At 72.6% G+C, this 57671-nt stretch carries 42 protein-coding genes; 22 read left to right on the top strand and 20 right to left on the bottom strand.

The window, feature by feature from the left end; translation table 11 throughout:
* Positions 1-67: 67 nt before the first annotated feature.
* The 6 genes from ACESM1_RS02675 to ACESM1_RS02650 all read right to left on the bottom strand — a co-directional run bounded on the left by ACESM1_RS02675 (position 68) and on the right by ACESM1_RS02650 (position 6032).
* On the bottom strand, positions 68-1399 hold the full coding sequence (locus ACESM1_RS02675; RefSeq protein ID WP_372617481.1) for a TRAP transporter large permease: 1332 nt from the start codon (positions 1397-1399) through the stop codon (positions 68-70).
* A 3-nt stretch (positions 1400-1402) separates the two neighbouring features.
* Complete coding sequence (locus tag ACESM1_RS02670) at positions 1403-1942, bottom strand: TRAP transporter small permease (protein ID WP_372617480.1); 540 nt, start codon at positions 1940-1942, stop codon at positions 1403-1405.
* A gap of 256 nt (positions 1943-2198) precedes the next feature.
* A complete protein-coding gene (locus tag ACESM1_RS02665) occupies positions 2199-3188 on the bottom strand; it encodes a TRAP transporter substrate-binding protein (protein WP_372617478.1) in 990 nt (329 codons plus the stop codon).
* 93 nt (positions 3189-3281) lie between these two features.
* Positions 3282-3548, bottom strand: a complete 267-nt coding sequence (locus tag ACESM1_RS02660) for a hypothetical protein (protein ID WP_372617476.1) — start codon at positions 3546-3548, stop codon at positions 3282-3284.
* Between the two features lie 114 nt (positions 3549-3662).
* On the bottom strand, positions 3663-4100 hold the full coding sequence (locus tag ACESM1_RS02655; RefSeq protein WP_372617474.1) for a CBS domain-containing protein: 438 nt from the start codon (positions 4098-4100) through the stop codon (positions 3663-3665).
* Between the two features lie 165 nt (positions 4101-4265).
* Positions 4266-6032 (bottom strand): glucan ABC transporter ATP-binding protein/ permease, encoded by a 1767-nt coding sequence (locus ACESM1_RS02650; protein WP_372617473.1) that lies wholly within the window; start codon positions 6030-6032, stop codon positions 4266-4268.
* 198 nt (positions 6033-6230) lie between these two features.
* On the opposite strand from ACESM1_RS02650, the gene ACESM1_RS02645 reads away from it, so the two are divergent.
* Positions 6231-7229, top strand: coding sequence for a Bug family tripartite tricarboxylate transporter substrate binding protein (locus ACESM1_RS02645; protein ID WP_372617471.1), 999 nt, complete (start codon positions 6231-6233; stop codon positions 7227-7229).
* 69 nt (positions 7230-7298) lie between these two features.
* Entirely contained in the window at positions 7299-8273 is a 975-nt protein-coding gene (locus ACESM1_RS02640; protein WP_372617469.1) for a Bug family tripartite tricarboxylate transporter substrate binding protein, read from the top strand.
* A gap of 105 nt (positions 8274-8378) precedes the next feature.
* On the opposite strand, the gene ACESM1_RS02635 is transcribed toward ACESM1_RS02640, so the two are convergent.
* The 5 genes from ACESM1_RS02635 to speB all read right to left on the bottom strand — a co-directional run bounded on the left by ACESM1_RS02635 (position 8379) and on the right by speB (position 14053).
* Positions 8379-9410, bottom strand: coding sequence for an L-idonate 5-dehydrogenase (locus tag ACESM1_RS02635; protein WP_372617467.1), 1032 nt, complete (start codon positions 9408-9410; stop codon positions 8379-8381).
* Complete coding sequence (locus ACESM1_RS02630) at positions 9407-10348, bottom strand: 2-hydroxyacid dehydrogenase (protein WP_372617466.1); 942 nt, start codon at positions 10346-10348, stop codon at positions 9407-9409. Before ACESM1_RS02630 ends, ACESM1_RS02635 begins: the two co-directional genes overlap by 4 nt.
* Positions 10345-11325 carry a D-erythronate dehydrogenase gene (denD, locus tag ACESM1_RS02625; protein ID WP_372617465.1) on the bottom strand — a complete coding sequence of 327 codons (981 nt, stop codon included), beginning with the start codon at positions 11323-11325 and terminating at the stop codon, positions 10345-10347. The genes ACESM1_RS02630 and denD overlap by 4 nt, the downstream gene beginning before the upstream one ends.
* Positions 11326-11393: 68 nt before the next feature.
* Positions 11394-12605, bottom strand: a complete 1212-nt coding sequence (locus tag ACESM1_RS02620) for a type III PLP-dependent enzyme (RefSeq protein ID WP_372617463.1) — start codon at positions 12603-12605, stop codon at positions 11394-11396.
* 560 nt (positions 12606-13165) lie between these two features.
* Positions 13166-14053 (bottom strand): agmatinase, encoded by an 888-nt coding sequence (gene speB / locus ACESM1_RS02615; protein WP_372617461.1) that lies wholly within the window; start codon positions 14051-14053, stop codon positions 13166-13168.
* Between the two features lie 134 nt (positions 14054-14187).
* Here speB and ACESM1_RS02610 point away from each other — a divergent pair, with 134 nt between their 5' ends.
* Positions 14188-15858, top strand: a complete 1671-nt coding sequence (locus tag ACESM1_RS02610; RefSeq protein WP_372617459.1) for a methyl-accepting chemotaxis protein — start codon at positions 14188-14190, stop codon at positions 15856-15858.
* Between the two features lie 54 nt (positions 15859-15912).
* On the opposite strand, the gene ACESM1_RS02605 is transcribed toward ACESM1_RS02610, so the two are convergent.
* Entirely contained in the window at positions 15913-16347 is a 435-nt protein-coding gene (locus ACESM1_RS02605) for an OsmC family protein (RefSeq protein WP_372617458.1), read from the bottom strand.
* Positions 16348-16421: 74 nt separating this feature from the next.
* On the opposite strand from ACESM1_RS02605, the gene ACESM1_RS02600 reads away from it, so the two are divergent.
* The 3 genes from ACESM1_RS02600 (at position 16422) to ACESM1_RS02590 (ending at position 21895) form a co-directional block, all read left to right on the top strand.
* Positions 16422-17762, top strand: a complete 1341-nt coding sequence (locus ACESM1_RS02600; protein WP_372617456.1) for a Coenzyme F420 hydrogenase/dehydrogenase, beta subunit C-terminal domain — start codon at positions 16422-16424, stop codon at positions 17760-17762.
* A gap of 123 nt (positions 17763-17885) precedes the next feature.
* On the top strand, positions 17886-18956 hold the full coding sequence (locus tag ACESM1_RS02595; protein ID WP_372617454.1) for a TRAP transporter substrate-binding protein: 1071 nt from the start codon (positions 17886-17888) through the stop codon (positions 18954-18956).
* The gene (locus tag ACESM1_RS02590) at positions 18956-21895 is read left to right on the top strand and encodes a response regulator (protein ID WP_372617452.1); all 2940 of its coding nucleotides are present in this window, start codon (positions 18956-18958) and stop codon (positions 21893-21895) included. Before ACESM1_RS02595 ends, ACESM1_RS02590 begins: the two co-directional genes overlap by 1 nt.
* 15 nt (positions 21896-21910) lie before the next feature.
* Here ACESM1_RS02590 and ACESM1_RS02585 read toward each other — a convergent pair whose 3' ends face one another.
* Together ACESM1_RS02585 and ACESM1_RS02580 are read right to left on the bottom strand one after the other, a co-directional pair.
* Positions 21911-22840 carry a nucleoside hydrolase gene (locus ACESM1_RS02585; protein ID WP_372617450.1) on the bottom strand — a complete coding sequence of 310 codons (930 nt, stop codon included), beginning with the start codon at positions 22838-22840 and terminating at the stop codon, positions 21911-21913.
* Positions 22837-24012: a M20 aminoacylase family protein gene (locus ACESM1_RS02580; RefSeq protein ID WP_372617449.1), complete on the bottom strand. Its 1176-nt coding sequence runs from the start codon at positions 24010-24012 to the stop codon at positions 22837-22839. The genes ACESM1_RS02585 and ACESM1_RS02580 overlap by 4 nt, the downstream gene beginning before the upstream one ends.
* An 84-nt stretch (positions 24013-24096) precedes the next feature.
* On the opposite strand from ACESM1_RS02580, the gene ACESM1_RS02575 reads away from it, so the two are divergent.
* The 4 genes from ACESM1_RS02575 to ACESM1_RS02560 are packed head-to-tail and all read left to right on the top strand — an operon-like array spanning position 24097 to position 28878.
* Positions 24097-24789 carry a phosphoribosyltransferase gene (locus ACESM1_RS02575; protein WP_372617447.1) on the top strand — a complete coding sequence of 231 codons (693 nt, stop codon included), beginning with the start codon at positions 24097-24099 and terminating at the stop codon, positions 24787-24789.
* Entirely contained in the window at positions 24786-26378 is a 1593-nt protein-coding gene (locus tag ACESM1_RS02570; RefSeq protein ID WP_372617445.1) for an ABC transporter substrate-binding protein, read from the top strand. The genes ACESM1_RS02575 and ACESM1_RS02570 overlap by 4 nt, the downstream gene beginning before the upstream one ends.
* Before the next feature lie 12 nt (positions 26379-26390).
* On the top strand, positions 26391-28178 hold the full coding sequence (locus ACESM1_RS02565; RefSeq protein WP_372617443.1) for an adenine deaminase: 1788 nt from the start codon (positions 26391-26393) through the stop codon (positions 28176-28178).
* A 1-nt stretch (position 28179) separates the two neighbouring features.
* Entirely contained in the window at positions 28180-28878 is a 699-nt protein-coding gene (locus ACESM1_RS02560) for an EthD domain-containing protein (RefSeq protein ID WP_372617442.1), read from the top strand.
* Here ACESM1_RS02560 and ACESM1_RS02555 read toward each other — a convergent pair.
* The 3 genes from ACESM1_RS02555 to ACESM1_RS02545 are packed head-to-tail and all read right to left on the bottom strand — an operon-like array spanning position 28865 to position 32708.
* Positions 28865-30046 carry a mandelate racemase/muconate lactonizing enzyme family protein gene (locus ACESM1_RS02555; RefSeq protein WP_372617440.1) on the bottom strand — a complete coding sequence of 394 codons (1182 nt, stop codon included), beginning with the start codon at positions 30044-30046 and terminating at the stop codon, positions 28865-28867. The genes ACESM1_RS02560 and ACESM1_RS02555 overlap by 14 nt on opposite strands.
* Complete coding sequence (locus ACESM1_RS02550; RefSeq protein ID WP_372617439.1) at positions 30043-30972, bottom strand: dihydrodipicolinate synthase family protein; 930 nt, start codon at positions 30970-30972, stop codon at positions 30043-30045. Before ACESM1_RS02550 ends, ACESM1_RS02555 begins: the two co-directional genes overlap by 4 nt.
* A 14-nt stretch (positions 30973-30986) precedes the next feature.
* Positions 30987-32708 carry an SMP-30/gluconolactonase/LRE family protein gene (locus tag ACESM1_RS02545; RefSeq protein WP_372617437.1) on the bottom strand — a complete coding sequence of 574 codons (1722 nt, stop codon included), beginning with the start codon at positions 32706-32708 and terminating at the stop codon, positions 30987-30989.
* A gap of 115 nt (positions 32709-32823) precedes the next feature.
* On the opposite strand from ACESM1_RS02545, the gene ACESM1_RS02540 reads away from it, so the two are divergent.
* Both ACESM1_RS02540 and ACESM1_RS02535 read left to right on the top strand, forming a co-directional pair.
* Positions 32824-33810 carry a Bug family tripartite tricarboxylate transporter substrate binding protein gene (locus tag ACESM1_RS02540; protein ID WP_372617435.1) on the top strand — a complete coding sequence of 329 codons (987 nt, stop codon included), beginning with the start codon at positions 32824-32826 and terminating at the stop codon, positions 33808-33810.
* A 2-nt stretch (positions 33811-33812) separates the two neighbouring features.
* Positions 33813-34778, top strand: coding sequence for a Bug family tripartite tricarboxylate transporter substrate binding protein (locus tag ACESM1_RS02535; protein WP_372617433.1), 966 nt, complete (start codon positions 33813-33815; stop codon positions 34776-34778).
* 112 nt (positions 34779-34890) lie between these two features.
* Here ACESM1_RS02535 and ACESM1_RS02530 read toward each other — a convergent pair whose 3' ends face one another.
* From ACESM1_RS02530 to ACESM1_RS02520, 3 genes are all read right to left on the bottom strand, one after another.
* Positions 34891-35775: a transglutaminase N-terminal domain-containing protein gene (locus ACESM1_RS02530; protein WP_372617431.1), complete on the bottom strand. Its 885-nt coding sequence runs from the start codon at positions 35773-35775 to the stop codon at positions 34891-34893.
* Positions 35776-35938: 163 nt separating this feature from the next.
* A complete protein-coding gene (locus tag ACESM1_RS02525) occupies positions 35939-38386 on the bottom strand; it encodes a circularly permuted type 2 ATP-grasp protein (RefSeq protein WP_372617430.1) in 2448 nt (815 codons plus the stop codon).
* Positions 38387-38600: 214 nt separating this feature from the next.
* Positions 38601-41882 carry a DUF2126 domain-containing protein gene (locus ACESM1_RS02520; RefSeq protein ID WP_372617428.1) on the bottom strand — a complete coding sequence of 1094 codons (3282 nt, stop codon included), beginning with the start codon at positions 41880-41882 and terminating at the stop codon, positions 38601-38603.
* Positions 41883-42043: 161 nt separating this feature from the next.
* Here ACESM1_RS02520 and ACESM1_RS02515 point away from each other — a divergent pair, with 161 nt between their 5' ends.
* The 10 genes from ACESM1_RS02515 (at position 42044) to ACESM1_RS02470 (ending at position 57642) form a co-directional block, all read left to right on the top strand.
* On the top strand, positions 42044-42790 hold the full coding sequence (locus ACESM1_RS02515; protein WP_372617426.1) for an SDR family oxidoreductase: 747 nt from the start codon (positions 42044-42046) through the stop codon (positions 42788-42790).
* Positions 42790-43542, top strand: a complete 753-nt coding sequence (locus ACESM1_RS02510; protein ID WP_372617424.1) for an SDR family NAD(P)-dependent oxidoreductase — start codon at positions 42790-42792, stop codon at positions 43540-43542. The genes ACESM1_RS02515 and ACESM1_RS02510 overlap by 1 nt, the downstream gene beginning before the upstream one ends.
* Positions 43543-43555: 13 nt before the next feature.
* Complete coding sequence (locus ACESM1_RS02505; protein ID WP_372617423.1) at positions 43556-43867, top strand: c-type cytochrome; 312 nt, start codon at positions 43556-43558, stop codon at positions 43865-43867.
* A gap of 7 nt (positions 43868-43874) precedes the next feature.
* Positions 43875-44813: a glucokinase gene (locus tag ACESM1_RS02500; protein WP_372617421.1), complete on the top strand. Its 939-nt coding sequence runs from the start codon at positions 43875-43877 to the stop codon at positions 44811-44813.
* Positions 44814-44953: 140 nt separating this feature from the next.
* Complete coding sequence (locus tag ACESM1_RS02495; protein WP_372617419.1) at positions 44954-47425, top strand: glycogen/starch/alpha-glucan phosphorylase; 2472 nt, start codon at positions 44954-44956, stop codon at positions 47423-47425.
* Positions 47425-49656, top strand: coding sequence for a 1,4-alpha-glucan branching protein GlgB (glgB, locus tag ACESM1_RS02490; protein ID WP_372617417.1), 2232 nt, complete (start codon positions 47425-47427; stop codon positions 49654-49656). Before ACESM1_RS02495 ends, glgB begins: the two co-directional genes overlap by 1 nt.
* A 70-nt stretch (positions 49657-49726) precedes the next feature.
* Positions 49727-50956, top strand: coding sequence for a glucose-1-phosphate adenylyltransferase (gene glgC / locus ACESM1_RS02485; protein WP_372617898.1), 1230 nt, complete (start codon positions 49727-49729; stop codon positions 50954-50956).
* Entirely contained in the window at positions 50953-52404 is a 1452-nt protein-coding gene (gene glgA / locus ACESM1_RS02480; RefSeq protein WP_372617416.1) for a glycogen synthase GlgA, read from the top strand. The genes glgC and glgA overlap by 4 nt, the downstream gene beginning before the upstream one ends.
* On the top strand, positions 52394-56476 hold the full coding sequence (gene glgX, locus ACESM1_RS02475; protein ID WP_372617414.1) for a glycogen debranching protein GlgX: 4083 nt from the start codon (positions 52394-52396) through the stop codon (positions 56474-56476). The genes glgA and glgX overlap by 11 nt, the downstream gene beginning before the upstream one ends.
* A 53-nt stretch (positions 56477-56529) precedes the next feature.
* The gene (locus tag ACESM1_RS02470) at positions 56530-57642 is read left to right on the top strand and encodes an alpha-hydroxy acid oxidase (protein ID WP_372617412.1); all 1113 of its coding nucleotides are present in this window, start codon (positions 56530-56532) and stop codon (positions 57640-57642) included.
* Positions 57643-57671 lie beyond the last annotated feature (29 nt).

Genomic DNA, 57671 nt, shown 5'->3' with positions numbered 1-57671 from the left:
CGTCGAGCCTACGATCCACGCCCTCGGCGTGCCCATCTGCGGTGGGCACGCCGAGGGCGATCGCTGGCTAGGCGCCGAACATCGTGTTCGGCAGGAAAGTGACGATCCCCGGGAACAGCGTCACCAGCGTCACCGCGATCAGCATCAGCCCGAAGAAGGGCAGCGTGGCGCGGGTGACGGAGAGGATGTCCTTCCCCGTCAGCCCCTGCAGCACGAACAGGTTGAAGCCGACCGGCGGCGTGATCTGCGCCAGCTCCACCACCAGCACGATGAAGATCCCGAACCAGATCAGGTCGAAGCCGGTCGCCGCGATGATCGGCAGCACGACGGAGGCGGTCAGCACGATCATGCTGATGCCGTCGATGAAGCAGCCAAGCACGATGTAGATCAGCGTCAGCACCAGGATGATGGTGACCGGCGAGAATCCCTGCGCGCCCACCCAGGCGGCCATCGCCGCGGGAATCCCGGAATAGGCCATCGCCTTGGTCAGGAAGGCGGCACCGGCCAGGATCAGGTTGATCATGCAGGAGGTGCGCACCGCGCCCATCAGGCTGGCGGTGAAGCTCTGCCAGGTGAGCGTGCGGCCCCAGGCGGAGAGCGCCAGCGCGCCGAACACGCCGAACACCGCGGCCTCGGTCGCGGTCGCCCAGCCGAAATAGATGCTGCCCATCACGAAGCCGATCAGCCCGATCACCGGGATCAGCTGGCCGGAAGCGCGCAGCTTCTCGGCGAAGGGCATCGGCGGGTCGGCCGGCGGCGTCAGCTTCGGGTTCAGCAGCGACCAGACCGCGATGTAGCCGCTGAACAGCAGCATCAGCATCGCGCCAGGAATGATGCCGGCGATGAACAGCCGCACGATTGAGACCTCGGCCGCCACGCCATAGACGATCATCACGATCGAGGGCGGGATCAGCAGGCCGAGCGTGCCGGCCCCGGCCAGGCTGCCGATCGCCATGGGCTGGTGGTAGCCCCGCTGGATCAGCGCCGGCAGCGACATCTTGCCCACCGTCGCGGAGGTGGCGGCGCTGCTGCCGGAGACGGCGGCGAAGATGCCGCAGCCGATCACGTTCACATGCATCAGCCGCCCCGGCAGCCGCTGCACCCAGGGGGCGAGGCCCTTGAACATGTCCTCGCTCAGCCGGGTGCGGAACAGGATCTCGCCCATCCAGATGAAGAGCGGCAGCGCGGCGAGCGTCCAGGAGGCGAGGCCGGCCCAGACCGCGCTGCCGAGCACCTTCTCGGCCGGGAAGGTCGCCATCCCCGGCATCAGCATCGGCAGCACCACGATGCCGACCAGCCCGGTGGCGAGCAGCCCGAGCCCGATCCAGACGCCGAGCGCCAGGATGCCGAACAGCGCGCCGAGCAGGATGAGCCCGGCCTCGGTCTGTGCGAGGTCCATGGCCTACAACTCCTCCATCGCGCGCTGCACGGGCGAGACCTCCGCCGCCCGGCGGTAGGAGGGCGTGCCACCTGCCAGATGCACCACCAGGTCGTCCACGAGCGCGAGCGCGAACAGCGCGCAGCCCGCGGCGCAGGCCGATTGCGGATACCACAGCAGCCACGGCACGGTGCCCTGGGCGACATCCTCGAACTGCCAGGAATCGTAGGCGAGGTCGGCCATGGCATAGGCGAGGAAGCCGCAGAGGGCGGCGGTGGTGGCCAGTGCCAGGGCCTCCATCGCAAAGCGCGCGCGTCCCCTCACATGGCCGATGATCAGGTCCACGCGGATATGGGCGCCGTGGCGGAAGGTATAGGCCAGCGGCAGCAGCGCCGAGCCGGCGACGGCGAAGGCGGTCAGGTCGTCGGCGCCGACGAAGTTCAGCCCGAACTGCCGGCCGATCACCTGGGCCGCGATGATGGCGCCGATACCGGCAAGCGCCAGAGCGCCGGCGACGCCGCCGGCCAGGTAGAGGAGGTCGAGCCCCCGACGCAGTGCCGCCATGTCAGCCCTGCGACGACGGAAGGGCGACCTTGGCGGCCGCGTCTGGGTGGATCATCGGGCGGGGCCTCCGGGGGCGGGAACGGGGCGGTGCGAGCGCTGCGCGGAGCAAGGCGCGGGCCACGTGGCGCCGCGAGGCTGCGTCACGCCGCGCGCCTGCGCGTGCGGCGCCTCTGCCCGGCTTCCGGGCAGACGGCGCAGGATTCGCAGGCAGCGCATCCGGTGCCGCGGCTGCGGCACCGGACTTCCAGGCGCTGCCTCAGGCGCGGTAGGCCTCGATCAGCTTCTTGCCGTCCTCGCCGGCGCGGCCGACCCATTCCTCGGTCATCTGCGCGCTCACGCGGCGCAGCCCGGCGAGGAACTCCTCGGTCGGCGGGATCACCTGCATGCCGCGCTGGCCGAGCGTGGCTTCGGTGTTGCGCCAGGTCTCCGCGCTCATCTCGTAGCCGCGCTGCTCGGCCTTCGCCGCGAGGCTCCGGATCTCCTGCTGCAGGTTGCCCGGCAGCGCCTCCATGGCGCGGCGGGAGACCATCACGGCGTTCTTCGTCATGGAGAAGCCGAGCGGGGTGAAGACCCGCGCATAGTCCCAGGCGGCGGTGTCCACGCCGGTCGCGGCGGAGGTGATCTGCGCCTGCACAACGCCGGTGGCGAAGGCCTGGGCGAGCTCGGCCTGCTGCACCAGCGTGGGCTGCGCGCCGACGATGGCGGCGAAGCGGTTGGTCGCCGGGCTGAAGGTGCGGAAGCGCAGGCCGCGCAGGCCCTCGAGCGTGGTGATCGGCTGCTGCGCGTAGAGGCCGGCCGGCGGCCAGGGCACCATGTAGAGCAGGCTCATGCCCTGGCGGGCCAGGCGCTGCTCGACATAGGGGCGCTGCAGGTCCGCGAGCTTCTTCGCCTCGGCATAGTTGGTGACGAGCTGCGGGATGCTGTCGGCGTCGAAGAAGACGTCTTCGTTGGAATAGGCGGCCAGCAGGATCTCGCCCATCTGCACCTGGCCGGTCTGCACGCCGCGCTTGATCTGCGGCATCGGCAGCAGGCTGGCGCCGGTGTGCAGCTGCACGGTCAGCCGCCCGCCGGCAGCGGCCTGGATGTCGTCCACGAAGGCCTTGACGTTGCGGGTCTGGAAGTTCCCATCCGGATAGGGCGTGGCCATCTGCCAGCGGGTGGCCTGGGCGGCGGCGTCGCGGCTGACGAGCGGTGCGGCGAGGCCGCCCCCGGCGGCGGCAAGGATGTGGCGTCGGCTCAGCATCATGGTCACTCCCGTTCGAAGAAGACTCTCCCGGGAGCGAACATCGCCGCAGGCCGCCGCGGGGGCAAGGGGGGGCGGCCGGGGGCGCCAGCGCCGCTACAGCGGATAGTCGCGCGCGGGGTCCACGCCGGCCTGTTCGAGGAACTTCCGCATCGCCCCGACCTCGTCCTTCGAGAGGCTGTGGCGGGTGTCGTGGAAGCCATGGGTGTGGCCGTTGAGCGAGACCTTGATCTGGCCCTGCCCGCCATGGCTGACCTCCGCACCCAGCTCCTCGAACACCGAGACGACGTGCTTCGGGTCGATGTTGGCACTGAGCGGGTGCGCGAAGAGGGCGTGCAGTACCTTGCGGTGACGATGGTTCATGCCGACGGATCCCGTCCGAGTGTTGCCCGGCCACTCTCGGCCGGGCGCGCCGGACGGTCCTTGATGCGGATCAAGCCTGCTGCGCGTTCGGTGGGGGCGCGCGATCGCCGGTGGTCAGCCGGCGGTCTCCACATAGTGGCGCAACTCCTCGGCCTCGTGCACGGCCTCGTCGATGCGCGCCTTCACCAGGTCGCCGATCGAGACCATGCCGGCCAGGCCGCCATCCGGCGCGATCACCGGCAGGTGGCGCACGCGGCGGTCGGTCATCAGTTCCAGCGCCTCGGTCACATGGGTCGCCGGCGTGACGGTGTGCAAGACGCGCGTCATCAGCCGCGCCGCCGGCATCGCCACCGCCTCCACGCCATGCGCGGCGATGCAGCGGACGATGTCGCGCTCGCTGACGATGCCGAGCACATCGTCGCCGTCATCGCGCACCAGCACGGCGCCGATGCGGTGCTCCGAGAGGAGACGGGCGATGGTGCCGACATCGTCCTGCGCGCCGACGGAGACCACCTGGTCTCCCTTGCGCCGAAGGATCATGGCGATGATCATCCGCTCTCTCCTCCCGAAGGGGAGCACAGCCTGCCAGCCGGAGCGGCAACGTAGCAAGCAAAGCTTGTGCTGCACTGCGCCACGCCACCCCAGGTTGCGTGGGCGGGCGCAGCCTTCGTCCGGCAGCCTCCGGCGGGCGGAGCCCTGTCCTTCGTCGCGGGGGTGTCAGGCCGGCGCGGCCTCGGCGCCGGCCAGCTGGGTGCGGACCAGCTCGGCGAAGCGGCCCTGCTCGCGCAGCAATGCATCGAAGCTGCCGCGCTCCACCACGCGCCCGCCCTCGAAGACCATGATCTCGTCGGCGTCGCGCACGGTGGACAGGCGGTGGGCGATGATGAAGGTGGTGCGGCCGGCCATCAGCGCCTTCAGCGCCTTCTGCACCCGCGCCTCGGTCGCCGCGTCCAGCGCGCTGGTCGCCTCGTCGAGGATCAGCACCGGCGGGTCCTTCAGCAGCGCGCGCGCGATCGCCAGGCGCTGGCGCTGGCCGCCGGAAAGCTGCGTACCGCGCTCGCCCACCAGCGTGTCGTAGCCCTGCGGCTTGCGGATGATGAACTCGTGCGCCTCGGCCATGCGGCAGGCGCGCTCGATGTCCTCCTCCGTGGCATCGGGGCGGCCGACCAGCAGGTTGTCGCGGATCGAGCGGTTGAACAGCAGCGCCTCCTGGAAGACCACGCCGACGTTGCGGCGCAGGCTCTCGAGCGTCAGGTCGCGCAGGTCGTGGCCGTCGAGCGTGATGCGCCCGTCCACCGGATCCCAGAGCCGCTGCAGCAGCGCCATGGCGGTGGACTTGCCGGCGCCGGTCTGGCCGACCAGCGCGACGGTGCGGCCGGGGGGTGCGACCAGGTCGATGCCGTCCAGGATGCGCGGGCCGCCGGGATAGGCGAAGGCAACGTTCTCGAACCGCACCTCGCCCTCCGCACGGTCGAGCGTCGTGGCATCCGGCTTCTCCGGCACCGTGGAGCGGGCGTCGAGCACGGCGAAGAACTGCTCGAGCGAGGGGGTCTGCAGCACCATGCTCGAGACGAAGGCGACCGCGCCGTCCAGCCGCACGATCAGCAGCGTGGCGAAGCCCATGAAGGAGACGATCTCGCCCACCGACGCCTGGCCACGCAGGTGCAGGACGGTGCCGAGCACGAAGATCAGGATCACCGTCATCGTGGACGCCGAGCGGGTCAGCACGGAGACCACCGCCCACCAGTTCAGCACCGGGAACTGGCGATCCAGAACCTTGCCGACGATCTCGCGGAACAGCACCGTCTCCGACTGCAGGCGCGAGAAGGACTGCACGACGACGACGTTGGAGAGCGCATCCTGCGCGTTGCCGGCCAGCTGGGTGTGCAGCTGCTCGACCTGGACCTGGGCGACGTGGGTCTTGCCGATCACCCAGGTGGAGATAATGGCGAACAGCACGACCAGGCCCATCAGCAGCAACCCCAGCCGCCAGTTGAGGAACATGGTCAGCGGCAGCAGCACCAGCGCGGAGATGAAGGTGACCAGATGCTCGCGGAAGAAGGAGAGCCAGAAGCTGAACAGGTGGTCCGAGCCGAGCAGCATCACCTTCATCAACCGCCCGGACTGGGTGTCGCCGTGGTAGGCGAGCGGGAGGGAGAGCACGTGCTCGAAGTAGCGACCCATCACCACCAGCCGGTTACGGTGCGCCATGCGGTCGGAGAGCAATGCGACGGCGACATTGGCACCGATGGCGGAGAGGCCGACAGCGCCCCACAGCATCAGCAGCGCAGCGGCCTCCTGCCAGAGCTGGGACTCGGTGATCCGTTCGGAACGGGCCAGCAGATCCACCACGCGTCCGAACAGGACCGGCTCCAGGAAGGAGAGGCCGGCGAGGGCGAAGGCGGCGAAGGCGAGGCCGATGGCCACCCAGCGATCCGGCCCGAGAAGGGCGAGCACCCGTCCGTAGAGCCGCAAGAAGTGCATGCGTGGGGCCCCTCCCGAGTGCCGCGTCCCCATAACGGGACCCCGGCTGGCCGGGGCTCCGGCACGGGCCTTGGAGTCCAGGCCCAAGGACTCGCCAAATTCCTCCCGGCTTGCAAGCGGTGGCAGGTTTGCGGCAGGAACGGCAGGCAAGCGCAGCAACCGGACGACGGTTCCCGCGCGCATGGAGGAGAACGAGCCTTGACGACAACCCGCCGTACGATTCTCGGCGCCACTCTCGCCACCCCCCTGGTCCTGCCGGGCGCCGCCCGGGCGCAGGCCTGGGCGCCGTCCCGCACGGTGCGCATCGTGGTCGGCTTCACGCCCGCCGGCACCACCGACATCGCCGCCCGCCTGCTGGCGGAGCCGCTCGGCCGGCGCCTCGGCCAGCAGGTGGTGGTGGAGAACCGGCCGGGCGCCGGCGGCAACATCGGCAGCCAGGTGGTCGCCACGGCCGATCCGGATGGCCACACGCTGCTGATGCAGACGATCAGCGGCGGCGCCATCAACTACGGCCTCTACGGCGCGCGCATGCCGATCAAGCCGGAGGACCTGGCCGCGGTCGGGCTGATGATCCGCGTTCCGAACGCCATCTTCGTCACCCCCAACCTGCCGGCACGCAACATCGCGGAGCTGGTGGCGCTGGCCAAGGCGCAGCCGGGCAAGCTGAACCTCGGCTCCTCCGGCGCCGGCACCTCGCTGCACATGACCGGCGAGCTGCTGAAGCTGGAGGCCGGCATCGACATGACGCACGTGCCCTTCCGCGGCGCCGGCCCGATGCTGCAGGAGGCGATCGCCGGCCGCATCGAAGTGGCGGTGGACAACCTGCCCTCCGTCATCGGGCATCTGCGCGAAGGCCGGCTGCGCCCGCTGGCGGTGACCACCAAGGAACGCTCGCCGGCGATGCCGGACGTGCCGACCACCGCCGAGGCCGGCTTCCCGGGGGTGGAGGCGACCGCCTGGTTCGGCCTGCAGGCCCCTGCCCGCACGCCGCGCGCGGCGATCCAGCGCTACTCCGACGAGCTGAACGCGATCCTGAAGGAGGAGGCGATGCAGCGGCGCATCGCCGACCTCGGCGGCATGGCGCCGGCGCTGACGCCCGATGGCGGCACCAGCCCGGACACCTTCGACGCCTTCATCAAGTCCGAGATCGCCAAATGGGGCGAGGTGGTCCGCCGGTCCGGCGCGCGCGTCGAATAGTCCGGGCTCCCGGCCGGGCCGCCCGCCCCGGCCGGCCAGCCTGCGCCGAACCCCCAGGAGAGACACACCATGACCATCCGCCGCCGCGCCATGCTCGGCGCGAGCCTTGCCCTGCCCGCCCTCACCGGCGCGCAGGCACAGGGCGCATGGACGCCTACCCGTCCGGTGCGCCTCGTCGTCCCCTTCCAGGGTGGCGGCGCGACGGACATCACCGCGCGGCTGTTCGCCGAGCGCCTGGCCCCGCGACTCGGCCAGCCGGTGGTGGTGGACAACCGCCCGGGCGCCGGCGGCAATGTCGGCGCGGAGCTGGTGGCGAAGTCCGACCCGGACGGCCACACCCTGCTGATGTGCACGATCGGCACGGCGAGCATCAACCAGTTCCTCTACTCCCGGCTGCCCTTCAAGCCGGAGGACCTCGCGCCGGTCGCGCTGGTCAACCTGGTGGCCAACGGGATCGTCGTGCATCCCTCGGTGCCGGCCACGCGCCTTTCCGAGCTGATCGCCCATGCGAAGGCCAATCCGGGGCGGCTGAACTACGGCACGCCCGGCAACGGCACCTCCGGCCACATGTCCGGCGAGTATCTGAAGGTGCGCGCCGGCATCGACATGACGCATGTGCCCTATCGCGGCACCGGCGGCGTGGTGCCGGACCTGCTTTCCGGCACGCTGCAGGTCGCAGTGGACAACCTGCCCGCCTACCTGCCGCATGTGCGCGAGGGAAAGCTGAAGCTGCTGGCCGTCACCGCCGGCGAGCGCTGGTTCGCGGTGCCGGAGGTGCCGACCGTGCAGGAAAGCGGCATCCCGAATTTCGAGGCGGTGGCCTGGTTCGGCGTGCAGGCGCCCGCCGGCGCGCCGGCGGCGGCGCGCGAGCGCATCGCGGCCGCGATCCTGGAGATCTCGCGCGACCCGGCGGTGATCGCGCGACAGCGCGAGATCGGTGCGCAGCCGCGGCCGCTCGGCCCGGCCGAGTTCGCGGCCTTCATCCGCGCCGAGAACGAGAAGTGGCGGGAGGTGGTGCGGGTCTCGGGCGCGAAGCTCGACTGACGTGACGCGGGGCGTGGCGGGGCGCTGCTCCGCCGCGCTGCGTTGTGTCCGGGCGGGCCGAATTCAGACCTCCGGGCCTGCCGGCCCTTCGGTCATCGGACCGCCTCAGAACGCCAGCTGCACCTTCATCGCGCGCTTGCGGTCGGAGGCGAGGTCGAAGGCCCGCACCGCCTCGGCGGCCGGGACCACCTCGGTCAGCAGGGGCGCGGGGTCCAGACGGCCGCTGGCAAGCACCTCCACGGCGTGCGCGAACTCGGCGTGGAAGCGGAAGGTGCCGACGATGCGCGCCTCCCGCGCCACCACGGCGCTGAGCGGGATGGCGGCATCGCCGCCGACCCCGACCTGCACCAGGGTTCCGCCGGGGCGCAGCACGCCGAGCGCCCCGACCAGCGCGGCGCCGCTGCCGGAGGCTTCGAAGGCCACGTCGAAATGGCCCTTGCCCTCGGCGTAGGGGGCGAGCGAGTCGGGCTGCTCGCCGAGCGCATGGGTGCGGTCGGCGCCCATGGCCCGCGCGGTGGCGAGCGGGGGCGCGACGAGGTCGGTGACGACGATCTCGCGCGCGCCGCCGAGCCGTGCGACGGCGCAGCACAGCACGCCGATCGGGCCGGAGCCGGTGACCAGCACGCGCGCGCCGAGCAGCGGGCCGGCCTGGGATGCGGCGTGCAGGCAGACGGAGAGCGGCTCGGCGAAGGCGGCAGTCTCGACGGAAAGGCCGGGCGGCAGCTTCACGGCGCGGGCGGCCTCGCAGGTGAAGCGGGCACGGAAGGCGCCCTGGATGTGGGGCATGCGCATCGCGCTGCCGAGGAAGCGCATGTCGAGGCAGTGGATGGGCCTGCCCGCCTGGCATTGCGCGCAGGTGCCGCAGGGCAGGCTCGGGTTCACCGCCACGGCATCGCCGGGCGCGACATGGGTGACGCCGGGGCCGACGGCCTCCACCGTGCCGGCGGCCTCGTGGCCGAGCACCATGGGCTCCCTCACCCGCACCGCGCCGAAGCCGCCGGCATGGTAGTAGTGCAGGTCGGAGCCGCAGATGCCGCCGCGCTCCACGCGGATGCGCACCTCGCCGGGGCCGGGATCGGGCGCATCGTGGGGCTCGACGCGCAGATCGTGCGCGGCGTGGATCACCACCGCGCTCATGCGACGGGCGTCAGCAGCGGGCGGCCATCCATCTGTGCCTCCAGGTTCTCGCGCATCAGGCGGCCCATGTCCTTGCGCGTCTCGACGGTGCCGGAGGCGGCGTGGGGCTGCAGGACGACATGGTCGAAGGTGAGGAATTCCGGGTCGATCTCCGGCTCGTTCAGGAACACGTCGAGGCCGGCGGCGGCGATGCGGCGGCTGCGCAGCGCTTCCAGCAGCGCGGCCTCGTCCACCACGGTGCCGCGGGAGACGTTGCAGAAGATGGCGCCGGGCTTCAGCGCCTCGATGGCCGCGCGGTCCACCAGCCCGCGCGTGGCCTCGCCGCCGGCGGCGGAGACCATCAGGATGTCCACGTGTGGCGCCAGCGCGGCGGGGGTGGGGTACCAGTCATAGGGCGCGTCGCGCTTCTGTCGCGCGCTGTAGGCGACGGGCATGCGGAAGGCCTCGGCGCGGCGGGCGATGGCGGCGCCGATGCGGCCGAGGCCGACGATGCCGAGCCTCTTGCCCCAGACGCGGGTGGTGAGCGGCATGCTGCCCCTGCTCTTCCAGGGGCCGTCCCGCACCCAGGCATCGCCCGCGGGGATACGCCGCGCGGCGGCGAGCAGCAGGCCGATGGCCATGTCGGCCACCTCCTCGGTCAGCACGTCGGGCGTGTTGGTGACGCGGATGCCGCGCGCCTTGGCGGCGGCGACGTCGATCAGGTCGTAGCCGACGCCATAGCAGGCGATGATCTCGAGCTTCGGCAGCGCATCCATCAGCGCGGCGTCGGCGCCGACCTCGCCCTTGGTGGAGATGGCGCGGATGGTGTCGCGATGGCGCGCGAGCATGCCGGGCTTGTCATCCGTGGCGTAGTAGAGATGCACCTCGAATCGCTCGGCCAGCGCGTCGAGGTCCCATTGCGGCAGCTCGCCGACGACGAGGACGCCCGGCTTGGTCACGCCACCTTCCCCCCGAGCTCGTCCTCGACATGCGCGCGGATGATGTCGTCGAAGCTCTTCTCCGCCACGAAGCCGAGCGCCTCGGCGCGCTTCGCGTCGAACTTCCGCGGCCAGCCGGCGACGATCCTGCCGATGGTCTCGTCCGGCTCGCGCTTGATCAGCGCCACCGCCTTGTCGCCCGCGACGCGGCGCAGCGCCTCGATCTGCTCGGCGACGGTCGCGGCGAGGCCCGGCATGGTGAGGTTGCGCCGCGCGCCGAGGGGGGCGGTGTCGAGCGTCGCGGCGTGCATCAGGAAACCGACCGCGGCGCGCGGTGACGCATGCCAGTGCATCACGTCGTCGCCCACCGGCAGCACGGCGGGCTGGCCCGCCAGCGGCTCGCGCAGGATGGAGGAGAAGAAGCCGCTCGCCGCCTTGTTCGGCGCGCCGGGGCGGATGCAGATGGTGGGCAGGCGGATGCCGATTCCGTCGAAGATGCCACGCCGGGAATAGTCGGCCAGCAGCAGCTCGCCGATGGCCTTCTGGGTGCCGTAGCTGGTCAGCGGCGTGGTGAAGAACTCGTCGCCGATGGCGTCCGGGAAGGGCGCGCCGAAGACGGCGATGGAGGAGGTGAAGACCACGCGCGGCGCGTAGGGCTCCGCCAGGCCAAGCTGGCGGATCGCGTCGAACAGCAGGCGCGTGCCGTCGAGGTTGATGCGGTAGCCCTTGTCGAAATCCGCCTCCGCCTCGCCGGAGACGATGGCGGCCAGGTGGAAGACCAGGTCGGGGCGGCCGGCGAGCATGCGCGCCGCCTCGCCGGGGGCGGAGAGGTCGGCGGCCCAGGCCTCGGCGGCCATGCCGGGGGGTGGTTCGGGGGCGACCACGTCCACCAGCGTCAGCCGCTCGATCCGCTTCCCTCCGACCGCGCCTTCGGCGGCGAGGCGCGCGACGAGCTTGCGGCCGATCATGCCGGCGGCACCGATGACGAGGATGTGCATGCTTCCTGACCCTCCCGAAGGGGCAGGACGCTAGAGCCGATCGGGGGGCGAAGGAAGGGCGGCGACCTTCAGGCCGCCGCCGCAACCTCGTAGCCCGGCGTCGCGAGCAGCGGCGGGTCCGTCACCTCGACGATGCCGGCGCGGTCGAAGCCGTTGAAGGCGGTGCGCAGGCTTGCGCCATAGGCGCCGAGCTGGCCGAGCTCGATCCAGTCGCCCTCCGCCACATCCGCGGGCAGCAGGAACGGACCCTTCATGTGGTCCGCGCTGTCGCAGGTGGGGCCGAAGAAGGCGAAAGGTGCGAGCGCCGCCGCACTCGGCCGGACCAGCCGCGCCGGGAAGCGGAAGCCCGGCGCACCGGCATCGGAGAGCGCGCCGTAAACGCCGTCATTGACGAACAGCGTGTCGCCGCGCCGGTGCTGCACCTGCACCACCACCGAGGTGCCGCCGGCCACCAACGCACGACCGGGCTCCGCCCAGAGCGCGAGGGCCGACAGGCCCTCCGCCTTCACGGCATCGGCGACGGCGCCGGTGAAGGCCGAAAGCGGCGGCGGGACGACATCCGGATAGGCGACGGGATAGCCGCCGCCGACGTCCAGGATCTCGACCGTCACGCCGGCCTCGCGGATCACCCGCGCCGCCAGCGCGATGGCCCGCGCATAGGCCGCCGGCTCCAGGCACTGGCTGCCGACATGGAAGCTGACGCCGAGCCGCGCCGCATGCGGCCGGGCGGCGCGCAGCAGCGCGACGGCCTCGGCCGGCTCCGCGCCGAACTTGCCGGAGAGGTCGTACACCGCTCCGCCCTTCGGCAGCGCAAGCCGGATGACGAGTCCGAGCGCACCGGCGCCGCCTTCCGTCTCCTGCAGCAGCTTGGCGAGCTCGGCCGCGCTGTCGAGCACGAAGTCGCGCACGCCATGGCGCTGCCAGGCCTCGCGGATCGCCGAGCGGGGCTTCACCGGATGCATGAAGTGGATCGCCGCGTCCGCGAACATGCTGCGCACCAGCCGCACCTCGTTGATCGAGGCGCAGTCGAAATGGCGCAGGCCGCCGGCCCACAGGGCGCGCAGCACCGCGGGCTCCGGGTTGCACTTCACGGCGTAGAGCGTCTCGCCCGGGAAGGCGGCCAGGAAGGCGCGCGCGGCGGCCCCGATGGTGGCGGGGCGCAGGCAGTGCAGCGGCTCCTCCGGGCGGAGGCGCGCGATGAGCGCATCCACGCGGCGGGGCAGCGGATCGGTGGGGCGGCGCAGCGGGGTCACCGCGCCGCGGAAGCGGATGTCGGTCATCTCAGGCCTTCCGGCGCGCAGGGGGTTGACGGGGTGACGCCCGCCGCCGCGCCTCGCCCGCATGGGGGACGGGGGGCGCGGCGGCGGGAAGGAGGGAGCCCCGAGGTGCCCGGCCACGCTCCCCGCGGGGCGGCACGCCGGCAGGATGCCGGACGGGACGCTGCAGGGCGCCAGGCCTTGGGTGCTTCGCCGCGGCGCAGGGGCTCGCCCCCGTGGCAGAAGCCTCGGGGGTTCGGCCCGGCGCCGGCGGCGGCGCCTCAGGCGGCGGCTGGGTCGCGAGAAGATCTCGCGCCGCGTGGATCAGGCGACACAGGTGGCTCCCTCGAACCGCCCGGCGGCGAACCGCCGGATTGCAGAAGGACGCTTCCCGTCGTTGCTGTGCCCGCTGGAAGGCGCGGGCTCGCGGCACGTGCGCTGGCGTCGGAACGCGCCGCGGGACGACTGCCCCGCGACGGCCGGAGAAATAGCGGCCTTCTGCGCGGATATCAAGCCCTTTTCCGGCCCAGTCGCAAAGGGTCGCGCATGGCGTCCTGCGTCCCGTGCATGGCGCCGGAAATCCTTCAGGCCGGCCGGCACAGATATTCCCAGGCCACCGTCGCGGCCGCCAGCGCGGTGATCTCCGCCACGTCATGCGCCGGGCAGACCTCCACCACGTCCATCCCGCGGAAATCGAGCCCGGGGAGCCGGCGCAGCATCGCCTGCACCTGCCAGGTGGCCAGGCCGCCGACCTCCGGCGTGCCGGTCCCCGGCGCGAAGGCGGGGTCGAGCGCGTCCACGTCGAAGGAGAGATAGGCCGGCCCCTGCCCCACCACCTCGGCGATCCGCGCGGCGACGGCGGCGGGGCCGGCCTCATGCGCCTCGATGGCGGAGATCACGGTGACGCCGCGATCGCGGGTCCAGTCCATCACCGCCGGGTCGGTCGGCGAGCGGATGCCGATCTGGATCATCCGCTTCGGCTCCACGAGGCCCTCTTCCAGCGCGTGGAAGAAGGGCTGCCCGTGGGAGAAGCGCTGGCCGAAGCTTTCCGGCCAAGTGTCGAGATGGGCGTCGAAATGCACCAGGCCGAGCGGGGCGCCGACACGTTTCGCCAGCGCGCGCAGCAAGGGCAGCGTGATGCCGTGCTCGCCGCCGAGCGCCACGAGGTGGGCGAAGCCCGCCGCCTGCTGCTCGACCAGTTCGAGGCTGCGCGCCAGGTCACCGAGGGCGAGGCTGAAATCGCCGATATCGGCCAGCGGCAGCGTGGTGGGGTCCACCTTCGTCGTGGGATGCGCGCCATCCACCAGCATGCGGGACGCCCGGCGGATCGCCGCCGGCCCCTCGCGCGCGCCGGCGCGGTTGGTGGTGCCGAGATCGAGCGGGATGCCGGCGATGGCGATGCCCGGCGCCTCGGTGCGGAGCGGCAGGCCGAGGAAGCCGGGGGGCGTGGCGAAGGTGGGGACGAGGGTCATGCGCTGCTCCTGTGGCGGTTGGTGGCGGATGGCCAGCGCGCAAGCGGCCGGGGCGCGACACGGACCGGGCACTTAACCACCGGGAAAGGCGAGCGAAGCAAGCATGCGAGTGTGGCAAGGTTGGAATAGCGAAAATGCTGCTGAACAATATCCGCATCACCGCGAAGTTGCTGCTCATGGCGGGAGCGCTCAGCGTCCTGATGGTCCTCACGGCGGCGATCGTTTCCTACAAGTCGAACCACCTGACGCAGGCCGTGAGCGTTGCCGCCGAGGCGAACGAGGCGGTGGAACTCGCCGCGCGGACCCATCAGCAGGTGCTGGCGCTGGCGCTGGTTCCCTATGAACTCCGCGCCGATTTCTCCGCCGCCACCCTCGCCGCGATCCGTAGCCGGACGGCGGAGATTCGCGCCGCCATCACCGAGTGGCTGGGCGAGATCGAGCAGCTCGGCGGCCCGCGCCGAAGCGCCACCCTGGCCCTGGTCCGGCCACACCATGCCGAGTTCATCCGCCGGGTGGATGCGGTGATCGCGGTCGCCGCCGCCGCCGAAGCGGCGAATGACTGGAGCGAGGCGCGCCGCCAGGCCCTGGTCGCGGCCAGCGCCGAGACCGAGGCGTCGCTCGCTGCGCTGCGCACGGCGCTGTCCAACCTCGGAACCGTCGCAAGGGGTATCGCCCACGCCAGGGACGCGGAGGCGGTGGCCGATGCCGAGGCGATGGCCACGGTCACGCTCTCCCTCGCCGCGGCAGGCCTGGCTCTGGCCGGCCTGTTCACCTGGCTGCTCGGCCTGCGCGCCATCGCCCGCCCGCTCGGCGCGAGCGTGGACCGCTTGCGCAGCCTCGCGGCGGGCGACACCGCCAGCGCCATCCCCGGCGAGGGACGCAAGGACGAGATCGGCGACATCGCCGCAGCGATGGCCAGCTTCCGCGACGGCATCGTCGCCTCCCGCGCGCTGGAGGAGGAGGCGAAGCGGGCGGCCGCCGCCGCCGCCACCGCCGCGCGTGACGCCCGCCTGGCCATGGCCGCGCAGTTCGAGGCGGAGGCCGGCAGCGTGGTCAAGACGGTGGCGAGCGCGGCCACCGAGATGGAAGCGACCGCCAGCGGCATGGCCGAAGGCGCCCGCGACACCGCCCAGCAGGCGGCAACGGTGAAGGAGGCCGCGACGCAGGCCAGCGCCAATGTCCAGACCGTCGCCGCCGCCGCCGAGGAACTCGCCGCCTCGGTGGCCGAGATCACCCGCCAGATGGCAACCAGCAGCCGCATGGCCGAGGAAGCGGTCGCCGAGGCCGGGCGCACCGGCGCCACGGTGCAGTCGCTGGTGGAGAAGTCGCAGCGGATCGGCGAGGTGGTGCAGCTGATCAATGCCATCGCCGGCCAGACCAACCTGCTGGCGCTGAACGCCACCATCGAGGCGGCGCGCGCCGGCGAGGCCGGCAAGGGCTTCGCCGTGGTGGCGAGCGAGGTGAAGAGCCTCGCCGCGCAGACCGGCAAGGCGACCGAAGACATCGCCAGCCAGGTTCAGGCGGTACAGTCCGAGACGGCGCGCGTGGCGACGGCGATCGACTCCATGGGCAGCGTGATCGGCCGGCTGAACGAGATCGCCACCGCCATCGCGGCGGCGGTCGAGGAACAGGGCGCCGCCACGGCGGAGATCGCGCGCAACGTCCAGCAGGCCTCGGCCGGCACCAACGCGGTGTCCACCACGATCGGCGACGTGAACGAGGCGGCCGCCAGCTCCGGCGCCGCGGCCAGTCAGGTGCAGTCCGCGGCGCCGAGACGCTGCGCCTCCAGGTGGACCGCTTCCTGACGCAGATGCGCGCCGCGTAGCGGGGGCTGGCGCCGGGGGGCAGGTGCCGGGGGCTCAGCCCTCCAGCACCGCCTCCAGCGTGATCTCCGCCTTCAGCACCTTGCTGACCGGGCAGCCGGCCTTGGCGGCCTGCGCCAGTTCCTCGAACTTCGCCCGCTCGATCCCGGGCACCCTGGCGCGCAGCTGCAGGACGATGGCGGCGATCTTCCAGCCGCCTTCCTCCTTTTCCATCGAGAGCTTCGCCGTGGTCGCCAGCTCCTGCGGCGGGTGGCCGGCGCCGGTGAGCTGGAAGGCCAGCGCCATGGAGAAGCAGCCGGCATGGGCGGCGGCGATCAGCTCCTCCGGGTTGGTGCCCTGCCCGTCCTCGAACCGAGTGTGGAATGAATAGGGCGTGTCGCGCAGCGTGCCGGAGGGTGTGGTCAGCATGCCCTTGCCGTCCTTGCCCGCGCCCTGCCAGCGGGCCGAGCCCTCGCGCCGAATCGTCGCCATGGCGGTTCTCCCTGTCTGCCTGTCCGAAGGGAAAGCGTGACAGGCCGGCGGCGCCGCCTCTAGCCTCGCCGGCGATGCCCCACGATCTCGTGTCCGTCACGCCACCCGCCGGCGGCCAATCAGCGTCCGGCCCCTGGGCGCCGCCGCTGGCGGAAGCGGCCCCCCGGGCGCTCTGCACCGATTGCGGGCTGTCGCGCACCGCGCTCGCCAAGGCCTGCGGTCGCGCCTGCCAGTTCCTCCGCCCGGATTACGAGGCGCTGGAACGCCAGGTGCACGGCCGCGCGCGCGACCCCGCAAGGCCGGACGAGCTGCATTTCGGGCCCTTCCGCCGGATGTTCCGCGCCGCGCTGACCGCGCCGCGCGAGGGCGCGCAATGGACCGGCATCGCGACGCGGCTCGGCGAGCGGCTGCTGGAGACCGGCGCGGTGGATGCCGTGCTGGCCATGGCCGCCGACAAGGAGGATCGCTGGAAGCCGGTGCCGGTGCTGGTCACCCGCGCCGAGGACATGGCCGCCTGCCGGGGCATGAAGATGGGCTTCGCGCCGTTGCTCGCGCTGCTGGAGCCCGCCGCGCGCGCCGGCCACAAGCGCCTGGCGGTGATCGGCATCCCCTGCCAGGTGCATGCGCTGCGCGCCATCGAGGCGGAGCTGGGGCTGGACCGGCTCTACGTCATCGGCACGCCGTGTTCCGACAACACGACCACCGAGATGTTCCACCGGTTCCTGGACCTGCTGGACCCCGACCCGGCCTCGATCACCTACCTGGAGTTCCGCGCCGACTACCACGTGGAGATCCGCCACGCCGATGGCCGCGTGCGGGAGATCCCCTTCCTGCAGCTGCCGATCAGCCGGCTGCCGGCGGATTTCTTCCCGCTGACCTGCCGCACCTGCGTCGATTACACCAACGTGCTGGCGGACATCACCGTCGGCTACATGGGCGGCACCGGCGCGCAGTGGCTGACCGTGCGCAACGGGCGTGGCGAGGAGCTGCTGGCGCTGATCGAGCCGGAGATGGCGCTGTCCGCACCCGCCTCGGCAGGGAAGCGGCAGGGGGCGGTGAAGGGGTTCCTGGCCAATACCGCGCGGGCGGCGGGCGGGCTGCCGTTGCGGCGCATGCCCGGCTTCCTCCGCCCCCTGGTCGGCTGGCTGATGCCGCGGATCGGCCCGCGCGGCCTGGAATTCGCCCGCGCGCGGGTGGAGATGAAGGCGGTGGAGACGGTGCTGTTCCTGCGGCACAAGGCGCCGCGCCGGCTGCGCAGCATGGTGCCGCCGCATCTCTGGGCGCTGGTCGCCCCCTATGGCCTGGCGGCGCATCCGGGCGAGTCGCCGCGGCCCGGGGGCGGGCAGCGGGGCGACGGCCCGGCACAACCCACCCCGCCGCGGGCAGGGCCAAATCCGCCGCGAAGGGCGGTATGAGCGGGCGGCCCTCGCGGAACGGTTGCCGCAGGGCGGTTAAATCTTGCTAAAAGGGTATCCAGGAGCATAAGCGCGGCGCCGGTCCGGCATCGTGCGCGATGTCCTTGCCTGCTGGAGTGGCCCATGCTCGTGGACTTGTCGCGGAAGATCCTCGCTGCGCTCGCGCTGGGGTTGCTCGCTGCGCTTCCCGTTGCGCGGCCGGCCGCGGCGGACGGCCAGCAGATCCGGATCAAGGTGATCGGCGGCCTCGCCGATGTCAGCCAGTACGTCCGGTTCGAGGAGCCGTTCTGGCGCGACCGCATCGGCCAACTCACCGGCGGCCGCGTGGTGGCCGAGATCGCGCCCTTCGACCGCAGCGGCATCCGCGGGCAGGAGATGCTGCAGCTCATGCGGCTCGGCGTGGTGCCCTTCGGCACCGCCATCCTGAGCCTCGCCGCCACCGAGGAGCCGGAGTTCAACGCCGTGGATCTCTCGGCGGTGTCGCCGGACATGGCCACGCTGCGCCGCACCGTCGGCGCCTTCCGCCCGCATCTTGAGGAGGTGCTGCGCGAGCGTTACGGCATCGAACTGCTCGGGGTCTACACCTATCCGGCGCAGGTGGTGTTCTGCAACCGGCCCTTCGCGGGCCTTGCCGACCTGGCCGGGCGGCGGGTGCGCACCTCGGCGGTCGGGCAGTCGGAGGTGGTGCAGGCGCTCGGCGGCACGCCGGTGGTGACGCCCTTCGCGCAGATCGTCTCGGCGTTCCGCACCGGCGTGGTGGAATGCGCCATCACCGGCACGCTCTCGGGCCACGCCATCGGTCTCTATGAGGTGACGACGCATGTGCATGCGATGGCGCTGAGCTGGGGCCTCTCGATCTTCGGCGCCAATGGCGCGGCCTTCGCGGCGCTGCCGGCCGAGGTGCAGGCGCAGATGCGCGCGGGGGTGCGGCAGCTGGAGGAAGCGATCTGGAACGCCGCCGACCGCGAGACCGGCGAGGGATTGGCCTGCAATGCCGGCCGCCCGGACTGCAGCCTCGCGCGGCGCGGCAACATGACCATCGTGCCGGTCAGCGCCGCCGACGACGAGCGCCGCCGCCGCCTGCTGACCGAGGTGGTGCTGCCGCGCTGGGTCGGCCGCTGCGGCCCGGACTGCGCCGAAGCCTGGAACACGCGCCTTGCACCGCTGTTCGGCATCCGCGCCGAGGCGGATTGATGAAGGATCCGGCCCAGGTCACCAGACGGCTCCGCCTCGCCGTCCTTGCCGCCATCATCCTGGTGCTTGGGGCGCAGGGCGTCGCGACCGGGCTGCTGCTGAAGCGGTCGTACGAAGCATCCCTGTGGGCGGCGCAGGACACCGCCGACCGCATCGGCCGCGCCGTCGAGGCCTCGATCAACCGCAACTTCGTGCAGGTGGACGCGATGCTGGCGGGGCTGCCCGCTATGCTCATGCCCTACTCGCGCGAAGGCCAGTTCGACCAGGCCGGCGCGGCGCGGGTGCTGCGGGAGCTGAACAACCAGAACTTCAACGTCCGCGACGTGCTGCTGGTGAAGCCGGACGGGACGCCCTGGACCACCTCGCTCGCCGTCTCGCGGCGCCGTCCGCTGCCGATCCCGCTCGGGCCGGCCTTCTTCGAGACCGGGCCGAATGCCGGCGGCGTGTCCATCGGCGGCCCGGCGCGCAACCCGGCGACCGGCGAGTGGTCGCTGTTCCTCGCGCGGCCGGTGACGATCCCCGCGCTCGGCGCGGTGACCGCCGTCGCCGAGGTACCGGTGCCGCTGGTCGCCACGCTGCTCGCGGTGGGCGGCGAGGCGCCGTCGCTGCGCGTCACGCTGGAGCGGGAGGACGGCACGCTGCTCGCCTCCGTGCCGCACGACGAGACGCGGATCGGCCGCCAGCTGCCCGCCTCTGCCGCCGCGCTCGACAGGTCGGAGGAGAAGTTCAGCCGCTTCAACGGCGAGGCAGTGCTCGCCACGGTGCGACCGACGCTCTACCCGACGCTGTCCATCGCCGTGACGCTCGAGACCGCCGCCGCGCTCGCGGCCTGGCGGTTGGACCGTGACCGCGCGCTGATCGCCTCCGGCCTGTTCACGGCGCTGGTGGTGGCGCTGGCGGTCGCGCTGCTGCTGGCGCTGCGCCAGCGCGAGAAGGTGGAGGCGGAGCGGGCAAGCTGGCGCGCCAGGCTGGAGAACGCGCTGGAGAGCATGTCGGACGGCTTCGTGATGTTCGGCCCCGACGACCGGCTGATCGCCTGCAACACGCGCTACAAGGAATTCTATTCGATCTCGGCGCCGTTCATCCGCCCTGGCGCGCGCTTCCACGACATCCTGCGCGAGGGTGCGGCGCGCGGGCAGTATCCGCAGGCCGGGCCGGACATCGAATCCTTCATCACCGCCATGGACTTCTGGCGGCACGCCAACAACCCCCCGATCGAGCGGCTGCTGCCCGATGGCCGCTGGGTGCTGATCACCGAGCGCACCACGCCCGATGGCGGCACCGTCGGCATCCGCACCGACATCACCCAGTTGAAGCGCGCGATGGAGGAGCTGGCCTCGGCGCGCGACGCCGCCCGCGCGGCGGGCGAGGCAAAGAGCCAATTCCTCGCCCGCATGTCGCATGAGCTGCGCACGCCGCTGAACGGCATCCTCGGCTTCGCCCAGGTGCTGCTGCGCGACCCCGGGCTGACGCCCGAGCAGCGCGAGCAGGTGGCGACGCTGAGCGAGGCCGGGCAGCACCTGCTGGAGCTGGTGAACGGCCTGCTCGACCTCTCCAAGATCGAGGCCGGGAAGCTGGAGCTGAACCCGCGCGACCTGGCGCTGCGCCCGCTGCTCGATGCCTGCGTCGGGCTGCTGGTGCCGGAGATGACGCGCAAGCGCATCCGCTTCCGGCTGGAGGTGGCGCCGGGCACGCCGGAGGCGGTGGAGGCGGATGCGACCCGGCTGCGCCAGATGCTGCTCAACCTGCTGTCCAACGCGGTGAAGTTCACGCCGGTGGAGGGCCGGGTGGAACTGCGCGCCGCCCCGCTCGCCGATGGCAAGGGCATCCGGGTCGAGGTGCAGGACAGCGGCCCCGGCATCCCGGCGGAAAAGCGCCACCTGCTGTTCGAGGATTTCTCCCAGCTGGTGCAGGTGCCGGGGCAGGAAGGGATCGGCACCGGGCTCGGCCTGGCGATCTCGGCGCGGCTCGCCGCGGCGATGGGCGGGCGGATCGGCTGCGCCGAGGAGGTCAGCGGCGGCGCCTTGTTCTGGGTGGAACTGCCGCTGCGCGAGGTTTCGGTGCCGCCGGCGCCGGCGCGTTCGGCGCTGCCGCCGCCCGCCACGGCGGAGGCCGGCGCCTCGGCGCGCGGGGCGCTGCGGGTGCTGGTGGCCGACGACGTCGCGGCGAACCGCATGGTCGCGCGCGCCATGCTGGTCGCGGCCGGGCACAAGGTCGATTCCGCGGCGGACGGGGCGGAGGCGCTCGCCGCCGTGGAGCGCGAGGAATACGACATCGTCCTGATGGACGTGCAGATGCCCGGCATGGATGGGCTGGAGGCGACGCGCCGGATCCGCGAGCTTACCGGCGCGCGCGGGCGCGTGCCGATCCTCGCCGTCACCGCCTCCGCGCTGCCGGAGCAGGTGGCGGCCTGCCGCGCTGCCGGGATGGATGCGCATCTCGCCAAGCCGATCGACCGCGAATCGCTGCTGGCCGCGGTCAGCCGGCTGGCCGGCGGCGCCGCGGCCGCCGCCGGGACGCAGGCGGCGGAGGAGGGCGCCGATCCGCCGCTGGTGGACCGCGCCGCGCTTGCCAACCTGGCGACCGATCTCGGCCCGACCGCCGATGTGGTGATCGGCGAGTTCCTCGGCGAACTGCGCCTGGGTGTCGCGGCACTCTCCGCGCCCGGGATCGCGGCGGATGCGGCGCGGCTGCGCCAGGCCGCGCACCGCCTGCTCGGTGCCGCGCGCACGCTCGGCGCACGCCGCCTGTCCCGCGCGATCGAGGCGCTGCAGGCGATGCTGCATGCCGGCCTGCCGGGCGAGGAGGCGCTGCGCAACGTGCTCGACATCGCGGCCGAGACCCTGCCGGCGATGGAGGCGGCGACGCAGCCGGAACCGGTGGCGCAGCCTGCGCATCGCACCGCCGAGCCGCTCGCCGCCCAGGGCACCGCCGCCTGACGGCGGCGCGGCGGATCAGGGCAGCGCGGCCACCCGCTCCGCGAGCAGCGCGAAGAAGGCCGGGGCGTCGAGCGTCTCCAGCAGGGTGAGGTTCGGTGCGCGGCCGAGCCTTCCCCAGCGATCGATCACCGTCCGCCCGCGCGAAGGGCCGGGGGCGAGGTCCATCTCGGCATGCGCGGGCCTTGCGCCGAACAGGCCGGGCGCGATGGCCCAGGCGACCGCACAGGGATCGTGCAGCGGGAAGCCGCGATGGCCGAACCGCTTCGAGGCCGGCAGCGCGCGCAGGATCGCCAGCGCTGCCTGCCAGCAGGCGCCGCCAGGGCGCTGCGCGAGGCGCGCCACCAGGTCGGGCGTCACGAAGGCCTGCGCGGTGAGGTCGAGCGTGGCGATCGCCAGGGGCCGCCCGAGGTTCAGCAGCACGGCCAGCGCCTCGGGGTCGTTCCAGGCGTTGAACTCGGCGGCGGGGGTGATGTTGCCCTCGCTCCAGGCGCCGGACATCAGCACGATTTCCGCCACGCGGTCGGCGAGCGCGGGTTCCGTGGCGAAGGCGAGTGCCAGGTTGGTGGCGGGGCCGAGGCCGATGACCGTCACGCTGTGCGGCGCCGCGGCCCGCAGCTCGGCGCGGATGGCGTCGGCCGCGATGCCGGGGGCGAGCGGCGGGCCTTCGGGCAGCGCCACGCCGCCGAGGCCGTCGCTGCCATGCACCGCCGGCTCGGCGCGGAAATCGGCGAGCAGCGAGCGCTCGGCACCGGCCACCACCGGCACGGCACGGCCGGTGAGGCCGACCACGGCGCGCGCATTGGCGGTGGTGCGCGCCAGCCCGACATTGCCGCCGGCCACCGTGACCAGCCGAACGTCGAGCTCCGGCGAGGCGAGCGCCAGCCACAGCGCGATGGCGTCGTCGGTGCCGGGGTCGCAATCGATGATGCAGGGCTTCGGGATCACGCGAGCTCCGTCTCGACCAGGCTGCACCAGAAGGCGGCGCCGTGGATCAGCGCGGCATCGTTGAAGTCGAAATGCGGGTTGTGGTGCCAGCCCTCGGGGTGCGCCGGGGCGCCGGTGCCGAGCCAGGCATAGGCGCCGGGGATGCGTGCGAGGAACTCGGAGAAATCCTCGCCGGCGGTGATCGGCGGGTGGTCGTCCCGCGCGTTGGCGGCGCCCGCGGAGGCTTGCGCGGCACGCACCATCACCGCGGCCTGCGCGGGGTGGTTCACGGTGGGGGAGAGGCGGCGGATGTAGCGCGGCTCTGCCTGGAGGCGGTGCAACGCGGCAATGCCGCGGGCGATCTCCGCGATCCGCGTCTCGACATGGGTGCGGACATCCTCGGCCAGCGCGCGGGCGGTGCCCTTGAGGAACACCGTCGCGGGGATGACGTTCGGCGCTGCCGGATCGCCCGCCGCGATGTGGCCGACGCTGACCACCGCGGTGCCGAGCGGGTCCACCTCGCGTGACGCGATGGCCTGGAGCGCCGTGATGAAGGCGGCCGCGGCCAGCGTCGCATCGGTGCCGAGATGCGGCTTGGCGCCATGCGTGCCGGCACCGCGGAAGGTCACCTCCCAGGTGTCGGAACTGGCAAGCACCGCCCCCTTCGGCACGGCGATGGTGCCGAGCGGGAGGCCGGGCAGGTTGTGCAGCCCGTAGATCGCATCCACCGGGAAGCGCGCGAACAGCCCCTGCTCCGCCATCACCCGCGCACCGCCGAGCGACTCCTCGGCCGGCTGAAAGACGAGATGCACGGTGCCGGCGAACCGCTCGCGGTTCGCCGCCAGCCATCGCGCGGCGCCGAGCAGCATCGCGGTGTGGCCGTCATGGCCGCAGGCATGCATCCGTCCGGGGGCTTCGCTGGCATAGGGCAGGCCAGTCGCCTCGGTCATCGCCAGCGCGTCCATGTCGGCGCGCAGCGAGATGGCGCGGTTGCCAGGGCGGCCGCGCAGCGTGCCGACCACGCCGGTGCCGGCGAGACCCTCGGCGACCTCGATGCCGAAGCCGCGCAGGCTGGCGGCGACGAAGGCGGCGGTGCGGTGTTCCTGGAAGCCGAGCTCGGGATGGCGGTGCAGGTCGCGGCGCCATTCGGTCATCGTCGGCAGCAGCGGCGAGAGGTCCTCGGGGCTAGGCAAAGGGGCGAGGCTCCGGTTGCGGATGGGGGGTGCAGCATGCCACGTTGCGGCGCACACACACAGCCGAGCCGCGCCGCAGCCATCATGGAGTTCTGGCAATCCTTCCGGCCGGGCAGCGCCCCGCGCGCCGCCTGGCAGGCTGCGTATGAGGCGGCGATGCCGGATGGCAGCGCGCTCGAGCTGCCGCTGCGCGACCTCGGCGAGACGGCGGTGGCCGGCTTCATCGCCAACCAGGCGAGCTTCGCCGTCACCCGCCGCCTCTCGGCCTGGATGGCGGAGGCGGCGCGGCCGCTGGGTGCGGAGGTGGTGGTCGGCCTGCCCAGCCTCGGCCAGGTCTTCGCGCCGGCGGTGGCGGAGGCGCTGGGCCATGCGAACTGGGTCGCGCCCGGCTGGTCGCGCAAGCGCTGGTACGAGGAGCGGCTGAGCGTTTCCGCGCAGTCCATCACCTCGCCGGTGGAGCGCCGGCTGTGGCTCGACCCGCGGCTGCTGCCGCGGCTGGCGGGCAGGCGCGTGCTGCTGGTGGATGACGTGGTCTCCACCGGCGCCTCGGCGCGCGCCGGGCTGGCGCTGCTGGCGGCGGCGGGGGTGCGGCCGGTGGCACTGCTCGTCGCCATGGCGCAGGGCGACCGCTGGCGACGCCTGTGGCCGGACGACATCGCGGTGCGCGCGGTCTTCGCCACGCCCATTTTCTCCCGCGGCGCGGAGGGCTGGGTGCCGATGCCCGGCTCCGCGCCGCACGACATCTGCCCGCTGATCCCGAAGGACCTCGCCGCATGAAACGCCGCGCCGCGCTGCTCGCCGCCACCCTCGCCGTCGCGCCGGCCCTGCTGCTCGGCACGCCGTCCGGCGTGGCGGCGCAGGACAACCTGCGCATCGGCGTGGAAGCGGGCCCCACCAGCCTCGACCCGCATTTCGCCAGCCTGATCACCAACATCGCCTTCGCCCGGCACTACTTCCAGCCGCTGATGGAGCAGGACCACCAGCAGAATTTGCGCCCGGCCATCGCCACCGCCATGCGCGTGGTGGACGACACCACGTGGGAGGTCACGCTCGATCCGCGCGCGCGGTTCCATGACGGCTCCCCGGTGACGGCGGAGGATGTCGCCTTCACCATCGGCCGCGCCGGCGACGTGCCGAACTCGCCATCCTCCTTCCGCTACGCGACGCGGCCGATCGCAGCGGTGGAGGCGGTCAGCCCGACGATGATCCGCATCCGCACCCACCAGCCGACCCCGCTGCTGCCGAACTTCCTGGCGCTGGTGATGGTGGTCTCGAAGAAGCATGCGGAGGGCGCGGCGACGGCGGATTTCAACGCCGGCCGCGCGATGGTGGGCACCGGGCCGTTCCGGCATGTCTCCTGGCAGCCGGGCAGCCCGGTGGTGATGGAGCGCAACCCGAACTTCCACGGCAGCGCGCCGGCCTTCGCGCGCGTGGAGTTCCGCCCGATCGCCAATGCCGGCGCGCGCGTCGCGGCGCTGCAGGCGGGCGACGTGGACCTGATCGAGATCGTGCCGCCCGACCATTTCGCCCGCTTCCGCCAGGAGGCGGCGCGCTTCACGGTGGCGGAGAGCCCCTCCAACCGGCTGATCTTCCTCACCCTCGATTCCGATCGCGAGAACAGCCCGCATGTCCGCGGCAGGAATGGCGAACCGATCGCCAACCCGCTGCGCGATGCGCGGGTGCGCCGCGCGCTGTCGCTGGCGATCAACCGCGAGGCGATCGTCAGCCGGATCATGCAGGGCCAGGCGCTGGCCGCCGGCGATCTCGGCCCGCCGGGCTATTTCGGCACCTCGCCCGATCTCACGCCGCCGCCCTTCGACCTGGAGCAGGCGCGCCGGCTGCTGGCCGAGGCCGGCCTGCCGCAGGGCTTCGCCGTGCAGGTGAACGGCCCGAATGACCGCTACCCGAATGACGAGCAGGTGGTGCAGGCGATCGCCCAGATGTGGACGCGGCTCGGCCTGGCCGCGAATGTCGAGACGCGGACGCGCTCGGTGTGGCTCAGCGAGGCGGCGCAGCTGCGCTATTCCGTGAACCTCGCGGGGTTCTCGCCGAACCCGGAGATCCTCGGGATGCTGGAGACGCAGATCCACACCTGGAATCCGCAGCTCGGCCTGGGCACCGCCAATCGCGGCCGGTTCAGCAACCCGGAGATCGACGCGATCATCCAGCGCGCGCGCACCACCATCGACAACGAGCAGCGCCGCGCGCTGACGCAGCAGGCGACACGGATGGCGCTGCGCGACCAGACGGCGCTGATCCCGCTCTACTTCCAGGTCAACACCTGGGCCATGCGCCGCGGCTTCACCTATGAGGCGCGCACGGACGAGATGACGCTGGCCTTCAGCGCGGGGCGGGCGGCGCGCTAGGAGGCGCCGGTCATGAACGAGCAGGTCGATCCGGTCATCCGTGCCCGCGCCGTGCAGGCCGCGCGCGGCGCGGCGGCCTTCGACCTGCTGCTGGCCGGCGGCACGGTGGTGGATGTCGCCACCGGCGAGCTGCGCGCGGCGGATGTCGGCATCGTCGGGACGCTGATCGCCAGCGTGCATCCGCAAGGTGCGCGCGAGGATGCGCCGGCGGTGGAGGATGTGGCGGGGCGCTTCCTCGCGCCCGGCTTCATCGACAGCCACCTGCACTACGAGAGCAGCCTGATGGCGCCGGTGGATTATGCGTCCGTGGTGGTGCCCGCCGGCACCACCACCTGCGTCTGGGATCCGCATGAGCTGGCGAACGTGCTCGGCCTCGACGGCGTGCGCTGGGCGATCGAGGTTTCCCGGGATTTGCCGCTGCGAACCCTGATAGCGGCCCCGTCCTGCGTGCCCTCGGCGCCCGGCCTGGAACTGGCGGGTGCCGAGATCGGGGCGGCGGAGATGACGGACATGTTGCGCTGGCCGGAGGTGGTCGGCGTGGCCGAGGTCATGGACATGCCGGGCGTGCTGCGCGGCACCGCGCATATGCGCGGCATCGTCGGCGCCGGGCTCGCGTCCGGCAAGAACGTCAACGGCCATGCGCGCGGCATGCGCGACGCCGATCTGCAGGCCTATGCGACGGCCGGCGTCACCTCCGACCACGAGATCGTGGAGGCGGAGGACTTCCTCCAGAAGCTGCGCGCGGGGATGACGGTGGAGCTGCGGGGCAGCCACGACTACGTGCTGCCCGGCGTGCTGACCGCGCTCGCCACGCTGCCGCTGCTGCCGCCGAACCTGGTGCTCTGCACCGACGACGTCTTCCCCGACGAATTGGTGGCGAAGGGCGGGCTGCGCGATACGATTTCCCGCGTGATCGCGCGCGGCGTCTCGCCGGTCGCGGCGATCCGCATGACGACATTGCATGCGGCAATGCGGCTCAAGCGCGACGATCTCGGCCTGGTCGCGCCGGGGCGGCAGGCGGATATCGTGGTGCTGAGCGACCTGCCCTCCGTCGCGGTGGAGCGCGTGGTGGCGGCCGGGCGCGTGGTGGCGCGCGAAGGCCGGCTGCTGTCGACGCTGCCGCGGCCGCACGGCGCGCGCGATACGCCTCTCGCTCACGTGCCTCGCGGCACGATGAAGCTCTCTCCGCAGCCGCGCGAGGCCTTCGAGCTGCGCGTCGGCGGCGCCGGCCGCGCGAAGCTGCGCAAAGTGGTCGGTGCGCGCTATACCAGCTGGGGCGAAGTCGAGGTCGAGCTGCGCGACGGCGTGGTGCAGATCCCGCGCGGTCATGCGGCGATCACCATGATCCACCGCCATGGCCGCGCGCCCGCGGTGCCGCGCACCTGCCTCGCGGATGGCTGGGGCGCACCGCGCGGCGCCATCGCCACCACCATCGCCCATGACAGCCACAACCTGCTGGTGCTCGGCCGCGATCCCGACGACATGCAGGCGGCGGCGAATGCGCTGATCGCCTGCGGCGGCGGCATGGCGGTGGCCGAGCGCGGGCAGGTGACGGCGTTGCTGCCGCTGCCGATCGCCGGCCTGCTTGCCGAGACGCCGGCGGCGGAGACGGCGGCGGGTTTCGCGAAGCTGCGGGAAGCGGCCGACCGCGTGATGGAATGGCAGCCGCCCTTCCGCGTCTTCCGCGGACTGACGGGCATCTCGCTGGCCTGCAACCCGGGCCCGCACCCCACCGATCTCGGCCTGACCGATGGCGGTACCGGCGAGGTGTTCGACCCCGCCGAGACGCTGGATGCCTGAGATGGCGAAGCACCGCCTTTTCCTCGCCGCGCCGCCGGGAAGCGACCGCCCGGCTTTCCGCGCGCGGATGCTCGGCGAGGTCGGGCCGGCGCTGCTCGCCGCCGTGCCGGCGCTGGAGGCGCTGTCGGTGGACGTGGTGGATGCGACGCCGGAGGTGCCGCCCTGGCAGCGCCCCGGCGAGCCTGTGGCGCCGGCCGAGCCGGACTGCGACGCGGTGGTGGATCTCTGGGGCGCGCCGGAGACGCTGGCGCGCGCGCTGGCGGTGCTGGACGAGGCGACGCACGGAGCGCCGCGCGCCTCCATCCGGGTGAGCGAGTCCGTCGAGAAGGACGCGCTGCCGCGACCGGCGGGACAGGCGGCGGGCGTGAAGTTCCTCTCGCTGATGAGCTTCCACGAAGACCTGCCGGCGCCGGTCGCCCAGCGCCTATGGGCGCATCATGCAGGGCTGGCGCTGCGCGTGCATGTCGGCATGGCGCGCTACGTGCGTGACTGGGTGGAGGCGACCGATGCGCACACGCTGCCGGTGCCACGCTTCCACGGCATCGCGGAGCTGCACTTCCCGTCGGTGGAGGCGATGACGACCCGTTGGTTCGATTCCGAAGCGGGGCGTGCGGCGATCGTCCACGATGTCGGGCATTTCCTCGCGCGTGCGACGCGGCTCTACAGCACGGAGCATGTGCTGAAAGCTAGGCCGGGATGACCTGCGCGAACATCGCCTCGCTCGGTTCCACGCCGAGGCCGGGGCCGTCCGGCAGGGTGTAGAAGCCGGCCTCGCACTGCATGTGGCGCGTGCCGGTGGGCTGCGTCAGGCGCAGGTTCGGGTCGAAGATGCTGTGCTGGTATTCGTGCCAGGGCAGGCGCTGCAGCGTGGAACTGGCCTGCAGGCTGGCGGCCATGAACAGCCCGACGCCGACCGCGGCATGCGGCATCAGCGCCACGTGGTTCGCCTGGCACAACGCGCCGATGCGGGCAAATTGCGTGATGCCGGTGCGGCCCATCTCGGGCTGGCCGACGCCGAGGCAGCGCGCGGCCAGGCGCGACTGCCATTCGTGCACGGTACGCAATTCCTCGCCGAGCGCGACGGGCACGCCGACGCTGCGCGCGACCTGGGCGATGCCCTCGATATCCTCGGGCGCGCAGGGCGCTTCGGCGAAGGCCAGGCGGTGCGTTTCCAGCCGGCGGATCAGGCGGATCGCCTCCGGCGCGGTGTGGCGCCAGTGGAGGTCGGCCATGATCTCGGCGGCCGGGCCGAGGCCCTCGCGCAGCGCGGTCATCTCGGCCTCCACGCCGTCATCGGCGACGACGGCGGCGAACTTGAAGCCGCGGAAGCCCTTCGCCTGCCATTCGCGCGCGAAGGCGACGCGCTCGGGCAGCGTCGCGCGCGGCAGGCCGGAGACGTACGCCGCGATCTGCGCATGCCGCCGCCCGCCAAGAAGCGTCGAGACGGGCACGCCGAGGCGCCTGCCGAGCAGGTCCCACAGCGCGATATCCACCGCCGCGAGCGTGTCGAGATAGAAGCCGCCGAAGAAGCCGCGGACGCGCATGAGGTCGTAGAGGTCCTCGTGGATCACGGCGGGCGCGGAAGGATCGCGGCCCTCCAGCACGGGCGCGACCACGTCCTCCACGATGGCGCGCACCGCTTCGGGCGCGACGATGCCGTAGGTCTCGCCCCAGCCGGTGAGGCCCTGCTCGGTGTCCACGCGCAGCAGCACGGAGCGGTCGCTGGTGGGATAGAGCGTGCGGTTGCCGCTGCGCACGATGTAGCCGCGGCGATTGACGAACTCGCCCTCGCGCAGCGGGCCGAGATAGGGAACGTCGCGCGGGATCTCGACGATGTACGCGGTGACGCGCTCGATGCGGTCGGTCATGGCCGATGCATCGTCAGCGTCGGCGCGGCGGTGGCGAGCAGCTCGCCGATCTCCGCCAAGTCGCCCTCGTCGAGCTTCGGCCCGGCGGCGCGGGCGCCGGTATGGGTGAGCAGGCCGCGTCGCTTCAGCACCTCCTTCGTCGCGCGCACGCGGAAGGTCATCTGGAAGGCGAGCAGCGGCAGCGTGAGGGTGTAGATCCGCCGCGCCTCCGCGCGGTCGCCGCGCTGCCAGGCCCGCCACAGCGCGACATGCGCATCGGCAAGCTCCAGCGCCGGCATGGTGCCGCAGGCGCCGCGGGCGAGCTCATCGAGGATGAAGCGCGCGCCGGCGCCACCCATCACGCCCTCCAGCCCATCGTTCGACGCGGCCCGCCCGCCGGCCGAGGCAGCCAGGATGCGGGTGACGTGCTGGCCGCAGGGCAGCGTCTCCTCCTTCACGTATTTGATCGCCGGCACCCGCGCGGCGATGGCGGCGACAGCCTCGGGCGGCAGGCCGGCACCGTTCGGCGCGGGCGCGTTCTGCAGCATCAGCGCGAAGCCGGGCACCGCATCCTCGATCGCGGCGTAGAAGGCGACGTGCTTCTCCACATCCTGCCCGCAGGCGGGAGGCGCCATGATCATCGCGGCGCGCGCGCCGGCCTCGCGGCCCTCGCGGGCGCGGTCGGCGGCCTCGCGCGGGTCGGCGTGGCTGGCGCCGACGACGAAGGGCAGCCGGCCGGCGAGATGCGTGCCCAGCACGGCGACGAGGTCGGCACGCTCGTCGGCGGAAAGCGTCTCCACCTCGCTCGCCATGCCGGGGAAGACGACGCCATCCACCCCGGCCTCGATGGCGAAATCGGCGAGGCGCAGGAAGGCCGCCTTGTCGGGCGCACCATCCGGCGCGAACGGAGTGGGGAGCACGGGGAAGACCCCGGCGATGCGCGTCATGTTCGTTCCTTCCCTCATCCGCGGAATGCCGGTTCTGGCAGGCCGCGCGCGCCGCCCGCATCCACGGCGAAGACGCTGCCGGAGAGCGGCGCCTCGGCAAGCTGCGCCGCGGAAAGCCGCACCCGCGCACTGGTGACGTAGAGCGTGCCAAGGTCCTCGCCGCCGAAGCAGCAGCTCGTCGGCCGTGGCACCGGCAGGTGGATGACGCGGTCGAGGCTGCCATCGGGCGCATAGCGCGCGACGCGCCAGCCATCCCAGAGCGCGATCCACACGCCGCCCGCCTCATCCACCGCCAGCCCATCCGGCACGCCCTCGCCTTCCGCCAACGCGACGAAGACGCGGCGGTTGGCGATGCTGCCGGAAGCGAGATCGAAATCATGCACATCCACGCGGCGCCGCGCGCTGTCGGCCAGGTAGAGCCGCGTGCCGTCGGGGCTGAAGCCGAGGCCGTTCGGCACATGAAGCCCGGCCTGCATCACGCGCGCCGAGCCGTCGGGGTCGAGGCGATGCAGCGCGCCGGCATCGGGCGTGGAATCCAGCGCGAGGCTTCCCACCCAGAAGCGGCCGCGCGCATCGCACCGGCCGTCGTTGAGGCGCAGCGGCGCACCTTCGGCGATCGGCGCGGCGAGCACCTTGCCCAGCGCCGCGCCATCGAAGACGCGCAGGCCGGAACGGGCCGCGGCGACGAAGCCGCCGCCTTCGCGCGGCGCCAGCGCGGCGACCATCTCCTCCGTTTGCAGCACGCGGTCGGCGCCGGTGGCGGGGTCGCTGACATGGATGGCGGGGGCGAGGATATCCACCCAGAGCAGCCGGCCCTCGCGCGCCGACCACAGCGGGCCTTCGCCGAGCAGCGCCTCCGCGCGCACGGCGAGCTCGACGCCGGGCGAGACGGCTTCTGGGCGCGGCGCGACGGCGAGCGTCATCGCGGACTGCGCCGCATTGCCGGAGACGCGACGCGCCGCCTCCATCACCTCGCGCCCGAGCGCGTGCAGCTGCGCCTCGGGCAGGCGGAAGGCGGGGCCGACGAGCGCGATGGCGCCGAGCGGCCGGGCGCGGCGGTCCAGCACGGCGGCGGCGACGCCGTTCACGCCGGCCGCCGCCTCCTCGAGCGAGAGCGCGTAGCCGCGCGCGGCGGAGAGCGCGAGGTCGCGCTCCAGCGCCGCAACTTCCGTGACCGTGCGCGGCCCGGGCGTGGCGAGCGGGGCCAGGCGTTCCAGCAGCGCGCGGCGCTCGGCGGCGGGAAGCTGCGCGAGCATGGCCTTGCCGGCGGCACTCGCATGCGGCGGCACGCGGGCGCCGACGCGGTTGACCAGGCGCACCGCCTCCTGCTCGGCGTCACGCTGGTCGACGTAGAGCACCGCGTCGCCTTCCAGCACCGCGAGCCGTGCGGTCTCGCCGGCCAGGCGCGCAAGGCGGTCGAGCTCCGTGGCGGCGGCGGCGCGCAGGTCGAAGCCCTCCCAGACGCGATGCGCCATCTCCATCAGGCGGGGGCCGAGGGCGAAGGTCTGGCTGACGGGATCCTGGCGCAGCAGCCGGGCCTCGGTGAGGGCGGCGAGGATGCGGTGCGCGGTGGGGCGGGCGAGGCCGGCACGCTCGGCGATCTCGGTGAAGCGCAGCGGCGCGGGGGCGTCGGCGACCAGGTTGAGCAGCGCGATGCCACGCGTCAGCGCCTGGGTGCCGGGCACGGACCCGGCCTCCTCCTCGGTCTCGGCGCTGCGGGGGCGTGGGCGCTGCATGGTCCTCCTGCGTGGGGCGGGAGCGGGGCGTTGACCCGTCCCGCGAGTGTCCATATCGTGGAACCAAGTTCCACGGATGACAAGCCGCCCGGACGGAACACGGAGGAGAGAGCCAATGTGCATCACCCGTCGCCACGCCCTGCTGCTGGGGGCCGGCGCGCTCGCCGCCCCCGTGACCCTCCGTGCGCAGGAGGCCTGGCCGTCGCGCAACATCCGCTTCATCGTGCCCTTCCCGCCGGGCGGCGCGGCGGACCTGGTCGGCCGCATGCTGGCGGCGCATTTCCAGTCGGCGCTCGGCCGCTCCGTGGTGGTGGAGAATCGCGGCGGCGCGGGCAGCACCATCGGCGTGGACGCGCTCGCGAAGTCGGCGCCGGATGGCTACACGGTCGGGCTGATCAACATCGCCGCCAACGCCATCGTGCCGGCGGTGCGACGCCAGCCCCTGCCCTACCGCCCCGTCGAGGATTTCGCGCCGATCTCCAACCTTGCGGTGACGCCGGCGCTGCTGCTGGTGAACCCGCAGAAGCTGCCGGAGGTGCGCACGGTGGCCGACCTGGTGGCGCGGGCGAAGGCGAATCCGGAGGCGATCAATTTCGGCTCCTCCGGCGTCGGCTCATCGCTGCATCTCGGCATGGAGCTGTTCATGGCCAAGGCCGGCATCCGCATGACGCATGTGCCCTTCGCCGGCGGCGGGCCGCTGCTGCAGGCGCTGCTGGCCGGCACGGTGGAGGTCTCGCTCGATGTCGCGGCGACCACGGCGCAGCTGATCAGGGACGGCCGCATCCGCGCGCTGGCCACCACGGCGCCGGTGCGCATGCCGGCCTATCCCGACCTGCCGGCGCTGAACGAGACCTATGCCGGGGCGGAGCTGGCGTCCTGGCATGGCCTGGCGGCGCCCGCGGGAACGCCGGCGCCGATCCTGGCGCGGCTCGCGCAGGAAACGCAGGCCTTCCTGCGCAACCCGGAGACGGTGGAGCGCTACCGCGCCACCTTCCTGGAGATGCCGCAGCAGACCACGCCGGAGGCGTTTCGGGCGTTCATGGAGCGGGAGGTGCAGACCTTCCGGGAGTTGGCGCGCGCACAGAACATCGTGGTGGAGTGAGGATGGACCTGTCCCGTCGCGCGGCGCTCGGCGCCGCGCTCGCCGCCGCGACCGGGCCGGCTTCGGCGCAGACCCGCTGGCCGGACCGACCAGTCACGCTGATGGTCGGCTATGGCGCGGGCGGTGCGACCGACATCATCGCCCGTACCCTGGCGGAGCGGATGCAGCCGCTGCTCGGCCAGCCGGTGGTGGTGCAGAACGTCACCGGCGCGGGCGGCACCATCGCCTCCGATCGCACTGCCAAGGCAGCGCCGGATGGCTACGCCATCCTGCTGATCGCCAATGCGCATGCGGTGGCGCCCGGCCTCTATGCGCGGCTGCCCTATGACACGCTCGGCGATTTCGCGCCGGTGTTCTTCGCCGGGCATTCGGCGAATGTGCTGGTGGTGCCGGCGGCCTCGCCGGACCGCGACCTGGCCGGCCTGGCGGCACGCGGGCGCGCGGCGCGGCAGCCCCTGCAGACGGGCAGCGCCGCGCTGGCCGGCTGGCAGCCGGCACACCAGATCATGAAGGAAGCGCTGGGGTTGAGGCTGGAACACGTGCCCTATCGCAGCGGGCCGCAGGGCCAGGCGGACCTGATCGCCGGGCGGCTGGATTTCATGGTCAGCAACGTGCTGGAGGTCGCTGGCCATGTGCAGGCCGGCAGGCTGCGCGCGCTGGCCGTCACCAGCCCGACGCGCAGCCCGCTGCTGCCGGAGGTGCCGAGCTTCGCGGAGCTCGGCGTGGCGGCGCTGCAGGCCGATAGCTGGTTCGGCGTGATCGCGCCGCGCGCGGCGCCGGCCGCGGCGCTCGACAGGCTGCACGCGGCCTTCGCGCAGGTGGCGGCGATGCCGGAGGTGGCGGCGCGGCTGCAGGGGCTCGGGTTGATCCCGGCGCCGATGTCGCGCGCGGAATGGGGGAGCTTCTACACGGCACAGGTCGAGCAATGGTCGGCGGTGCCGCGGCGGGCGAATGTGCGGATCGAGTGATACTGGCGGCGTCGGTCCTCGACCGATGCCGAGGGCGCGAATGCGGCCCCGCGCCTGAGGGCACAGAAAAGCGCACATCGTCGGTCAACGAAGTTGGCCGTTGGCCTGAGGCTCACGCCTCCACCAGATCCACGCTGACCTCCAGCGCCTGCTTGCCGCCGCCGAGCAGGATGCCCTTGACCGGGCTGACATCGGCGAAGTCGCGGCCCCAGCCGAGCAGCAGGTGTTCGTCCCGCACCACCAGGTCGTTGGTGGGGTCGAGGTCCACCCAGCCATGCTCGGGCCCGAGCCAGCAGCCGACCCAGGCATGGCTCTGGTCGGCGCCCTGCCGGCGGGCCTGACCGGGCGGCGGGCGGGTGCGGATATAGCCGGAGCAGTAGCGCGCGGGCAGGCCGAGCGCGCGCAGGCCGGCGATCATCAGATGCGCGAAGTCCTGGCAGACGCCGACGCGCCCGGCCAGCACCTGGGACACCGGGGTCGAGATGGTGGTCACGCCGGCGCGGAAGGCGAAGTCGCGCTTGATCCGCGCGTTCAGCTCCAGCAGGCCGGCCAGTACCGGCCGCCCCGGCGGGAAGCTCTGCGCGGCATAGGCGCCGGCGCCGGGCTCGGCGGGCGCATGCGCGCTGGGCAGGGTGAACTCTGCCGCCGAGGCGCCTTCCGCCCGGGAGGCGGCGTCGCGGACCCGCTCCCAGGCGGGGGTGGCGTCGGTCGGCGGCGGGGGGGCGAAGCCGACCTCCACCACCGCTTCCAGCACCACTTCCAGGCAGGCATGCGGCGCCTCGATGGACAGCCAGGAGACGCCGTTGCCGAAATGGTCGGTGCCCTCGGTCCGGTATGCGGGCGCCGGCGAGACCTCCAGCGCCATTGCCTCCAGCATCTGGCCAGGGACCTGGCGCGGCGTCAGGTGCAGCAGGTGCGCGGCGATGTCCACCGGCGCGGCATAGCGGTAGACCGTGGAGTGGCGCAGCGCATAGCGCGTGCGGAGCGGCGCGCTCACGCTTGCCTCGTGAAATGCTGATGCATTTCACCCTCAGGCGCCGGCGCTGCGCCTGGCTCGCCACACCGGTGGCGGCGGCCATTCGGCCGCTCGGCGGGCTTCGCGCCGAAGGCACGCCTCCGGCGTGACGCCCGCCGCAGGCCGGGGCTTCGTGAGGCGGGTATCACGCTCCGCCCTCCGGCTCGTCCTCGCCCAGCACCTGGGCGCGCACATGCGAGACGTAGCGCCGCGCCACGGCGTCGGAGAGCGCGCCGAGCTCGTCCTGCAGCGCGAACAGCGCGCTGGGCAGGCCCGCGGCGGCAAGGTGGCGGTCGGCGGAGAGCAGCACCTCGTCCACCATCTCCTGCGGGCGCTGCGCCAGCGCGGCGGCATTGGCGGCGAGCTGGTCGTCCACCTCGCCGATCTCGGCCAGCCGCTCCGCCACCGCGGCGAGCTGGAAGCCGAGCGCGCGCGGATTGCCGGGATCGGCTAGCACCAGGTCCAGCACCGGTGCGGGCTGCACCGCGCCGAGGTAGCGTGCGCGATAGGTCAGCGTGGAATCGCACAGCTCCAAGGCCAGCCGCAGCCCGGATTCGATCCTGCCGGGCGGCTCCGACAGCGCCTGGCCGACATTGCGCGCGGTGACCTGCGCGCGCTCGATCCGCCGGCCGAGGTCGAGGAACATCCAGGCGCCGCCCCGCACCATGTTCTCGGCGGCGAGGCCGGACAGGTTGGTGCAGGCGCGGATGATCGCGGTCGCGGCTTCCGCCAGCTTGTCGAGGCCGACGCCGGCCGCGGCCAGCCGCCCGCGGCCTTCCTGGCTGAGCTGCGCCAGCGCCGCCCACATGTCGTGGGTCAGGCGGTCGCGCACCGCCGCCTGCGGCCGTTCCACCGCCTCCACCAGCGCGGCGAGCGACCCGCCGGGCGCGGCGGCGGCGGCGATGGCGCGCGGCAGGGCGCCGCCATCGGGGGCGCTGGCGGCGGATTGCGCATCCAGCACGCCGGCGCCGTGAAGGCAGCGCGCGAGGGCGCGCATCTCGGCGAGCTCGCGCGGCAGGGCGGCGCCGCGCAGCAGGCGTGTCAGCAGAGCGCGGATCAGGCGCGCGGCGGATTCCAGCCGTTCGAGGTAACGGCCGAGCCAGTAGAGCTCGTCGGCGACGCGGCTCGGCAATTCGCCGGAGGAACGGCGGATGGCGAGGCTCGGGCCGCGCGGCGGCGGCGGGCCGACGATGTCGGTGCTGTCCTCGGCCAGCACCCAGACATCCTTGGCGGTGCCGCGGCGCGAGGGGGGCGAGGCGATGCCCTCCTCCCCCACCTCGCCCAGCACATGCGCCAGGCCGCCGGGCATGGCGCGCCAGGTGCCGCCGACATCGCAGGCGAGGAAGACGCGCAGCAGCACCGGCGCCGGCGAAAGCCGCTCGCCGGCGAGGCAGGGCGCGGCGGAAGGAAGCACCGGGCGCGTCGCGGCGAAGCGCCAGGGCTCGCCGGCGGCCTGGCCGGCGAAGGCCTCCAAGGGGCCCAGAGGGACCGGCTCGCCGGGGTCGAAGGCGGAGCGCAGGCGCCAGCATTCGGGCGCCGCGCGCACCGTCTCCCGCGCGGCCGCATCGCCGAGCCAGAGCGTCTCGACCTGCGGCAGCAGCAGCTCCTCGCCGAGCAGCTCGGCGGCGGCGGCGGCGAGGTAGGGCATCAGCCCGGGCGCCTCGCCGGCCATCGAACCGGGTGCATTGACGATGCGGACGGTGCCGCCCCGCAGCGCGGCCATCAGGCCCGGCACGCCGGCGCCGTGCTGGTCGAATTCGAGCGGGTCGCTCGCCTCGCCCTTGGTGCGGCGCAGGATCACGTCCACCCGGCGCAGCCCGCGCAGCGTCTTGAGGAAGACCATGCCACCGCGCACCGTTAGGTCGCCGCTCTCGACCAGCTCGAGGCCCAGCTCGCGCGAGAGGTAGAGGTGTTCGAGCCAGGTCTCCTGCCGAGCGCCGGGCGTCAGCAGCGCGATGCGCGGATTGTCGGCGCCGTCGGGCGCGATGGCCTGCAGCGCGGTGAGCCAGGTGTCGAAGAAGGGGCGCAGCGTGCGCACCTGCACGGCGCGGAAGGCCTCGGGCAGGTAGCGGCCGAGCAGGGTGCGGTTCTCCGCGGCGAAGCCCACGCCATTGGCCCCGCCGCAGCGATCGGCCAGCACGCGCCAGCGACCATCCGGGCCGCGCAGCAGGTCGGCGCCGTAGAAGGTCAGGCGCGGATAGGGCCGTGCCGCCGGGGCGCGGCAGGGGCGGAGGAAATGCGGGTTGCCGAACACCAGCCGCGCCGGCACCGCGCCGGAGGCCAGCACGCGCTGCGGGCCGTAGAGATCCTCCAGCAGCCCGGCGAAGAGCCGCGCGCGCTGGGCCAGACCGGCTTCCAGCGTGGCGAAATCCGCCGCCGCCAGGATCAGCGGCACCGGGTCGCAGCGCCAGGGGCGCCGCGCGCGGCCGGGCTGGCCGGGCGTCGTCGCCTCCAGCACGGTGGCCACGCTCTCCTCCTCGAAGGCGCGGTCGAGGCGGCGGGCGCGCTCGGCGAGCTGGCTGTAGCCGAGCGCCGAGAAGGCACCGAGCAGCGGCCGCCAGCTCGGGCGGATGCGGCCCTGGCCGTCCACCATCTCGTCGAGCTGCGCGGGGGCTCCTCCCGAAGGCGCCGGTTGGTCGTTCAGGTCGGGTGTCTCTCGAGGCGGGCCGATCCAGACCTCGGCGCCGCTGGCGCTCCGGTCATCGGACCGCTGAGACGGGCCGATTCAGACCTCCGCGCCGCCGGCGCTCCGGTCATCGGACCGCTGAGACGGGCCGATTCAGACCTCCGCGCCGCCGGCGCTCCGGTCATCGGACCGCCCGCCGCAGGTCGAGCGTGCGCGGATGGCTGCGCGAGGGGATGGCGCGCGGTTCCAGCATGGCGCCCGGCGTGTGGCCGAAGGGCAGGAACAGCGCCCGGCGGCGCGCCTCGGCCTCGTTGGCATTGACCGGGAAGGTCTCGTAGTGACGCCCGCCGGGATGTGCGACCTGGTGGGTGCAGCCGCCGAGGCTGCGGCCGGTCCAGCTGTCCCAGATGTCGAAGGCGAGCGGCGCCTGCGCGCGGATGGTGGGGTGCAGCGCGGAGGGAGGGTCCCACGCCTTGAAGCGCACGCCGGCGACGTATTCGCCCTCGGTTCCGGTCGGGTGCAGCGGCACGGCGGCGCCGTTGCAGGCGAGCGTGAAGCGCTCGGGGCTCCAGCCGGTGACGCGCGCCTGGATGCGTTCGACGCTGCTGTCCACGTAGCGGGCGGTGCCGCCGGCCGTGCTTTCCTCGCCCAGCACGTGCCAGGGTTCCAGCGCATGGCGGAGTTCGAGCTCCATGTCGCGCAGCGCGATGCCGCCGATCCTCGGGAAGCGGAATTCGAGATGCGGCGCGAACCAGGCGGGGTCGAAGCGGAACCCCATCGCCGCGAGCTCGTCCAGCGTCTCGGAAAAATCGCGCGCGACATGATGCGGCAGCATGAAATCGTCGGCGAGCCGCGTGCCCCAATGGATCAGGCGGCGCTCGTAGGGGCGTTCCCAGAAGCCGGCGACCAGCGCGCGCAGCAGGAGCTGCTGCACCAGCGACATCCGCGCATGTGGCGGCATCTCGAAGCCGCGCACCTCCACCAGGCCGCGGCGGCCGCCGGGGCCGGCGGGGTCGTAGAGCTTGTCGATGCAGAATTCGGTGCGGTGGGTGTTGCCGGTCATGTCCACCAGCAGGTTGCGCAAGATGCGGTCCACCAGCCAGGGCGGCGGATCGCTGCCTTTCGGCGGCACCTGGGCGAGCGCGGTTTCCAGCTCGAACACCGCATCGGAACGTGCCTCGTCCACGCGCGGATGCTGGCTGGTCGGGCCGATGAACTGGCCGCTGAACAGGTAGGAGAGCGAGGGATGGTTGTGCCAGAAGCCGACCAGCGACTTCAGCAGGTCCGGCCGGCGGAGAAAGGGGCTGTCGGCGGGCTCGGCGGCGCCCATCACCATGTGGTTGCCGCCGCCGGTGCCGACATGCCGCCCGTCGAGGGCGAATTTCTGCGCCTCCAGCCCGACCTGGCGGGCCTCCTCGTAGAGCGTGGTGGTGCGCTCGACCAGTTCGTCCCACTGCGTCGCGGGGTGGATGTTGACCTCGATCACGCCGGGATCGGGGGTGACGGAGAAATGCAGCAGCCGCGGGTCCGAGGGGGCGAGATAGCCCTCCAGGAAGACCTTTCGCCGGGTCTCGCGCGCCGTTTCCTCGATCGCCGCCACCAGCTCCAGCCAGTCCTGCGCGAGCGCCAGGGGCGGCAGGAAGACATGGATCATGCCGCCCCGCGGCTCGACGCAGAGCGCGGTGCGGACCACGCCGGGCTCCGCCTTCCCCGGCTTCGGTATCGGCTGCTCCACGATGCGCGCCCGGCCTTCGGGCAGGTCACGCCGCGGCCTGAGCGGCTCGCGCGGTGCGAAGGGATCGCGCTCGGGCTCGGCCTCGATCGCCTCGTCCGCGGCCCAGGGCAGGCTGTCGAGCGGCAGGCGGAAGCCGATCGGGCTGTCGCCCGGGATCAGGAACAGCTCGCCCTCGCGGAAGGACCAGGCGCCGCTTTCCCAGGCGCGCGCGACGCCCTCGCCGGCGCGGCGCAGCGGCAGCACCGAGCCGACCTCCGCCGCGATGCCCTGGCCGAAGACCCGCGCGAGGCGCGCGCGTTCCATCGGGTCCTTCAGCTTCGCCGCCTCGGCCAGCACGTTCGCGGGCAGCTTCTTCTCGCGCCAGAGGTAGTAGTGCGCGTCCTCATGCGCGGCCATGCGCAGCTTCGGGTCCACGCCGAGCCTGCCGGCCAGCAGCGTGGCGAAGTCGGCGGCGTCCTGCGGCGTGGCATCGCCGGTGTCGTCGTCGGAGGCGAGCAGGGCGGGATCGGTCCAGACCGGCTCGCCATCGGCGCGCCAGTGGCAGTAGAGCGCCCAGCGCGGCAATTGCTCGCCGGGATACCACTTGCCCTGCGAATAGGTCAGCGCCGCGCCCGGCGCCCAGAGCGGCTGCAGGCGGCGCAGCAGGCGGCCGGCGAAGCGGCGCTTGGTGGGGCCGAGCGCCTCGGTGTTCCACTCCGGCGCATCGCGGTCGGAGCCGGCGACGAAGGTCGGCTCGCCGCCCACGGTCAGCCGCACCTGGCCGGCTTCAAGCGCCGCGTCCACCTGCGCGCCCATCGCCTGCACGGCGTGCCACTGCGCCCCGGTGTAGGGCTTCGTCACGCGCGGCGTCTCGGCGACGCGGCGGACCTCCATGTGGAAGTCGAAGCTTGTCTCGCACTCGTCCACCCCGCCGGTGATCGGCGCGGCGGAGGCGGGCTCGGGCGTGGCGGCGAGCGGGATATGCCCCTCGCCGGCCAGCAGGCCGGAGGTGGGGTCGAGGCCGATCCAGCCGGCGCCGGGCACATAGGCCTCGCACCAGGCGTGCAGGTCGGTGAAGTCGGCGGCGGGGCCGGCGGGGCCGTCCACCGGCTTCACATCGGGCACCAGCTGGATCAGGTAGCCGGAGACGAAGCGCGCGGCGAAACCGAGATGCCGCAGGATGTTCACCAGCAGCCAGCCGGAATCCCGGCAGGAGCCGCGGCGCTCGGCCAGCACCTCCTCCGGCGTCCAGACGCCGGGTTCCATCCGCACGATGTAGCCGATCTCGCCGGCGAGGCGCTGGTTGAGGTCCACCAGGAAGTTGACGGTGTTCGGCGCCTTGCGGGGGATGTCGCGCAGGTAGCGCTCCAGCAGCGGGCCGGGCGTGGCGGTGCGGCGGAAGGGGGCGAGTTCCTCGGCCAGCACGGGATCGTAGGCGAAGGGGAAGGCCTCGGCCTGGGGTTCGACGAAGAAGTCGAAGGGATTGATCGTCGCCATGTCGGCGACGAGGTCCACCGTCACCTCGAAATGCCGCACGCGCTCGGGGAACACCACGCGGGCGCAGAAATTGCCCTGGGGGTCCTGCACCCAGTTGAGGAAATGCGGCTTCGGCGAGATGCCGAGCGAATAGGACAGCACCGGCGTGCGGCTGTGCGGCGCCGGGCGCAACCGGATGAGCTGCGGCGACAGCGTGACGAGCCGGTCGTAGCTGTAGCGCGTGCGATGGGTCAGCGCGGCATGGATGCTCATGGAGGGGCGACGCGGATCCTGGGATGCGCGGTTGCTATCCCATCGGAACGGCTGCGGCCGCAAGGGCGCAGGCGAGACGCGGCCGGGCGGCGTGCCTGGACAGCCCCCCTCTCGGGGGGCCACCCTCCGGCCGGGAACGCCGAAGCACGGGAGAGATATCCATGGCGGACAGGTTCGCGCTGGTCACGGGCGCAGGCTCCGGGGTGGGCCGGGCGACGGCCACCGCGTTGGCGGCCGAGGGCTGGGCGGTGGCGCTGCTCGGCCGCCGCAAGGACATGCTGGAGGAGACGGGGGGCATGTGCGGCGGGGCGCGGACCCTGGTGCTGCCCGCCGACGTCACCGACCCCGCGGCGGTGGAAGCGGCCTTCGGCCAGGTGAAGGCGGCGTTCGGCCGGCTCGACCTGCTGTTCAACAATGCCGGCACCAACGTCCCCGGCACGCCCTTCGAGGAATTGACCGCCGAGCAATGGCTGAAGGTGGTGGCGGTGAACCTGAACGGCATGTTCCTCTGCGGCCATGCGGCGTTCCGGATGATGAAGGACCAGTCGCCCCAGGGCGGGCGCATCATCAACAACGGCTCGATCAGCGCGCATGCGCCGCGGCCAGGCAGCGCACCCTATACCGCGACCAAGCACGCGGTGACGGGGCTGACGAAATCCATGAACCTCGATGGCCGCCGCTTCGACATCGCGGTGGGGCAGATCGACATCGGCAACGCCGCGACCCCGATGACCGAGCGCATGACCGGCGGCGTGCCGCAGGCCGATTGGACGATCAAGCCCGAGCCGCGGATGGATGTGGCGCATGTCGGCAAGGCGGTGGCGCAGATGGCGGACTGGCCGCTCGAGACCAATGTGCTGACCATGACCATCATGGCCACCAAGATGCCGTTCGTGGGGAGGGGTTGATGAACAAGCTCGATCTGGCCGGCCGCGTCGCCATCGTCACCGGTGGCGCGCGCGGCATCGGGCTGGCGGTGGCCCGGCGCATGGTCGCCTCCGGCGCCAGCGTCTCGATCTGGGACCTCGATCCGGCGAAGACCGAGGAAAGCCGCGCCGCCCTGGCCGCCGACGGCACCGTCACCGCGGAGGTGATCGACCTGACCGACGAGGCCGCGGTCGCCGTCGCGACGACCAAGACCATCGCCGCGCATGGCAAGGTGGACATCCTGGTGAACAATGCCGGCATCACCGGCGGCAACATGCCGAGCTGGGAGATCCCGGTCCCGCAATGGCGCCGCGTGGTGGATGTGAACCTGAACGCCCCCTTCATCGTTGCTTCCGCGGTGGTGCCGCACCTGATCGCCAACGGGTGGGGACGCATCGTCAATGTCGCCTCGGTGGCGGGGAAGGAGGGCAACCCGAATGCCGCGCATTACAGCGCCTCGAAGGCGGGGCTGATCGGCTACACCAAGAGCCTGGCGAAGGAAGTTGCGCAGAAGGGCGTGCTGGTGAACTGCGTGACGCCCGCAGCGGCCAAGACGGACATCTTCAACCAGATGACGGAGGCCCACATCGCCTTCATGCTGTCGAAGATCCCGATGGGGCGTTTCGTCGAGGTGGAGGAGATCGCGGCGCTGATCTGCTGGCTGGCGAGCCCCGACTGCTCCTTCTCCACCGGCGCGGTGTTCGACGTCTCCGGCGGCCGGGCGACCTATTGAAGGGAGCGATGCGATGAGAGGGATGCTGGCGGTCCTGGCGATGCTGCCCGTCTGGGCCGCGCCGGTCCTCGCCCAGGACGCGGCGGAGGGCAGGCGCCTCGCCGAGCAATGGTGCGCGAACTGCCACCGCATCGCCCCGGATGGCCCCGGACCGGTCAGCGATGCGGTTCCCTCCTTCATGGCGATCGCCATGCGGCCGGGACGCACGATGGGAAGCATCTCGACCTTCCTGCGAACGCCGCATGCCTCCATGCCCGATCACGGGCTGACGCTGCGCCAATCGCAGGATCTGGCCGCCTACCTGCTGTCGCAGCGGCCGCGTTGAGGCGCGCTTGAAGGCGCTGCTCGCCGACATCGGCGGGACCAACGCCCGCTTCGCCCTGCTGCGGGGCGCGGTGCATGGCCCGCATCTCATCCTCCCGGTGGCGGGCTTCGCCACGGTGGAGGACGCGGTGGCGCGCGCACTGGGTCACCTGGCGCCGGAGGGCGGGGTGGAGACCGCGGTGCTCGCCCTCGCCGGGCCGGTGGTGACGGAGCCGGTGCGCATGACCAATGCACCGTGGGAGGTTTCGGCCGCCGCGCTGGGCGCGCGCTTCGGCTTCGGGCGGGTGCGGCTGGTCAATGATTTCCTGGCGCAGGCCTATGCGCTGCCGCATCTGGCGAGCGACGACCTGCTGCCGATCGGCGGCGGCCGGGCCGCCACGGGGGCGCCGATGCTGGTGCTCGGCCCCGGTACCGGGCTCGGCATGGCCGGCTTCCTGCCGGGCCCCGGGCTGGCGATCTCCACCGAGGGTGGCCATGCCGGGCTGGCGCCGACCGATGCGCGGGAGGATGCGGTGGTCGCCGCCCTGCGCGCCCGCTGCGGCCGCGCCGGCGCGGAGGAGGCGCTTTCCGGCCGGGGGCTCGCCAACCTGCACGCCATCGTCGCCGGTCTGCGCGGCGCCGCGGTGCCGGAGCGCGACGCCGCCGAGGTGGTCGCCGCGGCCGCGCATTGCGCCGTCGCGGCGGAGGCGCTGGACCTGTTCCTCGATTTCTGTGCCGGCTTCGCGGGCGACATGGCGCTGGCCTGGGGCGCGCGGGGCGGCGTGTTCCTCGCCGGCGGCATCCTGCCGCGGCTGGCCGCACGGCTCGACAGCAGCCGCTTCCGCGCCCGGTTCGAGGCCAAGGCGCCGATGCAGGACTGGATCGCCGGCGTGCCGCTGCGCCTCGTGATGCATGAGGCGCCGGCCTTCCTCGGCCTGGCCGCCCTGGCCCGCCTGACGGAGGCGTGACGGTCCCGCGCCGCAACATCCGGCGCGCCCAAGCTTCTAATCCAGGCGGGGTTCGGGCACACATGCCCGCAAGGCGCGTTCGACGCCGGATGGGGGAGGACATCGGGCACCGGAAGCTTCCGAAGGGGACCAAGGGGATCATGGATACGACGCCGCCCAACGCCGCGGCCGGCCAGGCCGCGCTGCCCGCCGATGCAGCCGCGATGCGCGACGCCATCGTGCAGAAGCTCACCTACGACCTGGGCAAGAGCCGCCTCGGCGCCCGCGACCGCGACTGGTTCATGGCCGCTTCCATGGCGGTGCGCGACCACATCGTGGACCGCTGGATCGACCTGACGCGGGCGACGTACCAGTCCGGCGCCAAGCAGGTCTATTATCTCAGCCTGGAATTCCTGGTCGGCCGGCTGTTCCGCGACAACGTCTCCAACCTCGGCCTCGGCGAGACGGTGCGCCTGGCGCTGGATTCACTCGGCGTGGACGGGACCAAGCTGCGCGAGGCGGAGCAGGACGCAGCCCTCGGCAATGGCGGGCTCGGGCGGCTGGCCGCCTGCTTCATGGAGAGCATGGCGACGCTGTCCATCCCTGCCTTCGGCTACGGCATCCGCTACGACCACGGGCTGTTCCGCCAGATCATCCGCGACGGGTGGCAGCGCGAATATCCGGAGGACTGGCTGACCTTCGGCAACCCCTGGGAATTCGCCCGCCCCGAGATCGCCCACGAGATCGGCTTCGGCGGCACGGTGGAGGCCGCGACCGTCAGCGGGGCGCGGGTGCGCCATGTCTGGAAGCCGGCCGAGACCGTCCAGGCGGTGGCCTATGACACGCCGATCGTCGGCTGGCGCGGGCGGCACGTGAACACATTGCGGCTGTGGTCGGCCCGCGCCGCCGATCCGCTGCGGCTGGAAGCGTTCAACCGCGGCGACCATGTCGGCGCGCTGGCCGACCGGATGAAGGCGGAGGCGATCTCCCGCCTGCTCTACCCGTCGGACGAGACGCCGGCGGGGCAGGAATTGCGGCTGCGCCAGGAATACTTCTTCACCTCCGCCGCGTTGCAGGACCTGGTGCGGCGGCACCTGCGCGTGTTCGGCGACCTGCGCAGCCTGCCCGACCGCGTCGCAGTGCAGCTGAACGACACACATCCCGCGATCGCCGTGACGGAGCTGATGCGCATCCTGGTGGACCTGCACGACATTCCCTGGGAGGAGGCCTGGAAGGCCACCCGCGGCACCATCTCCTACACCAACCACACCCTGCTGCCGGAGGCGCTGGAAAGCTGGCCGGTGCCGCTGATGGAGCGGATGCTGCCGCGCCACATGCAGTTGATCTACCTGATCAACGCCCTGCACCTGGACGAGGTGCGGCAGGCCTTCCCGGGCGACACCTCGCTGCTCTCCTCGGTGTCGCTGATCGAGGAAGGACACGGGCGGCGCGTGCGGATGGGGCATCTCGCCTTCATCGGTTCGCACAAGGTGAACGGCGTCTCGGCGCTGCACTCCGACCTGCTGAAGAAGACCGTCTTCGCCGATCTCGACCGCGTGGCGCCGGGGCGCATCACCAACAAGACCAATGGCATCACCTTCCGACGCTGGCTGCAGCAATCCAATCCCCACCTGACCTCGCTGCTGGTCGAGGCGGTCGGGCCGAAGGTGCTGGACGACGAAAGCGCGCTGGAGAAGCTGCGCCCGCTGGCCGAGGACGCCGGCTTCCGCGAGCGCTTCGCCGCGGTGAAGCGCGCCAACAAGGAAGCGCTGGCCGCGATGGTGCGCGAGCGCTTCCAGCTTCGCCTCGACACCGAGGCGATCTTCGACGTGCAGATCAAGCGCATCCACGAATACAAGCGCCAGCTGCTGAACGTGCTGGAGGCGGTGGCGCTCTACGACGAGATCCGCAGCCAGCCGACGCGCGACTGGGTGCCGCGGGTCAAGATCCTCGCCGGCAAGGCGGCTGCGAGCTACCACACGGCGAAGCTCATCATCAAGCTGGCGCATGACGTGGCGCGCGTGGTGAACAGCGACCCCACGGTGCACGACCGGCTGAAGATCATGTTCCTGCCGAACTACAACGTCTCGCTCGCCGAGCTCATCGTGCCGGCGGCCGACCTGTCGGAGCAGATCTCGACGGCGGGGATGGAGGCATCCGGCACCGGCAACATGAAGTTCGCGCTGAACGGCGCGCTCACCATCGGCACGCTCGACGGCGCCAATGTGGAGATCAAGCAACATGTCGGCGACGAGAACATCTTCATCTTCGGGCTGACCACCGACCAGGTGGAGGAGAACCGCCGCAAGGGCTGGCGAGGCGAGGTCGCGATCGAGCGGTCGCGCCGGCTGGAGGAGGCGCTGGAGCAGGTGGAGAAGGGTGTCTTCTCCCCCGACGATTGCGACCGCTACCGCGATCTCGTCGCCGGGCTGCGCGCCGCCGACTGGTTCATGGTCGCGGCGGATTTCGACAGCTACTACGAGACGCAGCGGCAGGTGGAGGAGCGCTGGCGCGATCCGGCGGGCTGGGGCCGCTCGGCGGTGCTGAACACCGCCAATGTCGGCTGGTTCTCCTCCGACCGCACCATCGCCGAATATGCCGAGGAGATCTGGAACGTGCCGGTGAAGCGCTGATGGAGGCCTGGCGCGCACCCCAGGCGGAACTGGACGCCCTGCTGGCCGCCCGCCATGCGGACCCCTTCGCGCTGCTCGGGCCGCATCCGGCGCCGGGTGGACTGGTCGTGCGGGCCTTCGTGCCGCATGCGGAGTTCCTCGACGTGGTCGCCGAGGGCGCGCGCACGCCGCTCCTCCGCCGGCACGATGCAGGGTTCTTCGAGGGGCTGGTGGTGGGCGCGCGGCGCCCCCTCGCCTATCGCCTCGCGGCGCGCAACGCGGCCGGCGCCTGGGAGATCGAGGATCCCTACCGCTTCGGCCCGACGCTCGGCCCGCTCGACGACCACCTGCTGGTGGAGGGCACGCATCGCCGCCTGCATGAGCGGCTCGGCGCCCATTGCATGGTGCATGAGGGCGCGGCCGGCGTGCGCTTCGCCGTCTGGGCGCCGAATGCGGCGCGCGTCTCCCTCGTCGCCGGCTTCAACGACTGGGATGTGCGCCGGCACGTGATGCGCAAGCGCGTGGATTCCGGGCTGTGGGAGATCTTCATCCCCGGCATCGGCGCCGGCCAGCCGTACAAATTCGCCATCCTCTCGCGCGACGGCGAGGAGCAGCCCTGGAAGGCCGATCCCTTCGGCCTGGCGGCGGAGATGCGGCCTTCCACCGCCTCGCTCGTCGCGGAGGAATCCGACTTTTCATGGGGCGATGGCGACTACGTCGCGACACGCGCTGCGCGGCAGTCGCGCCGCGCGCCCATTTCGGTCTACGAGGTGCATGCGCCCTCCTGGCGGAAGCATCCCGATGGGCGTTTCTACAGCTGGGACGAGTTGGCCGACTCGCTCATCCCCTACGTCGCCTGGATGGGCTTCACGCATATCGAGCTGATGCCGGTGATGGAGCATCCGCTGGATGCCAGTTGGGGCTACCAGCCGATCGGCATGTTCGCGCCCACCGCCCGGATGGGCGATGCGCGCGGGCTGATGCGCTTCGTGGATGCGGCGCACCGCGCCGGGCTCGGCGTGATCCTGGATTGGGTCCCGGCGCATTTCCCGCGCGACCCGCACGGCCTGATCCGCTTCGACGGCGCGCCGCTCTATGAACATGCCGATCCGCGCCGCGGCTCGCACCGCGAATGGGGCACGGCGGTGTTCGACTACGGGCGGCGGGAGGTCGCGGCCTTCCTCACCTCCTCCGCGCTGCACTGGCTCGACCGGTTCCACGTCGATGGCCTGCGGGTGGACGCGGTCTCGGCGATGGTCTGGCTGGATCACGGCCGCGCGCCGGGCGACTGGGCACCGAATCCCGATGGCAGCACCGACAACAAGGACGCGATCGCCTTCCTGCGCAATGTCAACGCGCTGGTGGAGGAAGAGCATCCCGGCGCGGTCATGGTGGCGGAGGAGGCGACCTCCTGGCCCGGCGTGACGCGCCCGGCGGAGAAGGGCGGGCTCGGCTTCCGCTACAAGTGGAACATGGGCTGGATGAACGACACGCTGCGCTACGTGCAGCTCGATCCGGTGCATCGCCGCTGGCACCACCAGCTGATGAACTTCTCGATGATGTACGCCTACAGCGAGGATTTCGTGCTGCCGCTCAGCCATGACGAGGTGGTGCACGGCAAGGGCTCGCTGATCGGGCGGATGCCGCAGGGGCGCAGCCCCGACAACTGGGAGCGCTTCGCGACGCTGCGCGCCTATTTCGCCTTCATGTGGGCCCATCCCGGCAAGAAGCTGCTGTTCATGGGCGGCGAGTTCGCGCAGTGGCGGGAATGGTCGGAGGAACGCGAACTCGATTGGGGGCTGCTGCAATTCGCGCCGCACGCGAACATGCAGCGCCTGCTGCGTGAGCTGAACCTGCTCTACCGCGATCTGCCGGCGCTGCATGCGCGCGATGCGGAGCCGGAGGGGTTCCGCTGGATCGACGCCGACGATGCGGAGCAATCCACCTTCACCTGGTTGCGCTTCGGCGCAAAGGGCGACCCGCCGGTTGCGGTGCTGTGCAACTTCACGCCGGTACCGCGCGTCGGCATGCGCATCGGCCTGCCGCGCGCCGGACGGTGGCGGGAGGTGCTGAACACGGATGCCGTTTGCCATGGCGGCTCCGGGATGGGCAATCTGGGTATGGTGGAGGCGGAGGACGTGCCGCATCGTGGTTTCCCGGCCTCCGCCACGGTGGTGCTGCCGCCGCTGGCAAGTGTCTGGCTGGTGCCCGAGACGGCAGACCAACCGCGGGAGGACAAGGATGGCGCGTAGCCCCGAAACCCCTGCCGCGCCGGCGACGGTGCGGCGCGTCGAAGGCCCCGCGCCGCTTGCGCGGAACGCCATGGCCTTCGTGCTGGCCGGCGGGCGCGGCTCACGGCTGATGGAACTCACCGACCGGCGGGCGAAGCCGGCGGTGTTCTTCGGCGGCAAGACGCGGATCATCGACTTCGCGCTGTCGAACGCGATCAATTCCGGCATCCGGCGCGTGGCGGTGGCAACGCAGTACAAGGCGCACAGCCTGATCCGCCACCTGCAGCGCGGCTGGAACTTCCTGCGTCCCGAGCGGAACGAGAGCTTCGACATCCTGCCCGCCAGCCAGCGCACCAGCGAGACGGCGTGGTACGAGGGCACCGCGGATGCGGTGTACCAGAACATCGACATCGTCGCCGACATGGCGCCGCGGCATATCGTCGTGCTGGCCGGCGACCACATCTACAAGATGGACTACGAGTACATGCTGGCGCAGCACTGCGACAGCGGTGCCGATGTCACGGTCGGCTGCGTCACCGTGCCGCGCATGGAAGCGACCGGCTTCGGCGTGATGCATGTGGACGAACACGACCGCATCGTGGACTTCCTGGAAAAGCCCGCCGATCCGCCGGGCATTCCGGGCCGCGAGGACGTCGCGCTGGCCTCCATGGGCATCTACGTCTTCGAGACGCGGCTGCTGTTCGACGAGTTGCGCCGCGATGCCGCGACCCCCGGCAGCAAGCGCGATTTCGGCCGCGACATCATCCCCTACCTCGTCAAGAACGGGAAGGCGGTGGCGCACCGGCTGGAAGCGTCCTGCGTGCGCTCCTCCGCCGAGGCGACGCCCTATTGGCGGGATGTCGGCACGGTGGATGCGTACTGGGAAGCCAACATCGACCTGACCGACGTGGTGCCGGAACTCGACCTGTTCGACCGCGACTGGCCGATCTGGACCTACGCCGAGATCACGCCGCCGGCGAAATTCGTGCATGACATGGACGGGCGGCGTGGCGAGGCGATCTCCTCGCTCGTCTCCGGCGGCTGCATCCTCTCGGGCGCCGCCGCGCGGCGATCGCTGCTGCACACCGGCGTGCACATGCATTCCTATGCGAGCGTCGAGGGCGCGGTGCTGCTGCCCTATGTGGATGTCGGGCGGCGCGCTCGGCTGAAGAACGTGGTGGTGGATCGCGGCGTGCGCATCCCGGACGGCCTCGTGGTCGGCGAGGATCCGGTCGAGGATGCGCGCCGCTTCCGCCGCACCGAGAAGGGGATCTGCCTCATCACCCAGGCCATGCTCGACCACCTGCCTGCGATGCGATGAGCCTCCGCGTCCTCGCGGTTGCCTCCGAATGCGCGCCGCTGATCAAGACTGGCGGGCTCGCCGATGTGGCGGGCGCGCTGCCCGGCGTGCTGGCGCCGCAGGGCGTGCAGGTGACGACGCTGCTGCCCGGCTATCCGGCGGTGCTCGGCGCGCTGAAGCCGGCACGCACGCTGCGCCGCTTCGACGAGCTGTTCGGCGGCCCGGCGCGGCTGCTGCGCGGCGAGGCGGCGGGGCTCGACCTGCTGGTGCTCGACGCGCCGCACCTCTATGCGCGACCCGGCAACCCCTATCTCGCGCCGCATGGCGGCGAGTGGGAGGATAACGGGTTGCGCTTCGCCGCGCTTGGCGCGGTGGCCGGTGCCGTCGCCACCGAGGGGCTGCGCGGCCTCGCCTTCGATGCGGTGCATGCGCATGACTGGCAGGCCGGCCTGGTGCCGGCCTATCTGCGCTTCGCGCCCGGCCCGCGGAAACCCGTGCTGTTCACCGTGCACAACCTGGCCTTCCAGGGGAAGTTCGGCTCCTGGCTGTTCCCGCGCCTCGGCCTGCCGCCGGAGGCGATGTCGGTGCAGGGGCTGGAATACTACGGCACGATCGGCTTCCTGAAGGCCGGCCTCTGGTACGCCGACCGCATCAACACCGTCTCGCCCACCTATGCGGCGGAGATCGGCACGCCCGCGCTCGGCATGGGGCTGGACGGGTTGCTGCGCGGCCGCGGCGGGCATGTCTCCGGCATCCTCAACGGGCTCGACACGGTGGATTTCGACCCGTCGCGCGATCCGCGGCTGGAGGCGCGCTTCGATGCGCGCGACGCCGCGCCGCGTGCGGCCAACAAGGTGGCGCTGCAGCGGCGGCTGGGTCTCGAGGAGAATCCCTCGACGCTGCTGTTCGGATTCGTCGGGCGGCTCGCCTGGCAGAAGGGCGTGGACATGCTGCTCGGCGCGCTGCCCGCGATGCTGGCGGAGGGCGCGCAGGTGGCGCTGCTCGGCAGCGGCGAATGGGGGCTGGAGGAAGGCTGCCGCGGCGCGGCGGCCGCGCATCCCGGGCGCGTCGGCGCGCAGATCGGCTTCGACGAGGCGCTGGCGCGGCTGATCTATGCCGGCAGCGACGTGATCCTGGTGCCCAGCCGATTCGAGCCCTGCGGCCTGGCGCAGCTCGCCGCACTCCGCTACGGCGCGCTGCCGCTGGTGGCGCATGTCGGCGGGCTGGTGGACAGCGTGGTGGACGCCAACGAGATGGCGCTCGCCGAAGGCATCGGCACCGGCTTCCACTTCTCGCCGGTGACGCAGGAGATGCTGGTCGCGACGGTGCTGCGCGTCGCGCGGCTGTGGCGCGACCAGGCGATGTGGCGGCGGCTGCAGGCGAATGCGCTGCGCAGCGATGTCTCCTGGGATCGTTCCGCCGCACGCTACGCGGCGCTGTATCGGGAGTTGGTGGCGGATGCAGGCTGAGGCCGCGCCCGGTGCGCCGGAGCCGCTCGGCGCCTGGCTGACGGAAGATGGCGCGCGCTTCGCCTTCCCCGCACCGGATGCCACCGCGCTCTTCGTCTGCGTCTTCGATGCGCAGGACCGCGAGGTTGCGCGCATCCGCCTGCCCGGTCGCACCGGCGACGTGCATCACGGCGAGATCGCCGGGCTTGCCGCCGGCACGCGCTACGGGCTGCGGGCGGAAGGCCCGTGGGCGCCCTGGCGCGGCCATCGCTTCAATGCGGCGAAGCTGCTGGTGGACCCCTGGGCGCGCGCGCTCGATCGCCGCTTCGCGCTGCATCCCGCGCTGTTCGACACGCATCGGCATCCCGACCCGGCTGACAGCGCGCCGTTCCTGCCGAAGGCGGTGCTGACCCCTGCCCTGCCGCCCGTTGCGCCGCGCACGCGCATGCGCGATCCGCGGGTGATCTACGAGCTGCATGTGAAGGGCTTCACCGCGCTGCATCCGCGCATCCCGCAGGCCATCCGCGGTACCTTCGCCGGGCTCGCGCATCCGGCGGCGATCGAGCATCTGCGAAAACTCGGCGTCACCACGGTGGAGCTGCTGCCGGCCGCTGCCTGGGTGGATGAGCGGCACCTGCCGGTGCTCGGGCTTTCCAACTACTGGGGCTACAACCCGGTGGCGCCGCTCTGCCCCGATCCGCGTCTGGCGCCGGGCGGCATGGCGGAGGTGCGGGCGGCGGTCGCGGCGTTGCAGCAGGCCGGGCTCGAAGTGGTGCAGGACGTCGTGCTGAACCACACCGGCGAGAGCGACCATCTCGGGCCGACGCTGTCGTTGCGCGGCCTGGCGAACGCCACCTTCTACCGGCTGCAGCCGGAGGATCGCTGGCGCTACGTGGACGATGCGGGCTGCGGCAACGTGCTGGCGCTCGACCGTCCCTGGCCGCTGCGGCTGGCGATGGACGCGCTGCGGCATTGGGCGGAGGCGGCGGGGCTCGACGGCTTCCGCCTCGACCTCGCCACCACGCTGGCGCGGCGCGAGGACGGCTTCGACGCCGATGCGCCGCTGATCCAGGCGATGCGGCAGGATCCGGTGCTGCGCGAGCGGATGATGATCGCGGAGCCCTGGGACATCGGGCGCGAGGGATATCAACTCGGGACGTTCCCGCCGGGCTGGGGCGAGTGGAACGACCGCTTCCGCGACGATGTGCGCCGCTTCTGGCGTGGCGATGCCGGCATGGCCGGCGCGGTGGCGACGCGGCTCGCCGGCTCCGCCGACGCGTTCCGGGGGCGGCCGGTGACCGACAGCGTGAACTTCGTCACCGCGCATGACGGCTTCACCCTGGCCGACCTCGTCAGCTTCACGGCGAAGCGCAACGCGGCGAATGGCGAGCACGACCGCGACGGCACCAACGCCAACCATTCCTGGAGCGCCGGCGTCGAGGGGCCGACGGACGACCCGCGCGTGCGCGCCCGCCGCGGCGCCGACATGCGCGCGCTGCTGGCGACGCTGCTCGCCGCGCGCGGCACGCCGATGCTGTCCATGGGCGACGAGTGCGGCCGCAGCCAAAACGGCAACAACAATGCCTATGCGCAGGACAATGCGACGAGCTGGCTCGACTGGGACGCGATGGATGAAGGGCTGCTCGCCTTCACGCGCCGCCTCGTCACCGCGCGCCATGCGCATCCCGCGCTGACCCATGCCGCACCGCTGAACGGCAGCGAGGACGCGGCCTGGCTGCGCCCCGATGGCGCGCCGATGGGCGAGCCCGACTGGCACGATCCGGAGACACGCGCGCTGACTGTGCTGCTGCACGAGCACGGCGATCGCTGCCTGGTGGCGCTGAACGCCGGCGAGGCCGCGCTGCCGCTCGTGCTGCCCGCGCCGCGGCCGGGCCATCGCTGGCGCCTGCTGGCCGACAGCGCCGCGCCGGAACGCGAGGGCGAGCCGGGCGATGCGCTGCCCGCCCGCGCCGTGCTGCTGCTGGCCGAGGAACGCAGCGCCGCCCGCCGCGGCGATCCCGCGCTGCTGGCGCGGCTGGCGCAATCCGTGGGGATCGCGACCTTCTGGCACGAGATCTCCGGCGCACGCTACGACGTGCCGGAGGACACGCTGCGCGCCCTGCTCGGCGCGCTCGGCTTGCCGGCGGGGCGCGACGGGGAGGTGCTGCACAGCCTCGTCATGCTCTCCGCGCCGCGCGCGCTGCCGCAGGCGCTGACCTGCCAGGCCGATGCGGTGCGCGTGCCGCTCGCGCTGGCGGACCGGCCGGCGCGCCTGCGCCTCAGGCTGGAAGAGGGCGGCGAGCAGACCTTCGACATCGCGCCGGATGCCGGCGAGACGCAGCGCTTCGTAAGCCCCGATGGTCGCGCCGCGGCGCATCGCCTGGTGGCGCTGCCGCCGCTGCCGGAAGGCCGGCACATCCTGTTCGACGAGGCGGCGCCGGACGCCTTCTGCCACCTCGCCGTGGTGCCGCGCCGCGCCTTCCTGCCGCCCGCGCTGGATGCAGGCGGCCGGCGCTTCGGCATCGCCGCGCAGATCTACGCGCTGCGCCGGGAAGGCGACCAGGGCATCGGCGATTTCCGCGCGGTGGCGGAGCTCGCGCGGCTGGCCGCGCGGGAAGGTGCGGCGGTGCTCGGCCTCAGCCCGCCGCATGCGCTGTTCCCGACCGATCGCGGCCGCGCCAGCCCCTATCATCCTTCCGACCGGCGCTTCCTCGACCCGATCTTCCTCGACGTCGCCAGCCTGCCCTTCGTCGCCGACGCGCCGGAGGTGCGCGCGGCGCTGGCGGCGCACCAGCAGGTTTTCGCAGCACTCGCTGCCCGCGACAGCGTGGACCATCGCGCGGTGTGGGACGCCAAGCTCGCCGTGCTGCGCGCCGCCTGGCGCAGCCTGCCCGGCGTGCCGCGCGCACGTGCGGCGCTCGACGCCTTCATCCATGAGGGCGGCAAGCCGCTCGCGCATTTCTGCGCCTATACCGCCATCGCCGAGGCCGAGGGCCACAGCGATGCGCGGCGCTGGCCCGAAGGGCTTCGGCACGGCGAGGATGCCGGCGTCCCGGCGTTCGCCGCGCGCCACGCGGATGCGGTCGGCTTCGCCGCCTTCCAGCAGATGCTCGCCGATGCGCAGCTCGCCGAGGCCGGGCGGGCCGGCGCCGGGCTCTATCGGGATCTCGCGGTCGGCGCGGCGCCGGATGGGGCGGAGCCGTGGTCGGGCGACATGCGCTACCTGCCCGGCTTCGAGGTGGGCGCGCCGCCCGATCCCTTCGCCGCCGAGGGCCAGGTCTGGGGCCTGCCGCCGCCCGACCCGCGCGCCGCCCACGCGACGGGCCATGCCGCCTTCGCGCGGCTGCTGCGGGCGAACATGCGGCACGCCGCGGCGCTGCGGATCGACCATGTGCTCGGGCTGCGCCGGCTGTTCCTGGTGCCGCAGGGCGCCAAGGGACGCGACGGCGCCTACATCGCCTACCCGTTCGAGGAGATGCTTGGCCAGGTCGCGCTGGAATCGCAGCGCGCGCGCTGCATGGTGGTGGGCGAGGACCTCGGCACCGTGCCGGAAGGCATGGGCGAGGCGCTGCAATCCGCCAATGTCCTCTCCTACCGCGTGCTGTGGTTCGAGCGGCGCGAGGCGGCCTTCATCCCGCCGGCGCGATGGCCGCGGCGTGCCGCGGCCTGCGTCTCCACCCACGACCTGCCGACGCTGGCCGGCTTCTGGACCGGTGCCGACCTTGCGGAGCGCGCGTCGCTCGGCCTGCTCGGCGACCTTGATGCGGCGATGGCCGAGCGCGCGCGTGACCGCGCGGCGCTGTGCGACATGCTGGCGCAGGAGGGGAAGCTGCCGGATGGCGCCTCGCCCGAGGGTGCGCTGGACGATGCGCTGGCGGCGGCGATCCACGCGCTGGTGGCGAGCACGCCCTCGGCGCTGATGCTGGTGCAGACGGAGGATCTGGCCGGCGAGGAGGTGGCGGTGAACCTGCCCGGCACCGACTGGCAACGGCCGAACTGGCGCCGCCGCCTGGCGGTGCCGGTCGATGCGCTGTCGGACGTGGCGCGCGCCCGCGCCGTGCTCGACCGCCTGCGCGCGCTGCGCCCCGGCTAGGAAGGCCGCGCCGACCGGGGCATTCTCCGCCCCGGGACGCAACGGGGCACGCTATGTCGAACGAAGGTCAGCAGCGCTTCCAGACCCTGCACGAGCTGGTGAAGGCGGCGAAGCTCAAGCTCAACGCCAACATCTGGGACTATCTGGTCGGCGCGACCGAGACCGAGACGACGATGCAGCGCAACCGCGCCGCGCTGGACGCCGTCGCCTTCCGTCCGCGGGTGCTGCGCGACGTCAGCAAGGTGGACACCAGCGGCGACTTCCTCGGCCGGCGCCGCATCCGCCTGCCGGTGATGCTCGCCCCCGTCGGCTCGCTCGAGAGCTTCGAGGCTGGTGGCGCCGCCAGCGCCGGCCGCGCCGCGGCGGGATTCGGCGTGCCGATCATGGTCTCCTCCGTCACCCAGCCCGGGCTCGAGGGCTCGGCGCAGGCGATCGGCGAGGGGCCGAAGGTCTTCCAGCTCTATGTCCGCGGCGGGCCGGACTTCGTGGACGACCACGTGAAGCGCGCAATGGATGCCGGCTATGACGCCTTCGCCATCACCGTGGACACCGCCCATTACAGCCGGCGCGAGCGCGACATCGCCAAGCGCTTCGTCAAGCACTGGCGCGCGCGCTCGGAGGGGATGAACCACCAGGCGGCGCTGAGCTGGGCCGACATCGCCCGCTTCCGCGAGAAGCACCCCGGCGTGACGCTGATCCTCAAGGGCATCGGCACCGGCGAAGACGCCGAGATCGCCGTGCAGCACGGCGTCCAGGTGGTCTATGTCTCCAACCATGGCGGGCGCCAGCTCGACCATGGCCGCGGCTCCTTCGCCGTGCTGCCGGAGGTGGTGCAGGCGGTGGGCGGCCCAAGGGGCGGCAAGGCGCGCGTGTGGATGGATGGCGGCATCAGCCGCGGCACCGACCTGGTGAAGGCCGTCGCGCTCGGCGCCGAGCTGGTCGGGATCGGGCGGCTCTACTGCTACGGCCTGGCCGCGGCCGGCGAGGAGGGCGTGCGGCGCATCCTGGAACTGCTGGAGGACGAGGTGCAGACCTGCCTCGGCCTGCTCGGCGCCACCAGCTTCGCGGCGGTGGAGCGCAGTCAGCTGCAGGCGGTGGCGCCGGTGGTGGCGCCGCATGTCCATTCCGCCTTCCCGCTGCTGGCAGAGCTCGAGCGGGGCTATTGATACTGGCGGCGTCGGTCCTTGACCGACGC

The sequence above is a fragment of the Falsiroseomonas sp. genome, assembly GCF_041690465.1.
In the GTDB taxonomy this organism is placed as follows: Bacteria; Pseudomonadota; Alphaproteobacteria; order Acetobacterales; family Acetobacteraceae; genus Falsiroseomonas.
The sequence above is the reverse complement of the archived record's forward strand: the minus strand, read 5'-3'. Positions and strand labels throughout refer to the sequence as shown.

Coding starts and splice junctions, on each gene's coding strand:
- ACESM1_RS02610 (WP_372617459.1), top strand. CDS start 14,188: ATGCTGCTGAACAATATCCGCATCACCGCGAAGTTGCTGCTCATGGCG.
- ACESM1_RS02575 (WP_372617447.1), top strand. CDS start 24,097: ATGGAGTTCTGGCAATCCTTCCGGCCGGGCAGCGCCCCGCGCGCCGCC.
- ACESM1_RS02605 (WP_372617458.1), bottom strand. CDS start 16,347: ATGGCGACGATTCGGCGCGAGGGCTCGGCCCGCTGGCAGGGCGCGGGC.
- ACESM1_RS02650 (WP_372617473.1), bottom strand. CDS start 6,032: ATGCACTTCTTGCGGCTCTACGGACGGGTGCTCGCCCTTCTCGGGCCG.
- ACESM1_RS02640 (WP_372617469.1), top strand. CDS start 7,299: ATGACCATCCGCCGCCGCGCCATGCTCGGCGCGAGCCTTGCCCTGCCC.
- ACESM1_RS02560 (WP_372617442.1), top strand. CDS start 28,180: ATGGCGAAGCACCGCCTTTTCCTCGCCGCGCCGCCGGGAAGCGACCGC.
- speB (WP_372617461.1), bottom strand. CDS start 14,053: ATGACCCTCGTCCCCACCTTCGCCACGCCCCCCGGCTTCCTCGGCCTG.
- ACESM1_RS02620 (WP_372617463.1), bottom strand. CDS start 12,605: ATGACCGACATCCGCTTCCGCGGCGCGGTGACCCCGCTGCGCCGCCCC.
- glgA (WP_372617416.1), top strand. CDS start 50,953: ATGAGCCTCCGCGTCCTCGCGGTTGCCTCCGAATGCGCGCCGCTGATC.
- ACESM1_RS02470 (WP_372617412.1), top strand. CDS start 56,530: ATGTCGAACGAAGGTCAGCAGCGCTTCCAGACCCTGCACGAGCTGGTG.
- ACESM1_RS02660 (WP_372617476.1), bottom strand. CDS start 3,548: ATGAACCATCGTCACCGCAAGGTACTGCACGCCCTCTTCGCGCACCCG.
- ACESM1_RS02535 (WP_372617433.1), top strand. CDS start 33,813: ATGGACCTGTCCCGTCGCGCGGCGCTCGGCGCCGCGCTCGCCGCCGCG.
- ACESM1_RS02550 (WP_372617439.1), bottom strand. CDS start 30,972: ATGACGCGCATCGCCGGGGTCTTCCCCGTGCTCCCCACTCCGTTCGCG.
- ACESM1_RS02675 (WP_372617481.1), bottom strand. CDS start 1,399: ATGGACCTCGCACAGACCGAGGCCGGGCTCATCCTGCTCGGCGCGCTG.
- ACESM1_RS02565 (WP_372617443.1), top strand. CDS start 26,391: ATGAACGAGCAGGTCGATCCGGTCATCCGTGCCCGCGCCGTGCAGGCC.
- ACESM1_RS02525 (WP_372617430.1), bottom strand. CDS start 38,386: ATGGTGGACGGCCAGGGCCGCATCCGCCCGAGCTGGCGGCCGCTGCTC.
- ACESM1_RS02665 (WP_372617478.1), bottom strand. CDS start 3,188: ATGATGCTGAGCCGACGCCACATCCTTGCCGCCGCCGGGGGCGGCCTC.
- ACESM1_RS02555 (WP_372617440.1), bottom strand. CDS start 30,046: ATGACCGACCGCATCGAGCGCGTCACCGCGTACATCGTCGAGATCCCG.
- glgC (WP_372617898.1), top strand. CDS start 49,727: ATGGCCTTCGTGCTGGCCGGCGGGCGCGGCTCACGGCTGATGGAACTC.
- ACESM1_RS02540 (WP_372617435.1), top strand. CDS start 32,824: ATGTGCATCACCCGTCGCCACGCCCTGCTGCTGGGGGCCGGCGCGCTC.
- ACESM1_RS02505 (WP_372617423.1), top strand. CDS start 43,556: ATGAGAGGGATGCTGGCGGTCCTGGCGATGCTGCCCGTCTGGGCCGCG.
- glgB (WP_372617417.1), top strand. CDS start 47,425: ATGGAGGCCTGGCGCGCACCCCAGGCGGAACTGGACGCCCTGCTGGCC.
- ACESM1_RS02570 (WP_372617445.1), top strand. CDS start 24,786: ATGAAACGCCGCGCCGCGCTGCTCGCCGCCACCCTCGCCGTCGCGCCG.
- ACESM1_RS02595 (WP_372617454.1), top strand. CDS start 17,886: ATGCTCGTGGACTTGTCGCGGAAGATCCTCGCTGCGCTCGCGCTGGGG.
- ACESM1_RS02635 (WP_372617467.1), bottom strand. CDS start 9,410: ATGAGCGCGGTGGTGATCCACGCCGCGCACGATCTGCGCGTCGAGCCC.
- ACESM1_RS02655 (WP_372617474.1), bottom strand. CDS start 4,100: ATGATCATCGCCATGATCCTTCGGCGCAAGGGAGACCAGGTGGTCTCC.
- ACESM1_RS02670 (WP_372617480.1), bottom strand. CDS start 1,942: ATGGCGGCACTGCGTCGGGGGCTCGACCTCCTCTACCTGGCCGGCGGC.
- denD (WP_372617465.1), bottom strand. CDS start 11,325: ATGCACATCCTCGTCATCGGTGCCGCCGGCATGATCGGCCGCAAGCTC.
- ACESM1_RS02545 (WP_372617437.1), bottom strand. CDS start 32,708: ATGCAGCGCCCACGCCCCCGCAGCGCCGAGACCGAGGAGGAGGCCGGG.
- ACESM1_RS02590 (WP_372617452.1), top strand. CDS start 18,956: ATGAAGGATCCGGCCCAGGTCACCAGACGGCTCCGCCTCGCCGTCCTT.
- ACESM1_RS02515 (WP_372617426.1), top strand. CDS start 42,044: ATGGCGGACAGGTTCGCGCTGGTCACGGGCGCAGGCTCCGGGGTGGGC.
- ACESM1_RS02495 (WP_372617419.1), top strand. CDS start 44,954: ATGGATACGACGCCGCCCAACGCCGCGGCCGGCCAGGCCGCGCTGCCC.
- glgX (WP_372617414.1), top strand. CDS start 52,394: ATGCAGGCTGAGGCCGCGCCCGGTGCGCCGGAGCCGCTCGGCGCCTGG.
- ACESM1_RS02600 (WP_372617456.1), top strand. CDS start 16,422: ATGCCCCACGATCTCGTGTCCGTCACGCCACCCGCCGGCGGCCAATCA.
- ACESM1_RS02520 (WP_372617428.1), bottom strand. CDS start 41,882: ATGAGCATCCATGCCGCGCTGACCCATCGCACGCGCTACAGCTACGAC.
- ACESM1_RS02510 (WP_372617424.1), top strand. CDS start 42,790: ATGAACAAGCTCGATCTGGCCGGCCGCGTCGCCATCGTCACCGGTGGC.